At 60.3% G+C, this 57,671-nt stretch carries 38 protein-coding genes, 1 tRNA gene and 3 pseudogenes (1 of these 42 only partly in view); 13 read left to right on the top strand and 29 right to left on the bottom strand.

All coding sequences use genetic code 11. The features are described from left to right. Positions 1-147, top strand: partial view of an FIST N-terminal domain-containing protein gene (locus QRN41_RS06150; RefSeq protein ID WP_167418047.1) — the 3' portion only. It extends 1,875 nt beyond the left edge of the window; only the last 147 of its 2,022 coding nucleotides appear in the window; the start codon falls outside the window, past its left edge; it ends in the stop codon at positions 145-147. A gap of 69 nt (positions 148-216) precedes the next feature. Here QRN41_RS06150 and QRN41_RS06145 read toward each other — a convergent pair whose 3' ends face one another. After that, a complete protein-coding gene (locus tag QRN41_RS06145; RefSeq protein ID WP_167418048.1) occupies positions 217-1,563 on the bottom strand; it encodes a hypothetical protein in 1,347 nt (448 codons plus the stop codon). Positions 1,564-1,670: 107 nt separating this feature from the next. Then, the gene (locus QRN41_RS06140) at positions 1,671-2,186 is read right to left on the bottom strand and encodes a hypothetical protein (RefSeq protein ID WP_135948261.1); all 516 of its coding nucleotides are present in this window, start codon (positions 2,184-2,186) and stop codon (positions 1,671-1,673) included. Between the two features lie 369 nt (positions 2,187-2,555). On the opposite strand from QRN41_RS06140, the gene QRN41_RS06135 reads away from it, so the two are divergent. Both QRN41_RS06135 and QRN41_RS06130 read left to right on the top strand, forming a co-directional pair. After that, complete coding sequence (locus tag QRN41_RS06135; RefSeq protein ID WP_167418049.1) at positions 2,556-3,596, top strand: alpha/beta hydrolase family protein; 1,041 nt, start codon at positions 2,556-2,558, stop codon at positions 3,594-3,596. A gap of 143 nt (positions 3,597-3,739) precedes the next feature. Further along, positions 3,740-3,901 carry a DUF2986 domain-containing protein gene (locus QRN41_RS06130; RefSeq protein ID WP_080758769.1) on the top strand — a complete coding sequence of 54 codons (162 nt, stop codon included), beginning with the start codon at positions 3,740-3,742 and terminating at the stop codon, positions 3,899-3,901. Position 3,902: 1 nt separating this feature from the next. Here the strand turns inward: QRN41_RS06130 and QRN41_RS06125 are convergent, their stop codons facing one another. The 5 genes and pseudogenes from QRN41_RS06125 to QRN41_RS06105 all read right to left on the bottom strand — a co-directional run bounded on the left by QRN41_RS06125 (position 3,903) and on the right by QRN41_RS06105 (position 9,572). Beyond that, on the bottom strand, positions 3,903-5,114 hold the full coding sequence (locus tag QRN41_RS06125) for a YeeE/YedE family protein (RefSeq protein ID WP_167418050.1): 1,212 nt from the start codon (positions 5,112-5,114) through the stop codon (positions 3,903-3,905). 71 nt (positions 5,115-5,185) lie between these two features. Then, a pseudogene (locus QRN41_RS06120) lies at positions 5,186-5,587 on the bottom strand (DNA/RNA non-specific endonuclease); the annotation flags it as partial. 383 nt (positions 5,588-5,970) lie between these two features. Next, positions 5,971-7,509, bottom strand: a complete 1,539-nt coding sequence (locus QRN41_RS06115; protein WP_034138759.1) for a phosphorylase family protein — start codon at positions 7,507-7,509, stop codon at positions 5,971-5,973. A gap of 540 nt (positions 7,510-8,049) precedes the next feature. Then, entirely contained in the window at positions 8,050-8,817 is a 768-nt protein-coding gene (locus QRN41_RS06110) for a PP2C family protein-serine/threonine phosphatase (protein WP_034138760.1), read from the bottom strand. Continuing rightward, a complete protein-coding gene (locus tag QRN41_RS06105) occupies positions 8,814-9,572 on the bottom strand; it encodes a serine/threonine-protein kinase (RefSeq protein ID WP_034138761.1) in 759 nt (252 codons plus the stop codon). Before QRN41_RS06105 ends, QRN41_RS06110 begins: the two co-directional genes overlap by 4 nt. 315 nt (positions 9,573-9,887) lie before the next feature. On the opposite strand from QRN41_RS06105, the pseudogene QRN41_RS06100 reads away from it, so the two are divergent. Continuing rightward, a pseudogene (locus QRN41_RS06100) lies at positions 9,888-10,126 on the top strand (transposase); the annotation flags it as partial. A gap of 38 nt (positions 10,127-10,164) precedes the next feature. Here QRN41_RS06100 and QRN41_RS06095 read toward each other — a convergent pair. From QRN41_RS06095 to QRN41_RS06065, 7 genes and pseudogenes are all read right to left on the bottom strand, one after another. Next, on the bottom strand, positions 10,165-10,917 hold the full coding sequence (locus QRN41_RS06095; RefSeq protein ID WP_285421313.1) for a hypothetical protein: 753 nt from the start codon (positions 10,915-10,917) through the stop codon (positions 10,165-10,167). A 298-nt stretch (positions 10,918-11,215) separates the two neighbouring features. Then, complete coding sequence (gene gmtX / locus QRN41_RS06090) at positions 11,216-11,899, bottom strand: gamma-mobile-trio protein GmtX (RefSeq protein WP_034138995.1); 684 nt, start codon at positions 11,897-11,899, stop codon at positions 11,216-11,218. Continuing rightward, the gene (gene gmtZ, locus QRN41_RS06085; protein WP_034138763.1) at positions 11,899-14,985 is read right to left on the bottom strand and encodes a gamma-mobile-trio integrase GmtZ; all 3,087 of its coding nucleotides are present in this window, start codon (positions 14,983-14,985) and stop codon (positions 11,899-11,901) included. The genes gmtX and gmtZ overlap by 1 nt, the downstream gene beginning before the upstream one ends. Beyond that, the gene (gene gmtY / locus QRN41_RS06080) at positions 14,982-16,364 is read right to left on the bottom strand and encodes a gamma-mobile-trio recombinase GmtY (protein WP_034138764.1); all 1,383 of its coding nucleotides are present in this window, start codon (positions 16,362-16,364) and stop codon (positions 14,982-14,984) included. Before gmtY ends, gmtZ begins: the two co-directional genes overlap by 4 nt. Before the next feature lie 27 nt (positions 16,365-16,391). Then, entirely contained in the window at positions 16,392-17,258 is an 867-nt protein-coding gene (locus QRN41_RS06075) for a DNA/RNA non-specific endonuclease (protein WP_034138996.1), read from the bottom strand. A 98-nt stretch (positions 17,259-17,356) separates the two neighbouring features. Next, positions 17,357-17,758: pseudogene (locus tag QRN41_RS06070) on the bottom strand (DNA/RNA non-specific endonuclease); the annotation flags it as partial. Positions 17,759-17,851: 93 nt separating this feature from the next. Then, complete coding sequence (locus QRN41_RS06065) at positions 17,852-19,069, bottom strand: MFS transporter (protein WP_285421312.1); 1,218 nt, start codon at positions 19,067-19,069, stop codon at positions 17,852-17,854. Between the two features lie 123 nt (positions 19,070-19,192). Between QRN41_RS06065 and QRN41_RS06060 the strand changes: the two genes are divergently transcribed. Beyond that, entirely contained in the window at positions 19,193-19,843 is a 651-nt protein-coding gene (locus QRN41_RS06060) for a TetR/AcrR family transcriptional regulator (RefSeq protein ID WP_034138766.1), read from the top strand. A gap of 35 nt (positions 19,844-19,878) precedes the next feature. On the opposite strand, the gene QRN41_RS06055 is transcribed toward QRN41_RS06060, so the two are convergent. Next, positions 19,879-20,337, bottom strand: coding sequence for an Hsp20 family protein (locus QRN41_RS06055; protein WP_034099277.1), 459 nt, complete (start codon positions 20,335-20,337; stop codon positions 19,879-19,881). Between the two features lie 168 nt (positions 20,338-20,505). Then, positions 20,506-22,359, bottom strand: a complete 1,854-nt coding sequence (locus QRN41_RS06050) for an ABC transporter ATP-binding protein (protein WP_167418053.1) — start codon at positions 22,357-22,359, stop codon at positions 20,506-20,508. Positions 22,360-22,485: 126 nt separating this feature from the next. Between QRN41_RS06050 and QRN41_RS06045 the strand changes: the two genes are divergently transcribed. After that, a complete protein-coding gene (locus tag QRN41_RS06045) occupies positions 22,486-23,298 on the top strand; it encodes a DUF1206 domain-containing protein (RefSeq protein ID WP_094064881.1) in 813 nt (270 codons plus the stop codon). Positions 23,299-23,412: 114 nt separating this feature from the next. Here the strand turns inward: QRN41_RS06045 and QRN41_RS06040 are convergent. Further along, positions 23,413-23,488: transfer RNA gene (locus QRN41_RS06040), tRNA-Asn, on the bottom strand. A 60-nt stretch (positions 23,489-23,548) separates the two neighbouring features. After that, the gene (locus tag QRN41_RS06035) at positions 23,549-24,445 is read right to left on the bottom strand and encodes a LysR family transcriptional regulator (RefSeq protein ID WP_034138769.1); all 897 of its coding nucleotides are present in this window, start codon (positions 24,443-24,445) and stop codon (positions 23,549-23,551) included. 101 nt (positions 24,446-24,546) lie between these two features. Between QRN41_RS06035 and lldD the strand changes: the two genes are divergently transcribed. Together lldD and QRN41_RS06025 are read left to right on the top strand one after the other, a co-directional pair. Next, entirely contained in the window at positions 24,547-25,689 is a 1,143-nt protein-coding gene (lldD, locus tag QRN41_RS06030; RefSeq protein WP_123478941.1) for an FMN-dependent L-lactate dehydrogenase LldD, read from the top strand. Between the two features lie 272 nt (positions 25,690-25,961). After that, positions 25,962-26,888, top strand: coding sequence for a GGDEF domain-containing protein (locus QRN41_RS06025; RefSeq protein WP_167418054.1), 927 nt, complete (start codon positions 25,962-25,964; stop codon positions 26,886-26,888). Positions 26,889-26,909: 21 nt separating this feature from the next. On the opposite strand, the gene QRN41_RS06020 is transcribed toward QRN41_RS06025, so the two are convergent. The 5 genes from QRN41_RS06020 to trhO form a co-directional block, all read right to left on the bottom strand. Further along, complete coding sequence (locus QRN41_RS06020) at positions 26,910-27,689, bottom strand: iron-containing redox enzyme family protein (RefSeq protein ID WP_373873652.1); 780 nt, start codon at positions 27,687-27,689, stop codon at positions 26,910-26,912. Between the two features lie 79 nt (positions 27,690-27,768). Then, entirely contained in the window at positions 27,769-30,231 is a 2,463-nt protein-coding gene (locus tag QRN41_RS06015) for an EAL domain-containing protein (protein WP_167418055.1), read from the bottom strand. A 70-nt stretch (positions 30,232-30,301) separates the two neighbouring features. Further along, a complete protein-coding gene (locus tag QRN41_RS06010) occupies positions 30,302-32,122 on the bottom strand; it encodes an ABC transporter ATP-binding protein (RefSeq protein WP_034138773.1) in 1,821 nt (606 codons plus the stop codon). Next, positions 32,115-32,750, bottom strand: coding sequence for a DsbA family protein (locus tag QRN41_RS06005; RefSeq protein WP_167418056.1), 636 nt, complete (start codon positions 32,748-32,750; stop codon positions 32,115-32,117). Before QRN41_RS06005 ends, QRN41_RS06010 begins: the two co-directional genes overlap by 8 nt. Before the next feature lie 3 nt (positions 32,751-32,753). Then, positions 32,754-33,695 carry an oxygen-dependent tRNA uridine(34) hydroxylase TrhO gene (trhO, locus tag QRN41_RS06000; RefSeq protein ID WP_034099294.1) on the bottom strand — a complete coding sequence of 314 codons (942 nt, stop codon included), beginning with the start codon at positions 33,693-33,695 and terminating at the stop codon, positions 32,754-32,756. Between the two features lie 235 nt (positions 33,696-33,930). Here trhO and QRN41_RS05995 point away from each other — a divergent pair, with 235 nt between their 5' ends. The 3 genes from QRN41_RS05995 to QRN41_RS05985 are packed head-to-tail and all read left to right on the top strand — an operon-like array spanning position 33,931 to position 45,989. Continuing rightward, entirely contained in the window at positions 33,931-36,633 is a 2,703-nt protein-coding gene (locus tag QRN41_RS05995; RefSeq protein ID WP_285421311.1) for a Tc toxin subunit A, read from the top strand. 33 nt (positions 36,634-36,666) lie between these two features. After that, complete coding sequence (locus QRN41_RS05990) at positions 36,667-41,508, top strand: Tc toxin subunit A-related protein (protein ID WP_285421310.1); 4,842 nt, start codon at positions 36,667-36,669, stop codon at positions 41,506-41,508. Then, entirely contained in the window at positions 41,505-45,989 is a 4,485-nt protein-coding gene (locus QRN41_RS05985; RefSeq protein ID WP_285421309.1) for a SpvB/TcaC N-terminal domain-containing protein, read from the top strand. The genes QRN41_RS05990 and QRN41_RS05985 overlap by 4 nt, the downstream gene beginning before the upstream one ends. Positions 45,990-46,040: 51 nt before the next feature. Here QRN41_RS05985 and QRN41_RS05980 read toward each other — a convergent pair whose 3' ends face one another. From QRN41_RS05980 to QRN41_RS05970, 3 genes are all read right to left on the bottom strand, one after another. After that, positions 46,041-48,914: an RHS repeat-associated core domain-containing protein gene (locus QRN41_RS05980; protein ID WP_167418059.1), complete on the bottom strand. Its 2,874-nt coding sequence runs from the start codon at positions 48,912-48,914 to the stop codon at positions 46,041-46,043. A gap of 115 nt (positions 48,915-49,029) precedes the next feature. Then, complete coding sequence (locus QRN41_RS05975) at positions 49,030-49,326, bottom strand: BolA family protein (protein WP_034099304.1); 297 nt, start codon at positions 49,324-49,326, stop codon at positions 49,030-49,032. Between the two features lie 6 nt (positions 49,327-49,332). Then, positions 49,333-49,848 (bottom strand): DUF2059 domain-containing protein, encoded by a 516-nt coding sequence (locus tag QRN41_RS05970; RefSeq protein WP_032885944.1) that lies wholly within the window; start codon positions 49,846-49,848, stop codon positions 49,333-49,335. A 195-nt stretch (positions 49,849-50,043) separates the two neighbouring features. Here QRN41_RS05970 and QRN41_RS05965 point away from each other — a divergent pair, with 195 nt between their 5' ends. Then, on the top strand, positions 50,044-51,432 hold the full coding sequence (locus QRN41_RS05965; protein ID WP_167418060.1) for a class II fumarate hydratase: 1,389 nt from the start codon (positions 50,044-50,046) through the stop codon (positions 51,430-51,432). Here the strand turns inward: QRN41_RS05965 and QRN41_RS05960 are convergent. The 3 genes from QRN41_RS05960 to pap form a co-directional block, all read right to left on the bottom strand. Further along, positions 51,429-52,385: a DMT family transporter gene (locus tag QRN41_RS05960; RefSeq protein WP_034099309.1), complete on the bottom strand. Its 957-nt coding sequence runs from the start codon at positions 52,383-52,385 to the stop codon at positions 51,429-51,431. The genes QRN41_RS05965 and QRN41_RS05960 overlap by 4 nt on opposite strands. A 114-nt stretch (positions 52,386-52,499) precedes the next feature. Further along, entirely contained in the window at positions 52,500-53,684 is a 1,185-nt protein-coding gene (locus QRN41_RS05955) for a thiolase family protein (protein WP_167418061.1), read from the bottom strand. Positions 53,685-53,873: 189 nt separating this feature from the next. Then, entirely contained in the window at positions 53,874-55,388 is a 1,515-nt protein-coding gene (pap, locus tag QRN41_RS05950; RefSeq protein WP_034099313.1) for a polyphosphate:AMP phosphotransferase, read from the bottom strand. 152 nt (positions 55,389-55,540) lie between these two features. Here pap and mnmC point away from each other — a divergent pair, with 152 nt between their 5' ends. Continuing rightward, positions 55,541-57,529 carry a bifunctional tRNA (5-methylaminomethyl-2-thiouridine)(34)-methyltransferase MnmC2/FAD-dependent 5-carboxymethylaminomethyl-2-thiouridine(34) oxidoreductase MnmC1 gene (mnmC, locus tag QRN41_RS05945; RefSeq protein ID WP_167418062.1) on the top strand — a complete coding sequence of 663 codons (1,989 nt, stop codon included), beginning with the start codon at positions 55,541-55,543 and terminating at the stop codon, positions 57,527-57,529. Positions 57,530-57,671 lie beyond the last annotated feature (142 nt).

Raw genomic sequence — 57,671 nt, 5'->3', positions numbered from 1 at the left:
GCCCAGCAGATCGAGGACCAATCCACCGGTGTCGGCGCACTGCGCGAAATGCTCGACGCTCTGGAAGCGTCCAGCCGCGCCACCGAGGGCACGGCGCAGCGGACCAAGACAATTGCGGATACGTTGACGGGGCTTACACATGCGTAGGCATCCGTCGGATCGCCAGGGCTGCACGTTGATCCGCCATTAGCCGCCGCGCCTGACTGATAGGCCATTTCAAGGTTTGTAATGTTTGATCAGACTGAACAATTGACGGGTCCAGACCCAACGCGTGCTGGGCCTTTCTCGGTTGTCCGAAAGCGCATCAAGTAGGGTGCGCTCACGCGCTAAGCCTGAGACAAGGCCCGGCTCTGAGCGCTGCGGACCTGGAACGTCAGAACGGTCGACTGGCTTGATCAGCGAGCCGGTGGCCGGGTCTATCGAATACCCCGCTGCCTTGCCTTTTTCGGTGAGGGTCCAGACGCCGTTTACGTTATCAGCGAGCGCCTCGGAGGGCGGGCGCCTTATGGATTCGTCGGTGGTAACGATGATGTTGTCTTCGACCGGGATCACTTTAAAGGTGGTGAACTCATCGCCGAGCCCAGGTTGCTTGCCGCCTTCGTCCGAAAACCTATTCACCATTTTTTCCAGGAACGGCAGGCCGCCAATATTGGAAAGCGCCCCGTAATCTGGATTGAGGATATGTCGCAAATAGCCCTGATCAAGTCGGGTACTGGTGATGGCCGTGCCGTTCAGAATTCGTGAGGCCGTTGCCGCGTCTTCTTGCTTAAAGTTGAACGTTACGCGATACCCCTGTGCATCGTAGCCGTTATTGGAACTCAACTGCTGGCGCCCGTCGCTTGCACGACGATAGCTGCCGAGTGAATGAGCCAATTGATCCACATAGCCCAGACTGGCACCCTCCTCCTGTGCGTAAGCGAACATATCCGCGATCAGCGCACGATCATCGTGACGTAAAAATTCAAAAACGTTCTGGCCTGCATTTTCGTAGGTCGCAGGCGGCAGGGCGACCGGCGGCTCGTGGCTACCGAACAAGCGCGCAATCATCAACTCGCGGCCAGCTACTGACCTTGAGCCGGGTGCTGCGGGGGACACCCCAGACTGCATCTGCAACCAAGCTGCACGTCGCTCATTCATGGTGAAAGTGCCGCCGTCGTCGTGGGCGATCAAGCTCAGGTGGTCGCGGGCGAGGTCTTTGAACGGGTTGATGTCAGTACCGTTGACGAAGCCGGTGGCCTGCCGAGCACGCGCCAGGAGGTCCGGGTCATCGGTATCGGGGGTCTGTGCGTCGTGCCGCACTTTGTTGGCGAAGTAGTTGCCATCTGTAATTGGGTCGACCAGATTGGAGCCTTGCTGAACGATACGGTTTTCAGCGTGCGTTGCGGCTTCACTTAACTGGCGCGCAAGGGTCGAAACAGCCTCGGTAGCTGGGTGACTACTGTTTGAGACACCCACGCTTGCACGTTCATCGGCGGGCATAACAGCATAATTGCTAGCCGCACTGACGGAACGACTTGTCAAATAGCGGTTAGACGAAGATGCATCAGCATTGAGATTAACCACGACAGCATCCCTCCTTCATAATTGAGTAGCGATAACGCTATCTAAAACCGCCTTTAATAACCATAAGCCACTTACAGCAGAGTTAACTGCGAGAACCTCGCACCGCATCAATACCGATAGCGGAAAGTTACCGAATCGGCACCAGCAGGACGCGTATAAGGTGGCACACCCCCTAGTACATAATGTTTGATAGTGACACGTGCGCCATGATCAAAACTCTGGTTATTAAAGTCGTAAATAGTCCCAGAGGAACCCGAGCCTATATCTACACAATTTTCCTGAGAACTATAAGGACGGTAATAGCAGAACTGCACCCGTTGACTCACACTATCTGGGTAGTATGTTGTTCGCCATTGAATTTCTAACAATTGTTTGGGAACAATGAGTGTGCCCTGAGGGATATCCGAGGTAAAAACAGTAAAACTGGTAAGCCCAACACCAGGACTCGTATTAGAATTTGACAAAACAAGGACGGGGCCTGGCGCACCGACTTTAGTTATAGAGAACTCTTGTGCGTAAGACTTTCCGCCTATCAGTATCCCTCCTACACAAATTAATACCATTGTAAAAATTTTTTCGTTCAGCCAGCGCAGCGATACCATGGACTTCAATAGGCTTTTCATATTACACCGCCCTTTAATATTAAATATACAATCCAAAATTCTCCCGCAGTAACTCACACCCCTAACATTGCATGAACTTTTAACAAAAGTAAGCTTTCAAATTCCTAAAAACACGAAGTCCATATCTGTAAGACATCCAAGTAGGAAGCCGTCAGCAACTTCCTAGTCCTGCCTCTCTACTATAAAAACCGCCTGTTTTAAGCCAGCTGGCGACCGTCACTTCAAACGCGGAATTTCAAAAAAACCAGTGATCGACTTGCTGCCGTATCCCGAAGGTTTACCCATGTGCTGATCAAAAATAGCCCGCACCATGGCGCTGGAGTCATGATGCCGAGCATGATGCCTCGCTCACCTCAAGGACGATAAAAAGTGAAAATCACCCTCGCCGCTTTGCTGCTGACTTGCCTTGCCGGACCTGTGCTTGCAGTTAATATCCCTATCGGATTTCAGACCGCCACCCTCCCCGATGCGCAAAACAATCGCCCATTGCAACTGACCGTCTGGTATCCCGCCGCTACCACTGCGACCCCCGAACCGATCGCCGACGATACGGTGTTCGTCGGCGCTCTCGCGGTGCCGAACGCGCCGGTGGTGGCTGGTGAGCATCCACTGGTGGTGCTCTCCCACGGTTACGGCGGCAATTGGCGCAATCAGGTGTGGTTGGCCAGTGCATTGGCACAGCGGGGTTATATCGTGGCGGCGGTCAATCATCCTGGCACTACCAGCAAAGACCGTAGCCCCGCCGCCGCTGCGCAGTTATGGCAAAGGCCCAGGGACTTGAGCCGGGCGATCGATGGGGTGCTGGCCGAGCCGGGCCGGTTCGGTGTGGTCGCCAAAGGCCAGATTGCCGCCATGGGCCATTCCCTGGGCGGCTGGACTGTGCTGGAAATGGCCGGCGCTCGGTTCGATCCCGACCGGTTTGTCCAAGACTGCACCGTTCACCCTAAGCTCGGCGGCTGCCTCGGTTACCGGCAAATGAACCCCGCCGGTACGCCAGAGGGTAAAGCGCGCTTGGCTGCGGATTTAAGCGACCAGCGCGTCACCGCCATTGTGTCCTTGGACCTGGGCCTGTCGCGCGGCTTCACCGATGCCAGCCTGGCGACATTGCCAGTGCCGGTGCTGGTGATTGCGGGAGGCGTGCCGTCCGAGGATATGGACCCGCAGTTGGAGTCCGCCAACATGGTCAAGCGCCTGCCAAAAGCCACGACTCAATATATGGAGATCGCCGACGCCACCCACTTCAGCTTTATGTCGATCTGCAAACCAGGCGCCGTGGCGTTGATTGAAGCGGATTCGCCGGGCGATGGGATGATCTGTCAGGACGGCAACGGGGCGAGGCCACGGTCAGTGATCCAGCAGCAGGTGGTCGACCTGATCGGTGCATTCCTGCAGCGTTCATTTCACAACTGATACTTGGGCCTGGGGGATGTCCCCCTTAAGAAACACCGGACGATATAGCCAAAGCGCGATCTACGCCTGGATTTTGCCTAGGCCCCACGGTGCAGCTTGCTTAGCTGGTATGATCCGCGCGTTGACAGCCCCGGTAAAAACCCATGAATCGCCAGAAAAAACTCCAGCAACTGTTCAAGGCCAAGGCCAAGAAAGCCAGCGCCAAATTGGCGCCCAAATCCAAGGATCGCTACATCAGCAAGGCCGAGCGGGAAAGGCTGGCGGCTGAAGCTGCCGAGGCGCCCAGCCCGTCCCCCGAAGCCTGACTCAGCAGCCGCTCAACGCCACTTGCGGCCGCTCACCGGCGAAGAAAAACGGCCGCAGGCGCACGCCCACGCCGTTGCCGATAAACGCTGCCACCAACCACATCCAGCCATGCAGACTGCCGGACGCGATGCCGCTGAAGTACGCGCCGATGTTGCAGCCGTACGCCAGGCGCGAGCCGTAGCCCAGCAGCAACCCGCCGATTACCGCCGCGATCAACGAACGGGCCGGGATCTTCAGGCTCGGAGCGAAACGTCCGGCCAGGCCGGCGGCCAGCAACGCACCGAGGACGATGCCGATGTCCATCACACTGGTGATGTCTTCCCACACCGGCGCGGCCAGGGCCTTGGCATTACCCGGCATCTGCCAGAATGCCCAGGCGCCGACGTCCACGCCCACACCGCTCGCCACCTTGGCGCCCCACAGTGCGAACGCCGAAGTAATGCCCCACGGCCGCCCGGCCAACGCCAGGGTCGCGTAGTTGAGCAATGCCAGGCCAACGGCGCCCCACACCAGCGGCCACGGCCCGCGCAGAAAGCGGCGCACACCTGAATGCGGGCTTTTCACACCCTCTTCAAGCTGACCGTGGCGGCGTTTTTCCAGGCGCACGGTGACGGCTGCGATCAACGCAAACACCGCAAGGCTCAGGATCAAGGCCGGTACCACGCCGAAACTTTTGACGATGGACACCGCCGGGAACGCCGGCAACGCAAACCACCAATCCACATGGTGCGTAGCGATCAGCGAGCCGCAGATAAAGAACAACAGGGTCACCAGCATGCGCGCATTACCGCCGCCCACGGTGAACAACGTGCCCGAGGCACATCCGCCGCCCAACTGCATGCCGATACCGAAGATGAACGCACCGAACACCACCGACACTCCAGCCGGCGCTACCAGCCCGACAACCGGCTGACCCAACAACGTGCCCGCCCCCAGCGCCGGGAAGAACAACAGCACCGCCAACGCCAGCATCACCATCTGCGCCCGCAGGCCGGCGCCACGACGATCATTGATAAAAACCCGCCAGGCCGAGGTGAAACCGAAGGCGGCGTGGTACAGCGTCAGGCCCAGGGCCGCGCCGACCATCAGCAATAGCATCTGGCGCGAGCCGACAACGTTGTGCAGGAACAGCGCGCCCAGCACCAGCAGGGCAAAGGCCACCAGCGGCGCGACGGGTGAGCGCGCGGGGGTCAGGGGAATTGAGGCGTTCATGGGTCTCTCGCGGGTTTGAAATAAATGAGGGGCAAGGGCGACAGTATAGATAAGCCCGAAGCCGTCTGGTGTCAGCCGCGGCCGATCGAACCCGACACCGGCAGATTCCCCAACAGTTTCAGCCCGGTGCTCTTCACAAAAGTGGGGTAATCCATCGGCCGCTGAATCCTTGTTTCAGCATTCGGCAGCACATAAGCCCACGCCCGTTGGGACGATGCGTCGTACACCAGCTTGAACAGCCGCGTCGGCACCCACACCCGGTTAGCACCGATGGTGCCGTGCCCGTCGTCGAACAGCGGCCCAGTGAACACATACACATCGCCGCCGGCGCGAAGGGCGAACTTGCGCACGTCCGCCTCGACCTTGCTCCAGATCTTGCGGTTGTTGGTAGGGTCTTGCGGCACCATGTTCGACAACGCAAATGACTGGGCCATGGCCTTGGCATCGGGTGCGTCGGCGGCCGGGGATTGGTGAAATACCCGGCAGGAGTTCATACTCAATGTTTGCTGTTGTTCTTACCTATTCATGCGCCTAGCTGCGAAATTGCACACCTGATTGCATCGGAGCTGACCCACTCGTTTGCATTGCACTTGACCAGGAGTTTGCATTTCGACTGACCACCGACTGCATCAGATTTGACCAGCACACCTAGTAACTATGATCGGCAGAGAACTCTCGCCTAGCGCGTCAATTTTTGGGTAGGGCTCACGTACTATCTGAGGAATGGGTCATCACATAGACACTTTCCACAAGCATCCGCGAACATTTGACCGTCCGTTTTTGGCCGACTCCCGCCTGGACCATCTAGCGGAGAGCGGCCAATAGCGGTCAGCCAGTTAGCGGACTGGCTGCAAATTTAGTTAGTCATACCCTCGACAAACACGACTCGAGCATCGAAAGCGAAATGCTCTTTGAATTCATGTGCGTAGCGGGGATTAATCCATCGTATGTATATACGTTCAACCGATTTAGGGATTTTAGCGCACAGATTCGAAAGCAACATACCATCCGAACCACTTAAAAAAAGGTCCTTGGCATCGAGCCAAACCTCACGACAATTTGATAGATCACCAAGAGGCATGTAAGAGAACGCGTAGCCGCGAAGATCTTCGGCTGTCAGCATCAAAGTACAGAAATAGCTCTGGCGAAGCTCACAAGAAAGTTCCTTCAACCTAAAAACCAGCGATTGCGATCCATCTTCCGCATACCAATTAACGTCAACGATCCCACTACCCGATGGCCCATACGCGCTTAGGAACGAAGCCAGATCCCTTTGACCGCCCCCGCTCACTTTCATCTTTTGAAATTCAGTCAGAGGATTGAACACTCTTCCATCGCTATCTAGTGTGATCTCTTGCGCACCTCCCCGAAGTTGAATTCGAGATGACTGCCCCCACTTAACCGAATTCTCAACCATTTCCTTCAAGACAGCGATCAGGTGGGATCTAAATCCAGCGTCATAGCTGACTCCAAGAGAACACTTATTGACAAACCCACCAATCTTTTCAGCGTACGTTCTGTTTCCCATTAACTGATGTACAGAGGCGTCATCGAGAATATCAAGCATAGGATCATCTCCATTCTCGCCAATATACTCGCTGAGCACTTTTGATACCGAAAGCCCCTCGGTACTTATGAATTCCTGTGCTAGGTGGCAAGCAGCGATTGCAGCAATTTTTGCGGAGTATACTTGTGCGTTCTTTGTGCCAGCAGTACCTCCGCCTTTGTCACTTGGCGACTTGGCGAAAATCCAAGGGATCTCTCTCTGATTACATTGAGCTGCAACAGGCTGACCCTCCATGTCCCCGCCAACTGCGCTGCTGTCGGCACCGAATAACGTCGAGGCGAACGACTCGTCTTCGGAAAAGACTTCCCCGCTATATACCGTACCCGTGACAATCTTCGACGATATCCCCAGCGCCTTAACACTTTGGTTGAACCTCGGCGTAACCGCACCAACGATCCTGCTCAACTGTTCGTCGTCGATACGTGATGACAAAACAGGTTGAGAGCGCAGCTTCAAGCTTCCCTCCTTCGCAACAAAGTCTATAAGGGAAACAATTTTGTTCGAAATAGCTACATCATGCAGGTCGCCAACTGCGGAGTTTCCGTAGCAAAAACCACTGAGCACGACGAGTCGTGGACATAGTGTTTGCAACACCTCAGGTAACAACATCCCTACTGACGCCTTTCCATGACTGCCCCGCTCTGCGCTAAGTAGGCAAACGGGATACCCCGCTAGAACACCCACCCTAAGACGCTGCAGGAGACCGATAGCCTTGCGCTGCATCTTAACGCCGCAAATGTTCAGCGCTGAGATCAGCGCATCCCTCTCTATATCGTTGGAGGTCACAAATAGGATTGTATGATTACGAAGCTCGAGGGATAGCTGCATTGAATTGCTCTCAGTTCGACAGAGGTTTCGGGTTTAGCGTTGACGTAGGAATTCCGCCTAGCGTGAATATTTCGTTTGAATTTAAAGACTCACCCAAAGATAGAAAGGGCGTGCCATAATAATTCTTGATTACCCGCTAAGCGTTTGCAATAGGCCGACTTCCGCCCGATACGTCGGTCAGAGAGCGGCCATTAGCGGGTGTCCGCAGTGGAGAGGTTGACTCTCCGTCTCTCTGCGGAGCAGCATTCTCGATATGCCCGTATGAAACGTTTCTCTTTGCTTCGGACACTCACAGGTGAGCCAGTCGTCATCGGCAGATACTAACCGTGCCCCGACTGAAGCGTCGGGCAGAGAGCGGCCACAAGAAGCATCCAACAATGACCGATAAGATATAATGCGGACGACCATGCGCTCTATGCATCAAATAGCCCCTGAATTAAAACCACGATAGCTCTGTCAGGGAAAGGTTATTTTTGCTATGAAGAGAAACAACCTGGCTACATTAAAGCTCGCAGCTAATGCAGCCAGGTCAACATAAATCTAATCGAATAGATCAAGCTGTGGCTTGACTGTCAATTTAACAGCTACAAGCGAGCAATCGTCCGTCGGCACCAGTCGCACGATACGTCTTCGCAAATTTGCCGCAAACCGACTTGGATCTTCCAAAGTGCTCTCAAGAAAGCGCGGCCTCAATTCCCATGGATGATAAGCGCCATCAGACATAATGAACAAGCTGACACTTCCATCCTGTGCACAAACTTGATCATACCTCAAAAAAATCTCTTGGAAGTGCAGGTTGATTTTTTTTGATATGGCCGAAAACAGCGTATTTTTTCCGCTGGCTTCTTTGAGCTCAGAAGGCTTGTATAAACCTTCGTCTATAAGCATCTGGTGTTGGGTATGATCTTTAGTGACCTGGATAAGCTTACTATCACTTTTCAGATAAACACGACAGTCTCCAACATGACCTATTTTTATACCCTTTTCTCCCGCATAGCAGAAAGTTAAAGTGGTCGCGGCTTCATAGTAGCTAGGATCTTCATGGGTAAGATTTGAGACGCGAACTTTGATCTGTTCAAAGATTTTTTCAATAGCATCAGTGCTTTCGAAAGCCGACGGCTGCAACCCTATCAAATACTCGATAGCAGACTCGGATGCGCTGCTTGCCCCAGCATAAGACCCGACACCATCTGCAATCGCCATAAGAAAGCCACTTCCTACCTTGCGTGGTGGTAGAACAGAATCTTCATTTTTCCGCGCTACCTCTTTTGGAAATGAGAATACACTTGAGCTTAATAATTTTATCATTTCGGCTCTCCTGAGATGGCGGCGACAAGCTCATTTCGCATTTCTTGAACTTCTGCGTAACGATCGGGGGGGCGCCGGGCCGTACTTTTCATATAGACTTTATGAACGCCTGGATTTTCCAGCATTTCCAGATCCTCTAGCAGAACCCCGAGAGCAAAAATATCCGTTCTCTTGCTGTAATCGCCTGCAATGGATATCTCAGGAGCCATATATTTCGCGGTGCCCATTGCTGTTGCAATTTTCGTGATAACTTCTGATTCTGAGCTTTTGTCTAAATTCTTAACCAAGCCAAAATCTGACACCTTGTAAATACCATCTTTGAACCGGAGAATATTGGAGGGCTTTATGTCGCGATGTAGATAGCCCATAGAGTGTAAGTATATAAGGCCATCCGCAACCATTAGTAGCACATCGATCTTCTGAGATGTGGTGAGCGTCCCTTTTTCGATGTCCTTCTGCAGATCGCCAGCCGCGAGATCCATAATAAACCATGGCAGGTCTGATTTAAGATCGCACAGATATATGTTAGCTACATGAGTGTGCACGCAGGAAGCTTGATATGACACCTCACGGGCAAAACGTCTTCGGAACTCAGCGCGAAGTTCTGGATCAAGATCACTTAGGGATTTTCGCGCATACTCACCGCATCTATGACCATCAATATTGAATAGCTCAATTTTCTCTACAAATCCGAAGCCGCCTTCCCCGATTTTTTCAATTATTTTGTATTTGTAGTTTCCGTGATAGCCATCCATTCCCTGATCCACGCTGTAACGATTAGAACCGACTGGGTTGAAATTCGATGTTAATAATACGCCGCGTCAGTGATGCTCGCCCACGGACGGTATCATAATGCCATAGAACATGTGCGCTGCGTGTTCAATGCCCCGCACCTCCACACGAGCACCAAACTTTTACGACCGGTGGGCCGATGCCTTCGGTAATCGAGGTGCAAACGGTTGCCTGATCGCGTCCCAATTTGCTGCTGGCCTGGGTGAATTTATAGCTTGAATCGACCTGCATAGCGGATTGACTGTTGGCCGGTATCGTTCGCTTGCCAACGTCCGCTTCTGGCCGACCTGCGCCATTACCTCGCCGATTTCTACAGTCCTATTGGGCATCCTTCGACTGATCCCGAACTGATGATTCTATGCTGATCGTGGGCTATTGCTACGGCATTCGCTCCGAGCGGCGGTTGTGCGAAAAGGCGCATTTGAACCTGGCGTATCGTTGGTTCTGCCGGTTGAGCCTTGAAGACGAAATCCCCAACCACTCGAGCTTTTCAAAGAACAGACACGGCCGTTTTCGACTCGACCAGCGAGTCAAACATTTCGCCATTCATACGGCTCAGCCTTCAAGTCGTTCCACATCAATTACCGCGGCGATGTCCTCGCGGGGAATGGTTTGTCCGGTGCCCTTGAAGGTGTGGGTGAGGTGACATTCTCCGTCATCCGAAAGCAGGTAGGCCCAAAGTGACGCACAGTAGTCCTCGATGTCAGTCGTTTTCCCTTTGAACTTGACTACGACAGGCTTCAGTCGCTCTTCGATGACACCGCGCAGGTCGACAAATCCGCCACTTCCGCAAAAGCTGCTAGACCATAGATCTTGGACTCCCTCTGGTACGCGGTATCGGATGCCGCTTTCACTGGTGCTTGCAGCAGTGAAGGTGTTCCACGCGTAAGGGCCCGTGCCCTCAGCTGTAGACCCTTCATACTCGCTGCGAAGCTTCACAATACCCTCAGCCCGCTGTTTTGCAGTTGGTCGTTTTTCGGGGGGTACCCACTCCATGATCTTATCCAAGAAGCGCCCCACGCCTTGCGAGGAACCCAACAACCCCTCGGCAAACCACGAGTCGCACCCCGCATAACTCGTCGAGTGGTAGTAATACGCGTGGGTGATGTCATCGCGCGGGTAGGCTTTTAGCAGGTGCCAAACAACCCCATGGAACTCCGGTCGCTTAATTTCAGAGTACACCTGTGCGATTTCCAGCACTGCCGGGGCTAGAAGCACTCGTTCGATCTCATCGGTAGAAACCGCGTAGATCTCAGCAAGAGAGCAAATGGCGTCGTGTCTGTTGTCACAGCTCGGGATAAAACTCATCTCAGGCTCCCAGCCTTACCTTTGCGATAGGGCCGGGAGGATATCAGGTTCGATATCGCCGGATAAGTCCCGCAAACCGACCTTTAAGCGTCGAGCCGTCCTCCAGCTCGTGCTCCATTAGACCACCCTTGGATTGTATGTGGCCAGTGCAGGAGGCGTTTCTAAGCATACCGCCAGGATCAATCCCCGGTGGTAGATGACCAATTGCGTTACTTGAGGTCTGAGCTGTAGCTAGCACGGATGCAATTGGCTGTCATTGGCAATGCAAATGAGTGGTCAAGTCAGTGCAATTACGCACCTAGCTTTGCAGAATTGTTTGAATGGCAAGCACAAAGGCAGGCGGGAACACCTTGTCTCCATGTTCATTTTGAATACCACCATCATCCGTGATGCTGAGGCCTTGTTGCGCCAAGCGGGAAGGGTCAATACCTTTGCTAAGCGCATTTCGCAGGCGAGGCGACAATTCGGGAGATGCCGCGACCGGAGCGGGTAAGGTAGCGGGGGCCTCGGGCGATGTCGGCGTAATAGAAGCTCCGACCTGAAGCCCCTTAAAGGCCGCGTGAAGGTTGTCGTTGGTAACCTTGAGCCGCTTGGCCTCGTCCAGTGCGACCCGGAGAGTTGCTCGGATGCTGGGGTCGGTTATCAGCTCCAGGGCCTGTTCGACGTTTGACTTGCTCTTGGCCACATATCGGGTGGAGCCGCTGACGGCATTGGCGAAGGCCGTGATGATTTCCCGGTAGTACGCGCCTTGGGTATTGCGCAGGCTTTGCGTCTTGGGCCCGCCGATGGACTCCAGGCGCCGACCCACTTCGGCCAGCGAATAGTCGCGGTCGCCATCGTCCCGTATCGCGTTCAGCACCTCCCAGACTTTATCAAGGTTCTCAACTTTCGAGGATTTGCTGGCGGCAGCCCGGTGGGCCTGATATAGCTGTCGCGCATCCTTCAGAATATCCGGGGCAGTGAGGGGGAGGCCGTTGCTCATCATACTTGCTCCAACAAATTTGCCGATTGCGCAAAGCCGAAGGTCTTGGGCTTCATGAAGTCCAATTGGGTAGCGAAAGCCTTGTCCAGCCCCACGGCGTGCAAAGTCGTTCGCCCATCTACCAAGGCATGCACTGTGTTGGCCTCCAGCCGAGCATAGAGGAATTGCCCCATGGCATTGGCCACGTGCAAGGCGTCTTCGTCATCCAGCAAGGAAAACCGGGGCTCATGGCCAGAATTTCGCAGCATTCGGTCAAACAGGCGAGCGCGCTCTAGGTTGGGTTGCCGCCAATTGATTTTCAGCCCGTCGAAAAGGGTGGCATTAACGCAGATTCGATTCAGCTGCTCGAACTCATGGCCTTCCGACAAGACCGCTTCAAGCTGACCAGTGCCACCCGCCGCGACCAGGGCCAAACCATCACCCTTGTCTTGGGCTGCAATGCGGATGCACTGCTCGGTAAGCGCATACGCGGCTTGTAGGCTTAAGGCGATTTCGTCCACCTCAGCCGTAGAGGACTCAAAGGCGGTCTCTGCAATCTCTAGCTCGCGTTGTTTATGGAAGGGGGCACCACCACTCAAGGCGTCAGCGTGAGCATCCGACAAGGAATCAAACCGTTCCTGGGCTTTTTCGAAGGTGAGCGATGCCTTCTTCAGCCGATACGACAAGTCATTGACGTGGGCCTCCAGTCCAAATAGGAAGGCCGGGCCTGTCATGAAAAACCGGCACCGTGCACAATTAGATGCACCGCCGGGCACTGCCTGAAAGCGGGTGACATTACTGGTGAGGTCTTGGACCACCAAGCCTTCGTGGCAGCGCTTGGCCGCGACAGGGCAAATGCCATGGTCCATCACCAATAGGCCTACCCCTGTGCCGCCGCTTGCCGCATCGAGGGCGGAGGGATGCCGGTAGGCCGCCGCCTGCTCCAGTTCCTGGCGGCTTGCACACTTGATGAAGCCCGCCATTTCAGCTTGGGATTTGCGTTGCCGCTCCAGGAGCGCCTCGTCCATGCGAAGCGTCAAAGTTTCCACGTGGAGCTTGGTGTAGTAGAGGGTCATGAGCACCGTCGCATGTCCCACAATCTTCATCAGGTACTCGGGCGGCACGCCCTCCTCGTACATGGCCGTAATAAGGGAGACCCGAAGGCTATGGAGGTCAAAGGTAGCTGTAGAGGGTTGGCCCGTTTTCTTATCCCGGGTCAGCACCAAGCGAATGGGGTCCCCGTTGCTCAAAGTTTCCCCGGCATCGGCCAGCCGGCGTTCCATCTCGTCCATCAGCTTGAGCCACAGATTGCGGATACGCACGTCGGTCACGGGCAAGTCGGGCCGGGTTTGGTTCGCAGGGTCCCGGAACAGGAAGTAATTCGCGCCCATCTTCTCCAGGTCCTCAACGTGCTTGACCTTTTTGAGCTCGATGATGTCGGTCCAAAGGGTGGGGCCCTTCACGGGATTGTATTTTTCCTGCCAGTCCCGAAACTCTGACAAAAGGGTCAGCGCATCATGCTTTTCCCAGGGCATTACGTAGCCCTTGACTTCCTTGTCGGCATCACCGGTCTTGTTCGTGTTGAAGTAAAAGACGGAGCCATCGGTTCCATCTTTTCGCTTGTATTTTCTGAATACCCCGCGTTCTACGGGCTCGCCACCGGCTTTGGGATGGTGAAGCCCTAGGTTCGTGTCCCAAAGGCCATCCTTGCCGTAGCGATAGGTATCGCCCTCTCCACTGTCCAGCATGCGCACCTGATAAGTCCGTGCCGGCAGCAGAAGCTTGATAAGAAGCGTGTACGCCCGCACCGGGCTCCAGACGGTCTCGTATTGCCCCGCTACCGGGTTAAGCCACCGGAAGGTATCCTTGATTCGTCCAGCCTCCTTCGCCCAGGCAAAGTCGTTTTCGGTCAGGATATGCTTGGCAAGACTAATGAGCCGCGTAGGCATGGCTTCCCGATGAGTCTCCCCTTGATTCACGTTCTTATAGGTGCCTTTGGGCAAGGGGTTCGCAAAGCCCGGCCTCAGGATAGGGACCTCATTATCATCGGGCTGAGCACAGACCTTAAACAGCACCTCATTGTGAAATTCATGAAGGACCGTCATGGTTTGCCGGCCCTTCCTGCCAGGCACCACATAAAGCTCAGTGGGCCTCCGGCGGATGTCAAAATAAGCGGCGGGGTTTCGAGGCAACTCCGGATGTTCGTGGTAATGCTTCAAGAAATTGTTGACCGACGACTTGCGCCTCTTGAAGTTGGCCGGGTTCGCTTCTAGGTGCTCAATGGCCAGCCGGACCCAATCGGCCATTTCAGGCTCTTTGGCAAGCAGCCAGTTGAAGTTGTCGTCCCGAGCCAAATGGCCCATCTTGTTCTTGAAGAAGCCAAAATCGTCGGGAGTCCAGTTGATGGCCACAACAGGATATTGCTCACGCAGCATGCCCAGGACAGGCTGTATCGCTACGGAGTGCAGCTTACCCAATCGACTGCGCTCAACCGTAAGCTGAAAGGTTTCGGGAGTAATGTCGCCAATATCTTCGATTCCACACCGGCTAAGCAGGTTGTCCAACAGGAACCGAAACTTTGCAGTGTCCCCAAAATTGGTGTCTTTGCTTTCAAGGTCGCGGCTTAAATATGAATGAATTGTTGTCAGATACGCCGGGGGTGCGTTGCCGAATCCAGCATTTGATATATGTATGGTAGGCATGTTGAACGGCCTTTGATTGCGGCCAGGCCACGCAATGAGCCCCGCATGCCATAGCTGCACCAGCAATTCGACCAAGATGTGCTGGGAATATTTCGGGGGCTTAATTTCGGCATGACGTTTATGCTCGTTCACCAGCAGGTTATCGAGGGCTTCCGCAAAGGATTCACGCGTAACGCAATGTGAAAGTGCCCGAACTGCATTCTGCAAAGATTCTGGCGGACGGCGCCGAACCCTCGCTACGATAGACAATCGAACAAACCAAGATTCGATAATGCCAGGCAGCGGAGTCGGGTCCCAGTGCGGATTCACTAGGTATCGATTCAAATCATTGTTCACATAGACGGTGCGCCCCGTTAGCGAACTGACCGTCGTGGTGTAGTCGTCGAGATGGCAAATCGAGGTCATTCCGTGTCCTTAAACGAAGGGAGTGCTGTCACTGTGAGTTTTCCGATGGCAGCCACCACCTTGGCCAGGCCCACCTGCCGATAGACATCCTGGCTCTTGGCATTCAAATGGTGCATGGCCACTTGCCCCTCTTTGTCGCCGAGCCCCAGGTCATTGAGCCATTGGCCGTAGCGATGCCGAAGGCCGTGGCTCGTGGTGCCGGCCCATTTGGCAGGGAGCAAGCCGATTCGGCGTACTGCGGCTCTAAAAGAGTCGTCGAAGCCCTCGACGCCGAGAGGTTGGCCATCCTGGGTCAGAAAGGCCCAGGGCACCTGCGGCGTCACCGGGCGCACATACTGGATATACATGCGCCAGAGGGTCAGGAACAAGCGGCCCGCGTTCTTATCAATCCAGAACACCTGGTAGGCCTTGCGCTCCCGATGGGTCAGCAAGCACCCTTTCCACCCGGAATGGCGGCGGCCTGTTTCCTGCGTGAGGGGCTTTCTGCCGCCACAAAAACGCTGAAGAAAATCGGCTCGATTGGTTTTGCGCTTACTGCCGGTTATCGGGTCGATATAATCCACTAGCCCATCCGTGGGTTCATGGACCAGCACAAGCGCAATCGAGGAGTCATCCGGATCGGTGTATACGTCATCAACCCATAGGTGCAGAGGCTCCGAAGGCCGACAACCTCCATACGTACAGAGAAGCGTAATCAGTATGTCGCGTAGGTTGTACTTCACCCAGGGGCGCGTATCCGCTTTCCGGCCTGGGTTGATAAACCCTTGCCATATCAAGTCATCGAGACGCTCCGCCGGGAAGGCCTTGGCTTCTGCCAAAAAGCCATTGCGGTCTCGGGGCAATCGCGCTTGTCGCCCCCGGTGAGAAGATTCCTCCGCCCGAGTACGACGCTTCGTATGCGCGAGGAGCGAGGCCGCCTTCTGCTTGTTCCACTTGCGCCAGAAGATAAGCTGGTCCGCCGGGGAGGCTTGGTGATGAATCGGATTCAGCATCGTGGCCCCATGGCGCTGATTCAGCCAATCACTGAACTCCAACAAGGCTCGGGTAAGGCGCTTGGCATTTTGCTGTGAAGTCGCTGTCCAGTTAAGCCCGTAGGCATCGACGCCCGCTTGGTAAGTGCCGAACCGCAGGTCATGGAGAAACGCCGTGTACAGCAGGCTGCGCTTGGGGGTGTCCGTGAACTCATGGGCGCGCACGGACAGCCATTCAATGAACCGCCCCGTCGCTTGGGCGTAGGTGCGTTCCATTGACAGGGAAACTAGCTTCTCCCGGAAGAACTCAAGCAGTTGCTCAAGCGGAGAAACGCCCACGATAAGAAGCACCGTGGACGCGAAAGCACGAATCTTGTCCTGAACCAGGACCGTTTCCGTATAAATCATCAGGGAGACAACATCCTCTTTGACCTGCTATGAAATTGAGCCGGTAACGCGTTGGCCCTCAAGTAGCCGCATGCCAGTCATCTTAACGAAGGTGGCGTAATCCATGGGGCGAGTCAGGAGGGATTCTGCGTTAGGCAACACGAAAGCCCAGGCGTGACCCGTCGCTTCGTCATAAACTAGCTTGAAGAGGCGCGTGGGCTTCCAGACGTTGTTCTTCCCTACTGTCTCGTGACCTTCATCAAAAATGGGACCGGAGAACACGAACACATTGCCCGAAGCGCGGAGCGCGTACTTGCGGGTGTCCTGCTCAGCCTTATTCCACGTTTTTCTGTTGGACGAAGGGTCCTGCGGCACCATATTGGAGAGCGCGAAAGACTGTGCCATCGCATGCTGGTCGGCGGAATCGGCTGCCGGGCTAAGGTGCCCTCTATCCACGGCGGGTTGCTGACTACGGTAGTCACTCAACTCGGCGCGACCACTGGTGGGGATGCGGGGGTCAACAAAGAACTCATTGGTGCGCTCCTCGCCCTTGGCGTCCCGCAGCCGTGAAGCTGAGAGTCGTTCCACCACCACCACCGGGGTCTTGCTGGTCTGGGAATAGAGGACCGCAAAACCGTTCGAGCACAAGGCCATAGGCTTCATGCCCACTGGCACACTGGCAAGGTCAAGGGGCTTATTACCAGGAAACTGGTCAGCACATGCCTCGAAGGAGTTCTGACGCTGCTTTGCCGTATAAAGCGCAAGCGCTTCGTCGGCCCCCAGGCTACCCGAGCGGTATTCCTTTTTCTCGGCATGGTGCGGCAGCGCAAAGTCCAGCAGGCCCCGCGCATCAGCAACCCCCACTGAGAGGGAAAATACGGCAACAAGAGCGGCGAGGCACTTAGTCATTTTCATTAAAATCCCCGAATTTTGATGCGTATATCGCATTGAGTACAGATACTCAAGCGCAAGCATTATGGTTAGGTGTTGAGTATGGTTCTGACCGGATATTTTTGGTGGCCGCGGTCCATTGCCGGCTGCCCCCCTCGGTAGTCGCTCAACTCCGCGCGCGCGCCTTTGGGAATGCGCGGGTCCGCATAGAAATGGTTGGTTCGTTCTTCGCCTTTGGCGTCCTTGAGCTGGCGGGCGTTGAGGCGCTCGACCACCACCAGCGGTGTCTTGCTGGTTTGCGAATACAGCACCGCAAAATGGTCGGAGCACAGCGCCAGGGGTTTGAGGCTGGCGGAGACGGTCGCGGTTTTGATCGGTGTCGCGCCGGGGAATACATCGGCGCAGGTGTCGAACGACAACTGCCGTTCCTGGGTGGAATAAAGGTCTATCGCGCCACGGGCATGTGCCCCGGCCGAAAACAAAACAAAGGCCGATAGCCCAACTGCAATTTTGCGTAGGTACATGGATTGAATCTTCGAAAGAGAGCGACGCGGCAGGCTCCGCGTACGGAGCCAAGTGAATGATATTTCGAGGATTATGGACTAACAGATGTCAGATTAGTGCCCGAGCGACGTAGGTTTTCCCGCACCCCGCGCGCCCGGCCTGAAGCCGTGGGCGCTGGCCGCCCAGGCAATGGCAAACGCCACGCCGACCAGCAGCAGCATCGCCCACGCAAATGCGGCCACGCCCCACGTGTCCAGTAGCACGCCACCCACCACACCGCTGCCCGCAATCGCGCTGTTCCATGCCACCACGTTCAGCGACAACGCCACATCCGCGCCATCACCCGCCGCGTCCGCCAGAGCGGTTTGCAACAAGGTCGCAGCGCCGCCGAAACTCAGGCCCCATACCGCCACGCCGAGGTAGATCACTTGCGGCACGTTCCCCAGCAAGCCCAATAGCACGCTCACCGCCGCAAACGCCGCCAAGCTCACCAGCACAGTGTTGCGTAACAACGGTTCGACCAGTCTGGCCGTGACCCAAATCCCCACCAACGCAGCGATGCCGAAGACCAGCAACACCAGATCCACCCGCTCGGCCAAGCCTGCCGGGGCCACGAACGGGGCAATGTAGGTGTAGAGGATGTTATGGGCCAGCATCCAACTGATCACCACCGCCAGCACCGGGCGCACGCCCGGCGTGGTCAGCACCTTGCGCAATGACAGGCGCTGATGCGCGGGCTGCGGCGCAAAGTCCGGGACTTTCACCAGCACCCAGCCGATCAGCACCAGGCTCACGCCCGACATCAGGCCGAAAGTGGTGCGCCAGCCCAGCAGGCCGCCGAACCAAGTCCCCAGCGGCACACCTAATGACAGCGCAATCGGCGTACCGACCATGGCCAACGCCAGCGCCCTGCCCTGTTGCTGCGGCGCGACCATCCGGCGGGCATAACCGGCGAGCAAGCTCCAGGCCAACCCTGCCGCCACCCCGGCGAAGAAGCGCGCCAGCAGCGTGACCCCATAGTGGGAGGACAACGCGGTGATGGAGTTGAACAGCAGGAAACCGGCGATGGTCAGCAGCAATACGTTGCGTCGGCGCCAGCCACGAGTGGCGATGGTCATGGGGATCACCGCCAGTACTGAACCCAGCGCATACGCGGTGACCATCTGCCCGGCCATTGACGGCGAAATCGCCAGGCCGTCGCTGATCAACGGCAACAGGCCGGCGGGCAGGGTTTCGGTGACGATGCAGATGAAGCCGGTCATCGCCAGGGCGAGCAAGGCGCCGACGGGCAAGCGGTCGGACGGAGCCGATAACGTCAGTGAGGGGGTCACGGGAAACTCCTGGGCAAGTTGATTTAAATACTGATCGATACAAATGTTGCAGGCGGGCGCAGCGCGTTGTCAACGACTTATGTATCGACTAGTATCTATTTCGCTTTCCGAAGGAGACCTCACATGGCACAGATGGGCCGCCCGCGTAATTTTGATCGCGAACAGGCTGTGGAACAGGCGTTGCATCTGTTCTGGCAGCACGGCTATGACGCCACGTCCCTTGCCCAGCTCAAAGCGGGTTTGGGCGGTGGCATTTCCGCGCCGAGTTTTTACGCCGCTTTCGGCTCCAAAGAAGCGCTGTTCGAGGAATGCGTGCAGCGCTACCTGTCCACCTACGCCCAAGTCACCGAATGTTTGTGGGACGTATCCCTACCGCCGCGCCAAGCCATCGAAACCGCGCTGCGCCAATCGGTGCGTATGCAATGCGAAGACGGTCACCCCAAGGGCTGCATGGTTGCACTTGGCGTGATGAGTGCGCCCAGTCCGGAAAACGCGCGGGTAGCGAATGCGCTGACCCAATCGCGACTGCGTACGCGGGCGGGGATTGTGGCCTGTGTGGAGCGGGCCGTGCGTGAAGGTCAGTTGCCTGAAACAACCGAAGCTGCGGTGATGGCGACCGTGTTTGACAGCTTTTTGCAGGGAGTGTCGATCCTGGCGCGGGATAACGTGCCCCATGCAATCCTTGATGCCGCGATCAGCCAACTGTTGGTGACGTGGGACGCTGCGGCTTCTTCCGTGCCGGCCGCTGAGCCTGAAGTCGGTGGCGCAAAATAAAGGCGCTCCGAAGAGCGCCTTTATTCATTGCTGTATTACTGCTCGCTGATCGACTTCACTTCAGCCTTGTTCGCGCCGCCAATCGCAATGCGTTTAGGCTTGGCTTCCTCCGGCACCACTCTGAGCAGATCGATGCTCAGCAGGCCATTGGAGAGCTGCGCGCCCTGCACTTCAATGTGGTCGACCAGGCGGAACGACAAGCGGAACGCGCGCTGGGCGATACCTTGATGCAGGTAGGTGATGTTTTCGTCGTGTTCGCGTTTGCCGCCGGCGACGGTCAACACGCCTTTTTCCACCTGGATATCCAGGTCGTCTTCCACCAGGCCGGCAGCGGCGATCACGATGCGGTAGTGATCATCACCATGCTTCTCGACGTTATGGGGTGGGTACGTGGTACCGGCCTCGCTGCGAAGCGCCGATTCGAAAAGGTCGTTGAAACGGTCAAAGCCAACGGAGTGGCGGAACAGTGGGGCCAACGAGAGAGTAGTAGCCATTGCAAAATCTCCTGAGTTTTCTCCAAGTGATTTGATACGCGACCCGTATTCGGCATCGCGTAAAACCTAAGTAGGTTCAGGGGAAAAAATTTCAAGCGACGACCCAAAAAAAATTTTCCTGCCGACAAACAGCTGTTTGGCTCCTCGGACTGAGGTATCAGAACAGGCCTATTCCGCAGTCTCGGCCACGCCCTGATCCTCCCCCAGAAACCCGCCGCTCTGGTGATGCCATAACCGCGCATAGGTGCCGTTCTTCTCCAGCAACTCGGCGTGGCTACCTTGCTCGATGATGCGACCGTTATCCATGACGATCAGTCGATCCATGGCGGCAATCGTGGACAGTCGATGGGCGATGGCAATGACGGTCTTGCCCTTCATCATTTCATCCAGGCTTTCCTGGATGGCGACTTCGACTTCCGAATCCAGCGCGCTGGTGGCCTCGTCAAGCAGCAGGATCGGAGCGTTCTTGACCATCACGCGGGCGATGGCGACCCGCTGGCGCTGGCCGCCGGATAACTTGATGCCGCGCTCACCCACCAACGTGTCGTAACCGCAGTGGCCTTGTTTATCGCTCAGTTGGCTGATGAAGCCGTCAGCCTGGGCACTCGCGGCGGCACTGCGGATTTGCTCGTCGGTCGCATCGGGGCGCCCATAGGCGATGTTGTCGCGAATCGAGCGGTGCAGCAGGGATGTGTCCTGGGTAACCATGCCGATGGCGCTGCGCAGACTGTCCTGAGTGACGTGGGCGATATTCTGCCCATCGATGCAGATCTGCCCTTTGTCCACGTCATAGAAGCGCAACAACAGATTGATGAGCGTCGATTTACCGGCACCGGAGCGTCCCACCAGGCCGATTTTTTCACCTGGGCGGATGCTCAAGCTCAGGCCGTCGAGAACCTGGCGTTCGCCGTTGTAATTGAAGCTCACGTTGTCGAACGTCACGGCGCCGCCGTGGGTGACCAGCGTGGCGGCATCCGGCGCGTCCTGCACCTTGGGCCCGCGGGTCAAGGTTTGCATACCGTCCTGCACGGTGCCGATGTTCTCGAACAGCGAGGTCATCTGCCACATGATCCAATGCGACATACCGTTGACGCGCAACGCCATGGCGGTAATGGCCGCCACCGCGCCGGTGCCCACTGCCCCTTGGTGCCACAGCCACAAGGCATAACCGCCCGCGCCCATGATCAACGCAACCACCAGTGCCTGATTGACGATCTCGAACTGGCTGACCAGGCGCATCTGGCGAAAACCGGTCTGCTTGAAGTCCTCCATCGCCGCGCGCGCGAAATGCGCTTCACGCTTGGAATGGGAGAACAGCTTGACCGTGGTGATATTGGTGTAGGCGTCCGAAATACGCCCGGTCATGGACGAGCGCGCATTCGCCTGCTCCTGCCCGACTTTGCCCAGGCGCGGCACGAAGTGCCCCATGGCCAGGCCGAACAACGCCAACCAGGCAATGAAAGGCAGCATCAGCTTCGGGTCGAAGCCGCCGGCCAGTGTGATAAGCGCGATGAAGTACACACCGATTCCGGGGGCCATCTCGATCAGGGTGAACAGCACCTCGCGCACCGACAGCGCCGTCTGCATGACCTTGGTGGTGACACGGCCGGAGAACTCGTCGGAGAAGAACGACAGGCTTTGTCGCAGCATCAGCCGATGGAAATCCCAACGCAGCCGCAACGGCAGGTTGATCGCCAATACCTGGTGCTGCACCAGCGTGCGCAGCGCTACCAGCCCAATGCTGGTCACCAGCACGATACCGATCCCCCACAGCACCCGGCTTTCCTGCCCGCCTACATCGCCGCCGGCTTGCCAGGTCGACAGCAGGTCCACCACCTGTCCGAGAAAAGCAAACAACCAGGCTTCGTAGATCGACACCCCGGCACTGAGCAGCGCGAGCGCAACGATATAACCCCGGGCACCACGGGTGCAGGCCCACAAAAATCGCGCCAGGCCCTCGGGGGGTGGAGGCGCCTCGTCGGGCGGGAAAGGGTCGAGGCGTTGTTCGAATGCACGAAGCATAGGGTTCTCCAGAACGATCTAGTCCGGGGATTCTGGCATTTAAAGCTTGGCTTGAGGGCGTATCGGGATAGAACCCTGCTCTGCAAGCAGGGTCTGCTCTTGAATCAGATCTCAGGAATACGTCGAATGTCAGCGCAAAACAGTCTTGTCATGCTCGCTCGAGGAGGCTACGCCGCTCGGGGAGTGCTGTATCTGATCATTGGTATCTTCGCGCTGCTGGCAGCACAGGACTCGACAAAACCGAAGGATAGCCACAAAAGTCTGGAGGCATTGCTCAGCCAACCATTCGGCTATTTTTTAATTGGGGTTGTGGTGGCGGGCCTGCTCTCATTTGCCTCTTGGCGCATGCTGCAGGCTACCCGTGATGTCGATCATCATGGCAAAGAACTCAAGGGTTTGGTGATTCGAACCGGCCTGTTTGCCGGAGGCGTCGTTAATGGCGCGCTGGCGTTTTTTGCATTGGGCCTGCTTATAAGCGGCATTAAAAGCTCGGGTAATTCCGGGGGGCAGGCCAAAGACTGGCTGTCCCATCTATTGTCCTGGGAACATTCGAACATGCTGGTTTACCTGATCGCCCTCATTCCGCTTGGGGTCGGTATTGCTCACATCATCAAGGGATGGAAGGCATCGTTCGAAAAATACTTTGAGGCCGATGAAGATGTCATGCGCTACGTGCGCCCCGTATCGCGATTCGGATTGATCGCCCGTGGCGTGGTGTTTTTAGAGATTGCAGTGTTATTGGCCATCAGCGGTTCCACTTATCAAGCCATGGACCCACCCGGCATGAAGGAGGCGCTGGACGCCCTCCAGAACCTACCCGCTGGGTGGTTGCTTTTGATGGTAATGGCCTTGGGGCTGATCGCTTTCTCGGCTTACAGTTTTTCTGAAGCCTTCTGGCGCAAGATCAATATGGATGTGCCGGGGGTGGCGAGAACGTAGCAGGCCACGGCCGTTTGTGGCGGTTTTAGAGACGCGCTTATGCTGTGCGCTCGAATCACCCCGGAAAAATCCAAGGCAAAAAAAAGCCTGCATCGCTGCAGGCTTTTCCCTATCTGGCTCCACGACCTGGACTCGAACCAGGGACCCAATGATTAACAGTCATTTGCTCTACCAACTGAGCTATCGCGGAATGCGCCGTATGTTACTGATTGAAAAGGAGAAGTCAAGCATTGCCTGGCAAACGCGAGGATTAATTACCCGGCCCGCCCGTCAGCGGCTGTTCTGCGGCCAAGTCCAACCAGGCGCGGGCGGCCGGTGGCAAGTGGGCGTTGGCGCGCCAGGCCAGGGCGATGTGCCAGTCGGTGTGGGGCTCGTCCAACGCGACCAAGGCAATGCCGGCGTGTCGATGCTTGTGCGCCAACATTCGCGGCAGGAAGGCGACGCCCAGGCCAGCCGCGACCAGGTCGACAATAAAATCGATCTGCCCGCTGCGTGCCGTCACGCGGGGGGTTACGCCTTTGCGCTCGCAGGCCGCGAGGATCTTGGCGTTCAGGGCGAAACCGGCCTCGAACAGGATGAAGGGCGAGTCTGCCAGGTCGGTAAAGTCGATACACTCACGCCCTGTCAGGGGATGGTTCATGGGCAGCACGGCGATCAGCGGCTCATTGCGCACCGGTTGATAGTCGAAGCCCTCGTCAATCGGTAACAACAGTGCCGCCAGGTCGACCTCTCCTTCTTCCAGGCATTCGCGCAGGCGCTTGCTGCCGTATTCGGTCAGCTCAATGTCAATGTCCGGGTAGCGGCTGCGGTAGGTGGCGAACATGGTCGCAAACAGCACGCCGCAGCCTACCGGTGGCAAGCCGATGCGCAACATACCGCGCTTGAGACCGCGCAGGTCGTTGATTTCGCCGAGCAGATCGCTGTGTTCGGCCAGCAATACCTGGGCGCGACGGTAGGCAATTTCGCCGGCGGCGGTCAGTTGGTTACGATGCCCAAGGCGGTTGAGCAGCGGCATGCCCAGTTCCTCTTCGAGGGTTTTGACCGCCTTGCTCACGGTGGACTGGGTGAGGGATACCACCTCGGCTGCCTGAGAAAAACCACCTTGGCGCACCACCTCGACAAAGGCGCGCAGTGTTCGCAGATTCATCGGTATTCCTTTGGCGACTGGAAGCCAGTGATAAAAGTTGTTTTTATCATGACAGAAGTTCGCTTAAGGTGGAGCCACCTTGCCCTGTGGATTGACCGTTGATGATCATTTCGTCCGCCTCCGACTACCGCGCCGCCGCCCAACGCAAACTGCCGCGTTTTCTGTTCGACTATATCGACGGCGGCGCCTACGCCGAGCACACGCTGCGGGCCAACAGCGCGGACTTGGCCGACATCAGCCTGCGCCAACGCATCCTGCGCAATGTGGATAACCTCAGCCTCAACACCACCGTGCTCGGCCAGAAGCTGACGATGCCGGTGATTCTCAGCCCGGTAGGGTTGACCGGCATGTACGCGCGCCGTGGCGAAGTACAGGCAGCCAAGGCCGCCGCCAACAAGGGCATTGCGTTCTGCCTGTCGACGGTGTCGGTGTGCTCCATTGAGGAAGTGGCATCGCAAAGTCCGCAGGCCATCTGGTTCCAACTTTATGTGCTCAAGGACCGCGGTTTCATGCGCAACGCGCTGGAACGCGCGCAGGCAGCCGGGGTGACGACGTTGGTGTTCACCGTGGATATGCCCACGCCGGGGGCGCGCTATCGCGATGCTCACTCGGGCATGTCCGGGCCGTACGCGGCCTCGCGGCGCATGCTGCAGGCTGTGACCAAGCCGCAGTGGGCCTTCGACGTGGGCCTGATGGGTCGCCCCCATGACCTGGGCAATATTTCCAAGTACCTGGGCAAACCCACTCATCTGGAAGACTACATTGGTTGGCTGGCCAACAATTTTGACCCGTCGATCAGTTGGAGCGACCTGGAGTGGATCCGCGAATTCTGGAAAGGTCCGATGATCATCAAAGGCATCCTTGACCCCCAGGACGCCAAGGACGCCGTGAGCTTCGGCGCCGATGGCATCGTGGTGTCCAACCACGGCGGCCGCCAATTGGATGGCGTGCTGTCCACCGCCAAAGCGTTGCCGGCGATTGCCGAGGCCGTGGGCGATGACCTGACGGTGCTGGTGGACTCCGGCATCCGCTCCGGCCTCGACGTGGTGCGCATGCTCGCCCTGGGCGCCAAAGCGTGCCTGCTGGGGCGCGCGCCCTCCTACGCGTTGGCCGCCGACGGCCAGCACGGGGTCGAAAACCTGCTGGATATTTTCGCCAAGGAAATGCGCGTAGCCATGACCCTGACCGGTGTGACCTCAATCGAGCAGATTAACGCCGACACCTTGGTACAAGCAGCCAAATAACCGGCGCGGGCCCTCCACACCTGGGGCTGGCCTGCTACAGCGACCATTGATTCGTAAGGTTTTTTATTAAATTAAACGAAGTGGCATGAATCTCGCTCTAACCTGTTCCAAGCAGGTCCAGCGATGACAAGACGTGCGGCGGTGCCCAGGGGTTAAAACCCACTGTAAAGCGGTTTAGACTGTTTCCATGTTTTACGAAACTGACGGAACAGTAAGACCCCGGCACTCGCCACACGCATCGGGCCTGTAAGACTCTTAGAGGCCAAACGGTTATGAAAACACCTACCCAGACCAACGCAATTGATTTCGACACAGCCAAATTGCAACGTCTGGGCTTCGGCCAGCCGTTCCCGCCACCCCGCCGCCCCACCACCGTCGCTCAACTGCGCCAGCAACTGGGCCTGCAATTGCAGACCAGCCTGGAACCGGAGCGCATCCTCAGTGTGTTCTTCCGTGAGATCCAGCGCCTGGTGCCCCTGGATGCCCTGCATTATCGTCACGACGCCGCAGACCTGCGCCTGGAGTTCGGCCAGCGCGGCCATCACTCGGTGAGCTACAGCCTGAGCCACGAGGGCGAGCATCTGGGAGAACTGATCTTTCGCCGTAACCAACGCCTGAGCGAAGAAGAACTCGGCCAGCTCGAATCGCTGCTGGCCACCCTGCTTTATCCCATGCGCAATGCCCTGCTCTATCGCGCGGCCACTCGCAGCGCCCTGCGTGACCCGCTGACCCAGACCGGCAACCGCATCGCCATGGATCAGACGCTGCAACGGGAAATCGACATGGCTCGCCGGCACCTGAACCCACTGTCCTTGCTGATGCTGGACATCGATCACTTCAAGCACATCAACGACACCTACGGCCACGCCGCCGGCGACGACGTATTGCGCGAGGTGGCGGCTGTCATCAAGGCGCAGCTGCGTAACGTGGACATGGTGTTCCGGTTCGGCGGGGAAGAGTTTCTGATCCTGCTGTCCAACACCAGCCGGGAAGCGGCGGCGGTGGTCGGGGAACGCCTGCGCAAAGCGACCCTGGCCCAGGACTATTGGGCCGACGGTAAACGGATTGAATTGACGGTAAGCCTGGGCTGCTCGACATTGCTGGCCGCCGAGTCGGCCGAGAGCCTGCTGCGCCGGGCCGATAACGCGTTGTACGTGGCCAAGCGCGAAGGCCGCAATCGCTTGGCAATGGCGGGGTAAGCACCCCGCCACCGCGTTACATCAGGCTTCGCTGGCGACACGCTCCTGGCGCTCGCGCACAGGGGCGCTGGCGAGGCTGACAGGCTTGTCTTTTTCAAGACGCATGCAGCTTTCCAGGAACAGGTACATGTAGTCGTAGCTCTTGCACACGGCCTGGCGCAGTTCCACCTGCAAGGCCTTGCTCGGGTTCATCCCGGCCAGGGTGCAGATGATTTCCAAGGCTTCCCACGGGTGCGCGTCATCGTACTGGGCGTGCATCTTCAGCCACTTCATTGCCCGTTTGCGCTCCTCCTCAGGAAAGGCCGCGGCGTAGACACCCGTGGAGCAGACCACGGCCGACCATTCCCCGGTCGCCCCTTCGATTGCGTAGTTGGTGGCGGCAATTGCCACGATCAACGAATCGGCCGAGCTGGTATGCCAGCACCAATGACTCAGTGCATGCAACTCCGGCGGCACATGCTGGGCCTGCAACTCTTCCAGGCTCACCCCATGGGCGTGCGCCCAATTGACCCAATAGTCGGCATGGTTGAGTTCCACGCGAATATTGCGCATCAGCCAGCGCCGCGCCATATCCTCCCCAGGATGGCGGGCAAACTTAGTCTTGGTGAGGTTTTGTGCCATGTACAGGGCAAACTGTTCTACCACGGGCCAGCCACCGATCAAGTAGTGACGCATGGTCCGCGCGCTGAGCGTGTTGTCGCGCATGCGCTGGTACAGTTCGTGTTCGACAACCCGGCGCTTGCTCTCGCTACAGTCCTGGATCAGTTGCTGTGCCCAGGCAGGGTAACTTGAGGCTTCCATCAGCGGGCCGGTTCTGTTGAATGTGTCGATCACTATAAGGCTCCTTTTTAAGTGTGATGTTTACAGACCGGCAAATGTTTCAGCGGAATGTGCCGGGCGCCTTGAATAACAGGGGCTGCGGCCGCACAGGTCGACATTGCAAGCTATCAAAGGTAAACAACTGCGGTCGTTCGATCAGGTAGCCCTGAGCGTAATCCACCCCTATTTCGAGCAGTGCCTGCTCGATTTGGGGTGTTTCGACAAACTCGGCAATTGTGCGCTTACCCATGACGTGGCCGATGTGGTTGATCACTTCGACCATGGCGCGGTTAATCGGGTCGTCCAGCATATCCTTTACGAAACTTCCATCGATCTTCAGGAAGTCTACAGGTAAATGTTTCAGATACGCGAATGAGGACATTCCGGCACAAAAATCATCAAGTGAGAAATGGCAACCTAAGGCTTTGAGTTCATTAATAAAACGAATTGCACTGGCCAAATTGGCAATCGCACTAGTCTCGGTAATTTCAAAACAAATCATTTCTGGCGGGATGTGATAAGAGGCGAACTTATCTCGTAAAAATCCTAAAAAATCGTCATCGCCGATGGTAATACCTGACAGATTAATCGCACACATGGCCATGGGCCGGCCCGGACGCTCGTGCAGGCAGCGGGCAATGATCGCGAACACATTCTCCACCACCCAGCGATCCAGAGAAGTGATCAGGCCATAGCGCTCGGCCGCCGGAATAAAACTCTCGGGCAGGATGATGCGACCGGCTTCGTCATGCAGGCGCAGCAGAATCTCGATATGCCCACTGCCGTCCTCGGTGTGGTTCAAGGCAGCGATTTCTTGGGAATACAGGCAGAAGCGGTTCTCTTCCAGGGCCATGTGCAGGCGCTGCACCCAGGCCATTTCGCCGAAGCGCACGGACAACTCGGAGTCGTCGGCGTGATACACCTGCACGCGGTTGCGCCCCTTCTCTTTGGCCATGTAGCACGCCATGTCGGCAGCGCGTAGCGACGCTTCCAGGGTGGTCGGGGTGTGGGAGATATGCACCAGCCCGATGCTCACGGTGGTCACGAATGGCCGGCCTTTCCATACAAAATGCAGGCTTTGCACAGTGTGGCGCAGGCTCTCGGCGATCTTTTCCGCGGCCGCCGGCGGGCAGTTCTCCAGCAAGATGCCGAATTCATCGCCACCCAGGCGCGCCAGGGTGTCGCCCTCGCGCAGGTCCGATTGCAACAGCGCACAGATATGCCGCAACAGTTCATCGCCCGCCGCATGCCCGCAGGTGTCGTTGACCAGTTTGAACTGGTCCAGGTCGAGGAACATCAAGGCGTGGCGCCCAACCTGCTGATGCGCCAACGGGTACAACACCTGCTCCAGACGGAATTCGAATTCACGCCGGTTGGCCAGGCCGGTCAGGGCGTCATGGGTCGCCTGCCACGACAGATTGGCGATGTACTGCCGTTCCTGCGTCATGTCGTGCAGCACCAGCACTGCACCACTGACCCTATCGCCACTGCGAATCGGCGCACCTACCAAGGTGACCGACACAGTGCTGCCGTCCAGGCGCTGGATGGTCTTGGCATGCTCGCTACCGCCCCTGAGCTGGCCCTTGACGATGTGCTCGATCAGGGTGAAGCCGTCGGGCTGGGCATTGTCGTCCAGCAGGTTGAACAGCGCCGCCAGGGGCAAGCCCTGGGCCTGGCTCGACTTCCAATGGGTGAGTGCCTCGGCCGCCGGGTTCATGTAGGTAATGGCACCGTCGACGTTGGTGGTGATCACCCCGTCGCCAATCGACGCCAGAGTGATCTGCGCCCGCTCCTTTTCCACCTGCAGCGCTGTGGCGAACGCATGGCGCTGGCTCAATAACTTGTGGGTGCGCAACAACGCCAGCACGATCAACCCCAGGGCAGTGGTCAGGTTGGTGATCAACAGCAGGCGCAGGATCACCCGCGAGCCTTCGCCCAAGGCATCGCTGAAGGCTTTGGCGGCGGGGGTCACGCCGTCGTTGATGGCGGTGATACGGGCCTTCCATTGGCGCACATCGTTGGCGTTGACCTGGTCGGCGCTGATCGCGGCGTGCATCTCCTGGGCCAGGTTATCCAGCTGCACCAGGTAGCCATCGCCCACCGTCCACAACTCGATGGCCTTTTCCAGATAGCTGAAATGCCGGAAGTTCAGGTACAGCCAGATCACGCTCGACACATCGTCCGGGTGGTTGCCGCCCTTAAGTATTCCCAGGCGTGCGGCGTCGAGGTCAGGGGTTGGGCGGTCCAGGGCAACGCGCAGTTCGTGCCCGCCCTGAGGCACGGCGATGGCGTGCTGGTATTTCAGGTAGGTGGCTTCGTCGCGATTATCGGCGTACAGCGTGAGGTAATAGATGGCGTCTTTCTGGCCCTTGGACCACAGACTCTCGCCGCCCACGTAACCACGCACAGCCGACAGCACATACAGGCTGCCACAGCCCAGCAATGCCTGAAACAGCACGACTGCGATAAAGGGCCACACAATGCCCAGCAGCCGAGGCGTTCCGAAAGTCCGCTTTCGCTTCATGAAGTCCCTTGCATATGCACTGCTCAATACGCACGCTAAAACCCGCTTCCCTGCTACAGCCTAAGCTAAATCAACGTACTTGTTGCAAGTGTCCATAAAGCTTGGCGTAAAGGCCGCCATCGGCGATCAACTGCTGGTGGTCGCCATCTTCGGCAATGTGCCCGCCATCAAACACTAATACCCGGTCCGCCTGTTTTACCGCCGACAGACGGTGGGCGATGATCAGTGTAGTACGGCCACTGAGAAACCGCGCCAGCGCCTGATGCAAGTTATATTCGGTGGCGGCGTCCAGAGCCGAGGTCGCTTCATCGAGGATCACCACTTTGGGCTCGGCCAGCACCATCCGCGCAATCGCCAAGCGCTGGCGCTGGCCGCCGGAGAAACGCACCCCGGAACGCCCCACCACACTGTCCAACCCCTGAGGCAGGGCCCTGACGGTGGCGTCCAGCTGGGCGATTTCCAGCGCTTGCCAGCAAGCCTGGTCACTGCGTTCGCGGCCCATGGTCAGGTTGGCGCGCACCGTGTCGTTGAAAAGCGCCGGGTGCTGCAACACCACCGCGACGTGCTCGCGGATGGTCTCCAAGCCAATCGCCTGCTGGGTCGCGCCGCCAAAACGGATGGTGCCGGCCTGGGGCGTATAAAGCCCCAGCAGCAGTTGCACCAACGTACTTTTGCCGCCGCCGCTGGCGCCGACGATGGCGACTTTCTCACCCGGCGCGATGCTCAGGTTCAACTGATCGAGCACCAACTCTTCGCCGTAACCGAAATCCAGCCCGCGCACTTCGATGCCGACGGTGTCGTGCCCGCTGAACGGGTCTTCGCCGCCGACATACTGCGGTTCATCGGCACGCGCCAAGAGTTCATTGATGCGCGTCAGCGCACCGCCCGCTGCGTAATAGGCGTATTGCAGGTTCAGCAATTGCTCCACCGGGCCGATCATGAACCACAGGTAGCTGAACACCGCGAGCATCTGGCCGATGGACAGGTCGGAAAACAGCACGGTAAGCATCGCCGCCGCACGGAAGATGTCGATGCCGAACTGGAACAGCAACCCGCTGGCCCGGCTGGAGGCGTCGGTTTTCCATTGCGAGTGGATGGCGTAGTCGCGCACTTCCTGGGCGCGCTGGCCGAGCCGCCCTAGAAAGAAGCCCTGGCGGTTGCCGGCGCGTACCTCCTGGATGGCATCGAGGGTTTCGGTCAGGGCCTGGGTGAAACGCGAAGTGCTGTCGTTTTCAAGTTTCTTCAGGTGTTTGACGCGCTTGCCCAATTGCACCGTGGCGTAGATCACCAGCGGGTTGAACAGCAGGATCAGCAGCGCCAGTTGCCAGTGCATCCACACCAGGATCGCCGAGGTGCCGACCAGCGTCAGCATCGCCACCAGGAAACGGCTCAGGGTTTCGCCAACGAATTTGTCCAGCGTGTCCAGGTCGGTGACCAGGTGCGTGGTCACCGTGCCGCTGCCCAGGCTTTCGTATTCGCCCAGAGAGATGCGTTTGAGCCGTTCGATCAGGCGCACGCGAATGCGGTACACGATGTCCTTGGCCAACCGTGCGAACAGCCGCGCCTGCACCACGTTGAACAGCAGCGCGCCGCAGCGCAGCAGCAAGGTCACCAGCAGCATCAGGCCGATGTAGCCCGCGGCTTTCTGCCAACCCAGGGGCAGCGCGTGGTTCATCACCTTGAGCGCGGCATCGCCACGGCCCAGCAGGACTTCGTCCACCAGTAACGGCAACAGCAAAGGGATGGGCACGCTGCACAGGGTCGCCAGCACGGCGACGCCATTGGCGATCCACAGGGATTTCTTGTGACGCAGGGCCAGGCGGCGAATTTCCGCCCAGGTCAGTCGGTCGGTGCGCTTGGGCTGCTCGGGCGTGGCGGGCTGGTCATGCACAGGCGCCTCGCTTCAGCCATCGGGCCAGCAAGGGCGACAACTCGGACAGCGGCTGATAACCATTGGTCAGCAGCGCCAACTGGCCGTCGCGCTCGGCCAGCAGCGTCGGGAAACCGGCGATGCCCAAATCCTGCACCCAAGTGAAATCGGCGGCCGTGGCGGCGTGTTGCTCGGCGCGATCGAACTCGCCGGCAAACTCGATACGCGGGATGCCGGCCTGCTCGGCCAGCTCCACCAACACCTTGGCCAGGGTCACGTCGCGGCCTTCGACATAGAACGCCTGCTGGATCAGCCCCAACAGCTTCCATGCGCAATCCGGCGCCAGGCTGCGCGCGGTGACGATGGCGCGGCACGCAGGCTCCGTGTCATAGACAAAGCCATCGGGCAGCGCCCCTTCGCGCTTGAACGGCTGGCCGGTGGCGTCGGTGACGGCTTGCCAGTGTTCGAGAATATAGCGCCGCGTGGTCGGTTCCAGCGCCGCGCCGCTGCCGGTGCGCAGGCCGCCCACCACCAGATGTACGTCGACGCCGGCCACGCGGGCCTGCTCTACCAGGGCCTGCGCCACCGGGGCAAAGCCCCAGCACCAGGAACACATCGGGTCCATTACGTAGAGCAGGCGCGCGGACATGGCTCAGGCCTCGGAAGGGGTTTGCTTGTAGTTGTAGCCAATCGGGTGCGGCATGTTGCGGGCCTTGGCCAGCTCAATCTGCTTTTGCCGGTCGATCGCGCTGCGACGGGTTTTCTCCGGCAGCTTATCCCAGCAGTGCGGGCAACTGATGCCGGCCACATAGTGTTCGGATGCGCGGTCGGAGACACTGACCGGGGTACGACAGGCATGACATTGATCGTAGTCGCCTTCGCTCAAGTCGTGGCGCACGGTCACGCGGTTGTCGAACACAAAGCAGTCGCCCTGCCACTTGGTTTCTTCCTGCGGCACCTCTTCGAGGTACTTCAGGATGCCGCCCTTGAGGTGGTACACCTCATCGAAGCCTTCGCTGAGCATGTAGCTCGAGGCTTTCTCGCACCGAATGCCGCCGGTGCAGAACATCGCGACCTTCTTGTGCTTGGCTGGGTCGAAGTGGGCTTTGATGTAGTCAGGAAATTCGCGAAAACTGGTGGTTTTCGGGTCGATCGCGCCTTCAAAGGTGCCGATGGACACTTCGTAGTCGTTGCGGGTATCGATCAACAACACTTCCGGATCGCTGATCAGCGCGTTCCAGTCCTTGGGATCGACATAAGTGCCGACCTGCTTGTTGGGGTCGACGCCTTCGACGCCCAGGGTCACGATCTCTTTCTTGAGCTTGACCTTGGTGCGGTAGAACGGCTGCTCGTCGCAGTACGACTCTTTGTGGTCGAGGTCGACCATGCGCGGGTCGGTCTTCAACCAGGCGATCAGGCCATCGATGCCTTCGCGGCTGCCGGAAACGGTGCCGTTGATGCCTTCTTCGGCGATCAGCAGGGTGCCTTTGATGCCGTTGTCGACCATCGCCTGCAACAGGGGCTCGCGCAAGGCGACGTAATCTTCGAGGGTGACGAACTTATACAGTGCCGCCACGACAATCGGTTGAGTCATGGGTGTTCTCTCCAGGTGGCTACCCTCGTAAAGGGTGAACCGGATGCAAAAAAACGCGGGCCAGGCCGCGCGGCGCGCATTCTAACAAAACCCCGGCCGCGCCGCATCGGCACTCAGTCGCCGATATTTCCTCGACACCCGCGCGGCATTGGCCGACCTCGGCCGCAAAACCTGCGTGATAGCGTCGGGCGTTGCCCATTGGATCCACTGGTGGGCTCACTGGAAGATCGTTGTCATGCACACTCTAAGCAGTCCCCTGTTGGCCAGACTGCTGGACCGGCCCGCCCCTCCCGGCGAGGGGAAGGTCGACTTCAGCACGGCCCTGCATCAACTCGGCGTTACCAGCGTCTTTGACATTGTGCGCCTGCCCCGCGCCGACTTCATCCGGCAACTGGGCCGCCTCAACGATGACGATGGCGCCCAGGCCTACGACACCGCGCTGGCCTACGCCACCCAGCTGCAATGGCTGTACGAGCTGCAGCCGACCGACACGCCGCCCGCACGCAGCAAGCGCGAGCTGGACGCGAGCGGGTCATCCCTGCTGGCTGAAGACTGGGCCAATGCCTGCGCGCCCGATGCGCTCGCCGCGCTCGATTCGCCGGTGGCTTATCTGCGCACGCTGTACCTGTTCGCGCGGCAGCTGGAACAGAACGGCGTGGGCACCTGCGATAAAGTCCTGCTGAGCCAACGTCGCCCGGATCTGGAAGCGCTGGTGATCGACCACGACAGCACCTTCACCCAGCGCCCCCTGCTGACGCTGGTCGATGACATGCTGCGCAAACACATCAAATACCACCATCCGCGCCAGAAGCTGTATCGCCTGCTCAGTACCCAGCACTACCCCCTGACGCTGCCGTATCACCATCACCACTATCAATGTCGCCTTGGGCTGGCCGGCACCCGGCACCGCGTGGGCGAATTGAATTACCGCATCAGCAAACGGCTACCGTTCGATGCCGCCGGCAGCGCGCGATATGGCTGGGTACAGACGCACAACCCCGATGTGCAATGCCTGTTAAGCGACCTGAACCCCGGACTACAAACGCTCCTGCTGCAACCGCCCCTTGAAGCCGGCACGTTGTTTCAAACCTGCTTCGGCCTGGCTGGCGCACCGCAGACCCTGCAAGCGCTGCTCGACGCCACCGCCCTGAATACCGCGCAGTTGCACGCGTTGCTGGCAGAGGAACGTTTTGCCCCCCATGCCTCCCCCTCCGCCAAAGATATGCCGTTGCCCCTTTACGGAGCTCGCTATGTCAACGGCACCGATCAGTCGCCGATGACGGTGGCGAGTAATAACGCGCAGTTGCTCAATATCACGGATGAGCGCTTCGACCGCCTGCAGCGCATGATTCGCCTGCAACGCGGGGTCGATTTGCCATTTGCCGAACTGGATACCTTGATCGTCAGCGCCATGGCCTGTGAACGGCCGATCAACGCCCACCTGCGTATCAGCCACAGCACCCTGCGTGCGCTGGGAGTGTTTCGCTACCTCAATCGCCGCTATGCACTGACGCCCCTGGCGTTCAGCGCCTGGCTTAATCGCGTGCCGTTGCAGGCCAGCGCCACTGCGCAACCGTTGTTCGACCAGGTGTTCAATCCCACACCGGTAGGCAGCCAACCACTGCCGCTGGACGACCAGGTGTTGGATGCGCCGACCCGCCAGCGCCTATGCGCCGCGCTCGAACTCACAGACACGCCAAACTCGTTGCACCTGCTGATCGACGCCTGCCCCACCCCAGTGTTGCGCAACCTGGCGACCTACTCGGCGCTGTATCGGCAGGCGCACATCGCGCGCACCTTCGGCTTGTCGGTGCAGCACTGCCGACAGTTGGCCGACCTGCTTGGCCCTGCGACGTGGAGCCACTTGACCGCCCCGACCTTGCGCAGCGGGGAACGTGTTGCCGCAGACTTTCTCGACGGGCTTATGCAACTGGATTGGGCCGTCACTTGGCTCAAGGACAGCCACATCAGCGTCCCCCAGTTGCGCCAGCGTCTGTTGCTGGAGCTGGTTAGCGATAACCCGGCCCTGGCGCGCTGGGTCGATTTGCTGCGTCACCCCCCCTATGAACTGCCATCGGCCTGGCAACTGGCGCCGTTGCCGCAGCCGGCCGCCGCCGACAACCTGCCCCCCATCGAATGGACCGGCGTGCTCGCCCAGGCGTTCGGACCGTCAGCGGACCTGTCCCAACCTCGACAACCCTCGCTTGCCCTGGACCAGGCGATTTCGACCCTGAGCCTGAGCCCGGTGCCCGCCCAAGACGCAGTCCTCAAACAGCAAGCCAAGGATCGACTGACGCCCTGGCTGCAACGCATCGCAGACAAAGGCCAACGCGTGTGCATCCAGCAGTTACTGGATACCCCGGTGCCGACGCCCTACAGCAAGGAGCTCACGCTTTACTACAACCAGTTCCTCAACAGCGCAAAAACCCCGCCGGCGCTCAAGCACCTGATCCTGCTGGCGCCGGATGTCACCACCCTGCTGGCCTTGCCGGTGAACGACACGTCATTGCGTCAACTGCTGCTCAACCCCCATTGGCTGGACCGCGCGCTGGCGCCGTCGACCCTGCTCGAACTGAACCTGGGCACTCTGTATTTGTTGCAGCGCTTCAAGGCGTGCTGCGACACCTGGGGCCTGACCCAGGACGAGCTTCTGGACTTCTTTCGGCGCGCCAACGGCAACGGCGCGCAGCCACTCGACACACAACTGAGCCACTGGCTGGGCTGGAGCGAAACAGAACTGCGGGTGCTCACCGATACCTTGCCCACCAGGCGTGTCACGGCCATGGATCAGTTGGATTGGATCCTGCGCTGCCACCAAGCGTGCGCCGCCACGCGCCTGCCCTGCCAGGCCCTGCTGGACGCAAGCCACCTGAGCCTCTCCAGCGACTTCAGCCAATGGAAGGCCCTCGGCGAAGCGGTCATTGCCGCGCGCCACTAAGGGCCGCTTCCCACCCGGACTCAAGGAACGACTATGTCTGAGCCCCTCGAACACCGTCTCAACGAAGCCCGCCGCGATGCCATGCTCGGCTTCTACCTGGCGCATTGCATCAGCGCCCCGTTGAAAACCACCCTGCGTACCCCAGAGGATCTGTACGACTATTGGCTGCTGGATGTGCAGGTCAGCCAGGCCGTGCCGAGCAGCCCGGTGGCCAGTGCGATCACCAGCCTGCAGCACTACATCAACCGCATCCTGGGCGGGCTGGAACCGGGCTACGACACACAGGGCCCGTCGCCTGACGAAGCGCGCGCCTGGCAAGACAGCCTGCGCACCTACCCGCTGTGGAGCGCCAGCCAGCAACTGCGTTACCAGCCCCACCACTTCCTCGACCCCACGCTGCGCGAGGACAAGAGCGCCAGCTTCGAGCAACTGGAAAACGACCTCAACCAGCACCGGCTGCAACCGGCCACGGTGCAAAGCGCCGTGCAAGGTTACCTGGCACGATTCGAACACATCGCGCGCTTACAGACCCTCAACGGCTACATCGACGGCGACGTGCGACAACTGGACACCAGCACCTATTACTTTGTCGGCAAGTCGGTCAGCGACGACCTGTATTACTGGCGCTCGCTGGACCTGTCCAAGCGCTCCAGTGCCAACCCCAGGGCACCCGCGCCTCGGGCATGGAGCGATTGGAAGCCGATCAACCTGACGTTTTCCGCCGACACTCCGGCCCACAGTGTGCGGCCGGTGCTGTTCAATCAGCGCCTGTTTATCGTATGGGCCGAGTGCATCAAGCCGGCGCCGTATCACGCCGTGCACGGCCCGGTAAACGACATTGGCGAAGACGAGGACGACGATGAAAAACAGCGCCACGCCGAATGGCTCAACAGCCGCTTCGTGAAGTTGCGCCTGTGTTTTTCCTATCAAAAACGCGATGGCAGTTGGAGCCTTCCCCAGGTGGGCCTGGAGGAACATTGCGTCACACGCGGGATCAATGCGCTCACCCCCGAACAACTCAAGCGCATCACCCAGACCATTGCGGTGGTCGACAGTCGCAGCCCCCAAAGTCTGTTCCTGGGTATACGCGCCAACACGTTGAACCATGGCGGCGAACAGCCGGGGGAGTTCTTTCAAGCCATCAGTGTCGATCAGGCACTGGACGTCAAGGTGGTGGCGTCCGCCGGCAGCCCGGGGCGTTACAAGATCGTGCCGGGCTCGGCCATTGCGCTGGAAACCATCCGTCTGCTGGAGGCTTACGAGTCCACGCAGAACACACCGTTGCAGACCGCCCTGCTCGGAGGACTCGACGAAGCCAATGTGTTTTCCAGCGCCTTGCTGCCGCCATTCGCCCACCGTTACTTCGGGTTGTTCTTCGATATCAACAAGGACAGCCTGCAATTCAAGGCCAGCCTGACGGATGACTACACCGAGCCCGTGCTGGCCCTGACACCAGAAGGCTCGCCCCAAGCTCCCTTGAAAACCTGGGATTTCGAAGCCAGAAGCCAAGACATCCTCGACGCCGACAGCATCAGCACCACGTTCGACCCGATCACCAACGAAGTGGTATTCACCTCGAAAACCGCCAAGCGCTTTTTGCAGACCTACAAAGTCACCCTCAAAACCCGGCATGCCGAAGCGAGCATTACCTTGGTCACCGAGTCAGCCATGCACGATTCGGCCATGGCCGATGTCGAGTTGAGCGAGGGCTCGGCCATCATCCTGGACAGCACGATCGTCTCGGACGTCGACGTCACGCACTACGCGATGTTTTTCAAAAACCCCAAGACCGGCAAGACCTTCGCCAATGCCATCTATGACAAAGGCAGCCTGTTGCTCACCCTGACGGGCCGAGCGAAGGCCGCTCAGGATTGGCGCGCCGGGCAAGACGGGACCAAGAACGTCACCGAGTATTCGCTGGAAGGCAAATTCATCGCCAAGAATGCCTTCCTGCATTTATATGCCCATGCGCAGGACAACGTGCTGGCGATCCTCGACCGCTACAGTGACTACGGCCTGCCAGGCGATCAATCCTCCAGCAAAAAACTGCACTTCGTAAATGACTTGCGATTGGTATACAGCAGCGCGTCGATGCCCATCCGGCTTTATCGCCACGTCATCATGCAGTCCCGGCTCAAGGACCGGCCCACCCCGCACGCGATCAGCAACAACACCGCGCAGATCCTCAACTTCACCGACAGCGAACACGAAAGCCTGGCCGGCTCGGCACCGGAGTTGCCGGTCGGGCACGTCACGACCACGCGTATCAAACTGCCCAGCGGGCAACCGTCTTCGGCGGTCACGGTGATCCACGGCGTGATTACCCTGGAGAGCCAAGAGGATGGCGCACGGGTGCTGGGGTATGCGCTCAAGGCCGTCACCTGCACCCTCAGCCACTCCCTGAGCATTACCCAACCGGCCCGTTCCCCGCGGATCAGCTCCCTACGCGAGGAAAGCGGGGAGCGCCTCGAAGTCCTCGACTTTTCCGCGAGCCTCAAACCGTCGCTGCCGGCGATCCCACTGAACAGCCGCCTCGCCAGCCAACTGTTCAAGAGCGCCACGGCCGCGCTTGATCCGCCGCTTGCCTGTGGTTTCACAGCGGTTGACGGGGTTGCAGCGCAATCGGCGGACTTCCACGGCGCGCACGGCCAGTACCTGCGGGAGCTGTTGATCTACGTGCCGTGGACCATCGCCCATCAGCTCAACCGGCAACAGCAATACGCCGAAGCAGAACGTTGGCTGCACGGGCTATACAACCCTCGCCAGCCGCATACCGGCACGCTGAGCGCGCTGACAGCCGCCCCTGTGGAGCTGAGTTACGCCTGCATGCAGCCCGAGCGGCCCCATGAGCTGGCCCTGAGTTTTCCGCGTTACCTGCGCAAGGCATTGCATTTGCTCAATGTGGATATCCTGCTCAACCGCGGCGATGCGGCCTATCGTCAGTTAAGCCCCGACAGCCTGGCCGAAGCCAAGCTCTGGTACCGCCAGGCGCGGCACCTGCTGGGCACGCGCCCGACGCTGACCCGCGCCGATACTTGGACCCCGCGCGCCCTCGGTGACCTGGCCAGTACCGCAGCGCTGGCCATACGCGCGCTGGAGCACCAACCGGAGTACTTGCGCTCGTTGTCGCGCCAGTGTGTCACCTTCGGCCAACGCGCCTGGCTTATGGACAGCCCCTACCTGCAACGTCCTTTAAGCCCGCAACAGGTGGCGCGTTGGGACACTCTGGAAGCTCGCCTGCACGGCTTGCGCACCCACTTGGACATCACCGGCAAGCCGTTGCGCCCGTCGTTGTTCGCCGCGCCTTTAGCGCCTGCCGCGCTGCTCGCGCGGGCGGCGCACAGTGCCATGGGTGGCGCCGAAGCGCCTTTGACGACGCGCCCGGAAGTCGGCCACTACCGCTTCCAGGTCATCGCTGGGCACGCCATGAATGCGGTCGACAGCCTGGCGCAGTTCGGCGCCACGCTGCTGGCGCTGATCGAACGCAAAGAGCAGGCGCACCTGCTCGACGTGCAACAACAGCAGGCTTGGGAGCTGGCCAGCCTGGTGGTGACCCAGCATACCCAGGCGCTGGCGATCGACGAAAAAAACCGCCAAGCCTTGCTGCACAGCCGCGCGGTGATCAAGGGCCGCCTGGACTTCCTGACCCATCGGCTCAACGAAGGCATCAGCGCCGGTGAAATCGCCGCCGGCCAGCAGTACCTCGAAAGCGCCGCCTGGGAGCGCAAAGTGGCCATCGCCGGCATGGGCGCCGGTGCCGCCATGCTGGCGCCGAACATTTTTGGCACCGCCTTTGGCGGCATGCGTTTTGAGGGGTTGTTTCAAGGCTATCAGGCGTTCGCCCAGGGCGAGGCCAACGCAGCCCGCGCCAACGCCAACGAGCTGGAGCGCACCGAGCAATTCAACCGGCGCGCCCAGGACTGGGCCCATGCCGAGCAACAAGCGCGCCTGGAACTGGCGCAGGTCGACGCCCTGCTGCATACCCAGGCCGAACAGGAAAAAGCCACCCGCCTGCACCTGCGCAGTGCCCAGACGGCCCTGGCCCAGGCCCAGTCGACCTATCAACTGCTGAGCACCCGCACCGCCCGGGCCCAGCTGTATGAGTGGCTCAATACACAGTTGGGCACTTTCTATTACGCCCTGCATGACAGCGCCCAATCACTGTGCCTGGCCGCCGAGGCGTGCTGGCAGTACGAAACCGCCGAACAGCGCACGTTCTTTTCCACTGACAGTTGGCGCCAGGCCCACCACGGTTTGCTGAGCGCCGAAGCCTTGAAGTTGAACCTGCTGCGCATGAATGCGGCGTACCTGCAACATACGCCACGGGAGCTGGAGATCAGCAAAACCGTGTCGCTGCGCCATCGCCTGATCGAGTGCGGGGTGATGGTCCCGCAGATAAGCCCGAACACCTTGCCCACCAAGACCTGGGCCGATCACAAAGCCGCGCTGGTGCAGCACGGCACCCTGTGTTTCGAGTTGACCAGAGCGTTGTTCGATGAGGATTACCCCGGCCACACCTTGCGCCGCATCAAGCAGGTCAGCCTGTCATTGCCCGGCACCCTGGGGCCCTACGAGGACATCAAGGCCACCCTGACCCAAACCCGCAACGAAGTGGATAGCGCCGATGGCGGCCCGCGTACCGAATGGCGCGCGCGCCAGCAGATCGCGTTGTCGCGGGGGCTGGACGACAACGGCCAGTTCAGCCTCGACTTCGACAACGACCCGCGCTACCTGCCGTTCGAATACACCGGTGCAGTGTCGTCCTGGCGCCTGGATTTTCCCCATCCGCAACGCCAAAAAGACCTGCTGGAATCGATCACCGACATCATTGTGCATGTGCGCTACACCGCTCGACCTGCGAGGAGCGACGCATGAGTACCCCCGCTAATTCATCACCTATCCAACTGCCGGCGCTGCCCAACAGCGGCACGCCACCAGGCGCCGCCAAGGGCTGGGCCCCTGTCGGCGCCGACGGTGTCGCGCGCCTGGAGATCGCGCTGCCGATCAGCCCCGGTCGCGGCTACGCACCGGCACTCGCCCTCACCTACCGTAGCAACGCCGGCAACAGTGCGTTCGGCTTCGGTTGGGACGTCAACGTCGCGGCCGTGACCCGTTGCACCCGCCGTGCCGTGCCGAGTTACACCGAGGCCGACACCCTGCTGGGGCCGGACGCCCAGGCGTGGATGCCCGAGTGCGACGCCAACGGCACGCCGGTGCAGACCCAGCGCGACACCTTCAATCAACAGGCGCTGGGCACGACTTACACCGTCACCCGCCACTTCCCCAGGGTGGAAAGCGACTTCGCGCGCATCGAACATTGGCACTCGGCCCTCGACCCCGCCGGCTTTTGGCGGGTGCAGGCCAGCGACGGCAGCCAGCACCTGTACGGCAAAACCCTCGCGGCGCGCATTGCCGACCCCGAACACCCCACGCATGTGGCGCAATGGCTGCTGGAGGAAAGCCTCAATGCGCACGGCGAACATATCGGCTATCGCTATCAGGCCGAAACCGATACCAGCACATTCCCCCATGACAGCCGAGCCCAGCGCTATCTGCACAGTGTGTATTACGGCAATGTCAGCGCCCGGGAAAAAGCCACGCCGTACCTGTTCAAGACCGACGACCTCTCGCGCCAAGCCTGGCACTTTCATCTGGTATTCGACTATGGGCAGCGCAGCGCAGCTTTCGACCAGGTGCCTACCTATGCGCCGACCACTGACTGGGCCGTGCGCCAGGACCCGTTTTCCCGCTACGCCTACGGTTTTGAACAGCGCACGTTGCGCCTGTGTCGACAAATCCTGATGTTTCACGCGTTCCCCGACGAGCCGGGCATGGGGCCCGACCCAGTGTTGGTCAAACGCCTGCTGCTCGAACATCACGTCGGCCGCAATGGCTTGACCCAGCTGATGGCCACCCACGAGCAGGCGGTGGATGCCCACGGCACGCTCAGCTATCAACCGCCCCAGGAATACCTGTACCAGAGCGTCGCATTGAAGCTGAACAGCACACGTTATCGACCGTTTGAGGCGTTCCCCGGCCATGGATACCAGTTGCTCGACCTCTACGGCGAAGGCGTGCCGGGGTTGGTATACCGCACTGACCACGCCTGGTATTACCGCGCGCCCGTGCGGGCCGTGGACGCCGCCGACGCCGATGCCGTCGGTTACGGCCCGGCCCAGACGTTGCCGGTCAAACCGGAAATCGGGCCGTCGCGCCCGCGCGTCCAGGCGTTGCTGGATGTGGATGGCGACGGCCGCCCGGAGTGGGTTACGGCGCAACCGGGCATGCGCGGTTTTTTCCGGCTTGACCCACACCCGGACGAAGCGCGTTTTATCCCTTTCGAGGCATTGCCCGTGGAGTTGCTGCACCGCGACGCGGTGTTCGCCGACTTGATGGGCAGCGGCTTGGCCGACCTGGCGTTGGTGGGTCCGCGCAGCGTGCGCCTGTATGCCCATCGACAAGCCAAGGGCTTTGCCGCCGGCATCGAGGTGGCGCATGTGGTCGAGGACGATGACTTGCCTTCATTGAGCCCCTCACCCAGCGATTGGGTGGGCTTCAGCGATGTGCTCGGCAGCGGTCAGCCGCACCTGGTGCGCATCCGCCACGACGAGATCAAGTGCTGGCCCAACCTGAGCCGTGGCCGCTTCGGCAAGGGCCGGGTGCTGGCCACACTGCCGTTCCGGCATAGCGCGTTCAACCCGGCCAATGTGTTGCTCGCCGACTTGGACGGCTGCGGCGCCAGCGACTTGCTGTACCTGACTCCAGATGCCGTGCGCATTTACCTCAACCGAAGCGGCAATGGGTTCGCCGCCACGCCGTTGCTGTTGCCCTGGCCCGCCGGGGTGCAGCACGACGAACGCTGTCAGGTCAGCCTGGCGGATGTACGCGGGCAGGGGTTTGTCAGCCTGGTCATCAGCGTCATGCACCCGCGCCCGCGTCACTGGATCTACGACTTTTTCGACGCCAAACCGGGACTGCTGCGTTATACGTGCAATAACCTGGGCACGGTGGCCCAGGTGAGATACCGCAGCAGCGCCCAGGAATGGCTGGACGAGAAAAAGGAGCTTGAGGACGCCGGAACGCGTGCCGTCAGTCGGTTGCCGTTCACTTTGGACCTGGTTAAACAGCACATACAGCACGACGAAATCACCGGTAACACGCTGACCCAGCGTATGAGCTATCGACAGGCGTATTACGCCGCCGACGAACGTGCATTCCACGGCTTCGGCCTGGTACTGCAACGGGACAGCGACCTCCCCGCCGGCAGTTTGCTGAGCAAGCGCTGGTTCCACACCGGCCAGGCGCTCGACATGCCCCGCGACGGCTACAGCACCCACGACCCTGACGAAATCACCTTGGGCCCGACCTTACTCGGGCAGCACACCACGCCCAACACGGCGCAGCCCACCGACCACCAAGACCGCCTGATCACGGCCCCCACGCGCCAGGAACGGCGCGAGGCCGCCTATGCGCTCAGGGGCCTGCCACTGCGGGAGGAACGGTTTGCGCTGGATGCCGCCGACGGCGTGCCGTTTTCCGTGCAGCAGCATCGCTATCTGGTGCGCCGCCTGGCCCCCGCACACGGCGCACAGCCCTGGGCACGGCTGTTGCCGCTGAGGCTGGAGAACGTGGAGTGCCGCTACGAACAGGTGCGCGACGATCCGGTGTGCCAACACCAACTCAACCTGCGCTGGGACGCCTATGGTTGCCCGGTGCACAGCGTCACGGTGCACCACGCGCGGCGAAAAACCGCCGACGACACGCCGCCGGCACACCTCACCGATCCCCACGCCCAACAATGGTGGCGGGATACCCACGACAGCGCGCAACAGCGTTATTACCTGAGCGAGACCCTGAGCCAGTGGATTCATCACGATCAACCGGATCAATGGCGCCTGGCCCTGCCCTATCGCCATCGCACCAATACCTGGGCTTTGCCCAAGGGCGAAGCGGCGCACGGCCTCACGGATGCGGCCGTGCGCTATGAACGCTTTATCGACCGCCACAGCGGGCCGCTGGGGCCGCAAGCACCGCGTGAACTCAGTGGCTTGTCGGTACAGCACTACCGCGAGCCGGGCGGCAAGGGCAAAACCCTCGCGCCGGGGGTCGCCACGTTCCAAGCCCTCAGCGACTACCTGGAAACCGCCGAACTCGATCCCCAAGCCCTGGCTGCGTACAGGCAGATCCCCAGCCTGCCGGGCCAGCCGACTTGGGACACCGACCGCCAATTGCAGGACCTGGGCTACCAGCCCATGGCGGTGTTTTTTTTCGCCAACGCGGCGGAACAAAGTGCGCCACCGCGCGTGTGGTCGGTACGCCGGCAGTTCCCCCGCTACCTGAGTGCCAAGCGCTTTTACCGCCTGCGCAGTTGGCGCCTGACCGAGGATGCGGGTGAAACCACGCTGGATTACGACCCCTATTGGTGTCACGTCAGCCAGATCACCCAAGCAGACGGTTGCGTGACCCAGGCCACTTACGATTACCGCGTGCTGCTGCCGGTCAAGGTGGTGGACCCCAACGGCACACAGCAGGAGGTGCGCTATGACGGCTTCGGGCGGGTAATGGTCAGCAGTATTCACGGACAGGAGGCTGGCAAAGCTGTGGGCTTTGCGTCGTTGTCCTCCCTCGGCCATACGCAGGCGCTGCCGATGGCCCAGGTGATCCAAAAGCCCGAGACCTTACTCGGCGGCGCCGCCAGTGCCTGGGTGTATGCGCCATTCAGTTGGATGGGCACCGTTGCCCAGGCCGACCTGCGCCCATCATGGGTGAGCCAGAACTACCTGCTGCCGGGCGGGCAGATCCGCGCCACCGCCCGGCTGCGTCTGAAAAAGATCGGCGCGGCCGCCAGCCAGGAACAGCAGGCCCTGTACCGCTTGATCAACCAGGCGCAGCGCGAGCCGGTGCATTGCCTGATGCTGCAGGCCGATCGTTACCCCGACGACCAAGCCAGGCAGATTCACCAACGGCTGACCCATTGGGACGGCTGGGGTCGCGCATTACAAAGCAAGCAGAAGACCGAGCCCGGCCTTGCCCACGCCGTGGCGGCGGACGGCACATTGATCGTGGAAAACCAGCGCCTCCAGCAGGTCAGCGCCGATCCGCGCTGGCGCGTCAGTGAACGGGTCGAATACAACCCGCGAGGTTTGCCCATCCGCGTATACCGGCCGTATTTCGCCGACCGGCCTGGTTTTATCGACGACGCGTCACTGCGCAGCTTCGGCGTATGCGACCAGCACGTCTACGATGCAACAGGCCGCCTGGTGCGCACGCTCAACGCCAACGGTTCGCTCACGCGCAGCAGCTATTGGGCCTGGTACACGGTCAGCGAGGATGAGAACGACACCGCCGAGCCGTGAGCCGCGCGGCTGCCAGGGGACCGAACAAGTCCTTGGCAGCCACGCCTGGCGTCAGCGCCGGTGCGGCTGACGCACGCCTTCTACGCGATAGTGGCTGCCGCCCAAGTGCCTGAACATCAAACGGTAGGCGCCACGCCCGCGCGTCGCGGCATAACCGTGCAGGTCTGCCGACCACAGGCGATCGTCGTGCTGATGCCAGTGAATCGCGCCAAACCGACGTTCACGCAGGTGGCTGAGGGTCAGGGCAATACTGCGTCCGGCACGGCTACGGGGGTCGATATCAGCCACGGATGCGCTGTCGATGCGCATCACCGGCAGCGCGGCAGAGCTGCCCGAAGGCGCCATGCCCGGCACTGCGGCGCTGGACTGTCGGCCTCGGCGCGCACGCCCGCCGCTCGCCGCCTGCGTCGTGGCGACGACCTCGAAGGCGCCGGCCACCCCTTGCGCAGCGCCGGTGGGGGACATCGCCCGAGCGGGGCCACGCAACACGAGGGTGCTGAACCCCATGCGTCTTATCTCGGGGCCGGGGTTACGCGTATCCGTCAGCAAGGTATCGACCCGTCCCGTTCTATCCACCGGCCCCACATAACCCAATACGCGGTCGTCCTTCACAGACAAATAAATCGAAACGCCCTCTTCACCATGGCGGCGCTCATACGCGAAGTTGACCAGCCGCTCTGTTTCTTGGTGGCTCAAACCCGCTTGCTGGGCCAAGTCGAGGGCCAGTTCCGTGACCGACCGGGCGAACTGTTGCTCGGCTTCCTCATCTGCCCTGGCCATGGCCTGGGGTTGCATTTCACGGTAACCGCGCAGACGACTGGCGCCGAACAACAGCCCTCCGATCAGCGCGCCCACGGCCGCGCCGCTGGCCGCGTCGCCGTGCAACGTCCCGGCACTCAGCCCCATCAAGGCAAACAGCAACAGGATGATCAGCCCGCCCACTATGCGTGTGGTTTCCGCAGCGGCCGGCTGAAGGCCCATCACATCGACAAGCGTAACGGGGTTGTTATTGGCCATCAGGTAAGGGTTCGAGCCGTCGCCAGCGCCCGCCGGGTCGGGGTTGATCCAGCGCTGCAACCACGGCGCGTAGTAGCGAAAACCGTAATAGTACAAACCGCTGGCATCGCGCTCTTTGCCACAATAACGCCGGCTTTTCTCGTGCCCCTCCAAGGCATTGCGCGACGCCCACCACGCCGTGCCGCCAAACGGAAAATAGCTCTCCTGACTGAGCAACTGCGCCTGTTCGTCCAGCTCCAGCGTATGGCTGGACTGATGGTCCGTCAGGCAAAAGCGCAACGCTTCATGGCCGGCGCCCGCCTCCGGCCCCTGCTCCCATTGCAGCACCTCGACCGCGCATGGCCCCGCCTCGACGCGCAGCACATTCAACTGATGGGACGGGCTGTGGCGGACCTCCAGGCCCGGCAAGTAATAGACTCGCGCCGTTTGCCGCTGCCCGGCGACTTGGCGATGGATAAGCTTGAGGGCGCGCTGACCATCGCTGGCATAGACGTAGGTTTCTTCATCGTCGGGCTCGGCCTCGCGTTGCACGAGGGTGACCTTGGCCAATTGGTTACGCACGTTCCAATGCATCGGCTGGCCCCGCGCCAACCATTGCTGGTTGCCATTGGCATCAAAACCCTGGGCCGAACTTTCGTCGTGCAGCCCACGGTTGCTGTTATCCGCCACCTGCAAGGTGCGTGTGTAACCGCTGCCCGTCGACGGCGCATGGCGCAACTGGGTCAGGTTGCCGGCGGCGTCGTACTCATAGCGCTGGGTGTAATTGCGCCACAGGCCGCTGTCGGTCGCGCCGAAAGACACTTGCGCCGGCAACCCCGGGCCGATGCTCGCCACCGCGCTTTCACGCCCCGTGGCCTGGATCAACTGGTACAGCGAATCGTAGGCATAGTGACTGGCGGCCTCGATTTGAGTATTGCTGTGCCACTGCGTCGGTTGCGCCTGATCCAGCAGGCTGACCACGTTGCCGACCGGGTCGTAGGCGTAGCGCAGGTCCTGCAAAAGCGCCGAAGTCTCCCCCGCGCGCTGCGCGGTCAAGCGTTGCAAGCGGCCATCCTCGACGCCGTAGTGCGCCTGGCGGCTCACCCCGTTGCCCAGCAGCGCCGATTCCAGCTGGCCGGCGGCGTTATAAAGGCAGCGCTCGATCAAGGCTTTGCGCGCGCCGTCCTTGAAACTGAGGCTGCTTGTTTGCAATTGCCCGTCGACCCCATACAGGAACTGCCGGCTATTGCCCCTGGCGTCGATCTGCTCCAGCGTGGCGCCCAATGCATCGAACCGCCAACGCGTGGTGTAGGCCCGGTTTTGCAGGAGCCCATCCTGGGCGGCGGCAGCCTGGGGCCAGTCGACGTCAGCGCCGAGCTGGCAAAAACGCCGGGTTTGGCTGAGCACCTGGCCCCCCATCCCGTACGCGTCAAACACCTGGGTGCCCGCCGGGTCGGCATGCCGCAGCAGGCGGCCGTTGCGGTTCAAGGCGCGATGTTCTTCGGTAGGCGCGGCGTAGACCAGCCGCTCGACACAACGCGGTTGCGCATCCGTGGCGGCTTGCTCGAACACCGCCACCGGACGCAGCAGCGCATCGTACTCATGCCGCTGATGGGCGCCGCGCCCATCCCACGCCTGCACTACCTGCCCGGACGGCGCGGCCAGCAGCAGGCGCAGGCCGGCGTCCACGTCCTGACGCCGCACTACCGCGCCGGACAGGCTATAGAGATAACGTTGGTTGGGTTGGGTTTGCAGGCGCGGGTCCCACTGCTCCAGCACAAAACCGTTGGCACTGTGGACAGCACGTCGCACGCGGGGCGTGGGCGCATCCTCGGCACTGGCACGGTGGTAAGCGACGTTGCGCACTGGCAGACCACGGGGGTCGAACGCCGTCAGCGAGGGGGTATTGCGATGAAGTGAAGCAGGCATGGACTCATGACTCCAAGGACACAATGGTCACCTGAGCCTAGGGAGCCTGAACGGGGAGCGGCGGTAGCCGGGTATGTGGGCTTCAACCGGTCAACACCGGTTGAAGCCCGCCACATTACGCGTGCCCGCCAGCGCAGGTCGGCGAGGCCGGCGCTGCGTCGATGGTCGCCCACTCTTCGGGCGTGTAGGTGTGCAGCGCCAGCGCATGAAACTCGCTCATCAGGTCACCCAATGTGGCGTAGACCTTTTGATGGCGCTTGACGCGGTTAAGCCCGGCGAACTGCTGGCTGACCAACACGGCCTTGAAGTGGGTCTGCAACCCACGGCTGTGCATATGGCTTTCGTCCAGCACGCTCAGGTGATCCGGGGCCAGGGCGGCAAGCGCCGTTTCGATACGCTGTTGCATAGTCATTGCTGCTTACTTCTTCTTGGCCGGTGCGGCTTTTGGGGTCAGCTCGTTGGTCATGTCTTCCAACAGCTTGTTGACCACCGGTACGGCGCTTTCCAGTTTGGCCTGGGTCATCTGAGCCGATTGCTGGGTCAGCTGCGGCATTTTCTCCAGGACTTTCTTACCCAGCGGCGACTGGTAGAACGCGACCAGGTCCTTGAGTTCGGATTCGCTGAAGTTGGTGGTGTAAAGCTTGACCATGTCCGGCTTGAGCTTCGGCCAACCGATGGCCTGGTCCAGGGCGGCATTGGCCTTGGCCTGGTAGCTGTCGAGCACCGATTGCTTGGCGGCGGGCGCTTTGGTCTGCTCAAAACGCTGGGCGAACATTTGCTGCACTTGCATGTACACCGGGGTACCCAGCTTGTCGGCATGGGCCAGGGTCAGGAAGGCTTCGGCACTGGCGTTGTGGCTGGCGGTATCGGCAAAAACCTGGCCGCTGGCGCAAACCAGAGCAACCGCGGTACAGATGGCACGAAGACGAGTCATCGAGTTTCCTTTCTAGCTGGCGAGGTAAAACCCCAAGGGCGACCATTCTGCGCCTAAAAAACCTCGCGGCTCAACCCCACCCCTTGTCAGCCCTGGTTTTGCGGGGCGCAGACGCCAGTGAAGAAAGTTTGTGGAACCCATCTGCGTGCCCAAGGCCTAAACTGACCTCTCTCGACTGGATAAGGAGGATGCACGATGAGCCGTATCGAAACCGACAGCCTGGGCGACGTAGAGGTGCCGGATGACGCCTACTGGGGTGCGCAGACCCAGCGCTCGCTGGTCAATTTCGCGATTGGCGAGCAACGCATGCCCCTGGCGGTTCTGCATGCCCTGGCCCTGATCAAGAAAGCCGCGGCGCGGGTCAACGACCGCAATGGCGACTTGCCCGCCGACATCGCGCGCCTGATCGAACAGGCCGCCGATGAGGTGCTCGACGGTCAACACGACGGTCAATTCCCCCTGGTGGTGTGGCAGACCGGCAGCGGCACCCAGAGCAACATGAACGCTAACGAAGTCATCGCCGGCCGCGCTAACGAGCTGTCCGGCAAGACCCGTGGCGGCAAGAGCCCGGTCCACCCCAACGACCATGTGAACCGCTCGCAAAGCTCCAACGACTGCTTCCCCACAGCCATGAGCATCGCCACCGTGCAGGCGGTGCATCAACAACTGTTACCGGCGATCACCTACCTGTCCGGCGGCTTGGCTGAACTGTCGGCGCGACATATGAAACTGGTGAAGACCGGCCGCACCCATATGATGGACGCCACGCCGATCACCTTCGGTCAGGAAATCTCGGCGTTCATCGCCCAGCTCGACTATGCCGAAAGAGCTATCCGCAGCGCCCTGCCCGCCGTGTGCGAGCTGGCCCAGGGCGGTACGGCGGTGGGCACCGGGCTCAATTCCCCTCAGGGTTTCGGCGAGGCAATGGCTTCCGAGCTGGCGGCGCTGTCCGGGTTGCCGTTCGTTACCGCGCCCAACAAGTTTGCCGCGCTGTCCGGCCATGAGCCGCTGGTGACCTTGCACGGCGCGCTGAAAACCCTGGCCGTGGCGCTGATGAAGATTGCCAACGACCTGCGCCTGCTGGGCTCGGGCCCGCGCGCCGGACTGGCCGAGGTGAAACTGCCGGCCAACGAACCGGGCAGCTCGATCATGCCGGGCAAGGTCAACCCCACTCAGTGCGAAGCGCTGTCGATGCTGGCCTGCCAGGTGCTGGGCAACGACGTGACCATCGGCATCGCAGCAAGCCAAGGGCACTTGCAGTTGAACGTGTACAAGCCGGTGATCATCCACAACTTGCTCGAATCGATCCGCCTGCTGGCCGATGGCTGCAACAACTTCCAGGAGCATTGCATCGCCGGGCTTGAACCGGATGCCGGGCAAATGGCCGAGCACCTGGAACGCGGTTTGATGCTGGTCACTGCGCTCAACCCGCATATCGGCTACGACAAGTCGGCGCAGATCGCCAAGAAAGCGTACGCCGAGGGACTGACGCTACGGCAAGCGGCGCTGGATCTGGGCTACCTCACCGACGCCGAGTTCGACCAGTGGGTGCGTCCGGAAAACATGCTGGAGGCGGGGCATTAAGGCGCCATGCGCAATCGCCGGGCCTTGAGCCCGGCGAACAACGACGGCGCCAGGGCAACCGCCGCCGAGCCCAATACCACCACCACCGCGCCGAAATAGCCGAGGGCGTTGATCTCTTCGGCCTGCACATAGTCGGGCCACAGCCACGCCGCCAGCGCCACCGCGACGAAGGTCACCAAGGGCGTGAGCGCCAGGGTCGCGCTGACCCGCGACGCTTCCCAATGGGCCAGGGCTTCGGCGAACGCGCCATATGCCACCAGGGTGTTCATGCAGCACGCCAGCAGCAGCCAGCCTTGCAGCGGGCTCAGTTGCAGGGCTTCCAGCGGATGCGCCCAGGGGGTCAGCAGCACGGCGCAGCAGAGGTAAATCACCATCATCACCTGCAACGAATTCCACACCGTGAGCAATTGCTTCTGGCCCAGTGCGTAGAACACCCAGATGGAGGTGGCGAGCAGCACCGTCAGTACACCGGCGGTATAGGCGCCGAGGGAGGTTAGCAACTCCGTCAGCCGCTGGTTGAAGAACAGCCCGAACCCGACGATCAGCACCACCAGGCCAATCACCTGGCCCAGGCTGAAGCGTTCCTTGAACACAAACACACTGGCGATCATCAGAAAGATCGGACCCATCTGCACCACCAGTTGCGCCGTGCCGGGGCTGAGCAGCTTGAGGCCCACCAAATACAACACGTAGTTGCCCACCAGGCCGCACACCGCCATGGCCACCAGCCAACCGCCCTTGGGGCCCAACACCTTGCGACTGGGCAAGCGCTTGGTGGCGGCCAGGTAAACGAACAGGCAACTGCCGGCCACCGTCAGGCGAAACCAGGTCACCGTGATCGGGTCCATCACTTGCAATACTTGCTTGAGTTTGATCGGCAAAATGCCCCAGAGCAGCGCGGTCAGCAGGGTCAGGAAGAAACCGTAGACCCAGCGGCCGGAAGAGATATGCATGAGTGCCCCAAAAAATGCCAGAGGTGGAGGAGCGGCCATTCTAGGGGCAAGCGCACGCATTGGGATACGGTGCTGTTTAACGGTGGGAGAGGTCTTGCCCCTCCCACCCGTGGCTTAGCGCACGGCTTCGAACAAGCCGGTGGCGCCCATGCCGCCGCCCACGCACATAGTGACGATGCCGTAACGCAGGTTGCGCCGCTGCAACTCGCGCACTAGGTGACCCACTTGCCGCGAGCCGGTCATGCCGAACGGATGGCCGATGGAGATCGATCCACCGTTGACGTTGTATTTGGCGTTATCGATTTCCAGGCGATCCCGTGCGTACAGGCACTGCGACGCGAACGCCTCGTTGAGTTCCCACAGGTCGATGTCCGCCACTTGCAGGCCCTTGGCCTTGAGCAACTTGGGCACCGAGAACACCGGGCCGATGCCCATTTCGTCCGGCTCGCAACCGGCGACGGCGAACCCACGGAAAAACGCTTTGGGCTTGAGCCCCAGCTCCAGAGCCTTGTCCAGGCTCATCACCAGGGTCATCGAGGCACCGTCGGAGAGTTGCGAGGAGTTGCCCGCCGTCACCGAACCGTCTTCGGCAAATACCGGTTTCAACCCGGCCAGGCTCTCCAGGGTGGTGTCGGGACGGTTGCAGTCGTCACGGTCGACCACGCCGTCAAGGATCTGCACCGCGCCGGTGTTTTTGTCTTCGACTTTGTACTTGACCGCCATGGCCACGATTTCATCGTCGAACAAGCCGTCCGCCTGGGCCTGGGCCGTACGTTGCTGGCTTTGCAGGGCGTAGAGGTCCTGGGCTTCGCGGCTGACGTGGTAGCGCCGCGCGACGATCTCGGCGGTCTGGCCCATGGGAAAGTAGATGCCCGGCACTTGCTCCTTGAGCAGCGGGTTGATCAGGTTATCGGTGTTGACGCTTTTCATGGTCAGGCTGATGGACTCCACGCCGCCGGCAACGATGATGTCGCTGCAGCCGGAAGCGATCTGGTTGGCCGCGATCGCGATCGCCTGCAACCCCGAGGAACAGAAGCGGTTGAGGGTCATGCCTGCCGTGCCGGTGCCCAATTGCGAAAGCACCGCCACATTGCGCCCGATGTTGTAGCCCTGGGCGCCCTCGTTGGAACCGGCACCGACGATGCAGTCTTCCACACTGGCCGGGTCGACGCCGTTGCGGCTCAGCAGCGCGTTGACGCAATGGGCCGCCATGTCATCGGGACGGGTCTGGTTGAATTTGCCGCGAAAGGACTTGGCCAGGCCGGTTCGCACGCTGTCGACGATCACTACTTCACGCATGGGCTACCTCGATCTTGTCATTGTTGGGAGATGGATCGAGGATAGATCCGCGCCTGCCCGGCCGCGATGATCATTCATCCGGCGTATGCAAAAGCATGGCTCGGCGGGGGCGCTGGGGAGGTGATGAGCCCGTTCGCCACAGCAAGCCAGCTCACCACCACGCGGTCCGGTCTGTCATACAGGGCGTGATTATTTTTTGGTCTTTTTATCGTGCTTTTCGGACTGGGCAAACGCTTCCTCCAACGCGCGGTTGATGGTGCGCAGCACCTTGACCCGCGCCCAGCGCTTGTCATTAGCCTCCACCAATGTCCACGCCGACACCTCGGTGCTGGTGCGGTCGACCATGTCGCCCACGGCGGTGCGGTAGTCGTCCCACTTGTCGCGGTTGCGCCAGTCGTCTTCGGTGATTTTGAAGCGTTTGAATGGGATCGACTCGCGCGCCTGGAAGCGCTCCAGTTGGGTGTCCTTGTCGATGGCCAGCCAGAACTTGACCACGATCACCCCGGCATCGCGCAGTTGCTCTTCGAAATCGTTGATCTCGCCATAGGCGCGCATCCAATCCGCCGAGGTGCAGAAGCCTTCGATACGCTCCACCAGCACGCGGCCGTACCATGAACGGTCGAACACGGTGAACATGCCGCGCGCCGGGATTTTCTGCCAGAAGCGCCACAGATACGGCTGGGCTCGTTCGTCTTCGCTCGGCGCGGCAATCGGCACGATGTGGTACTGGCGCGGGTCCAGCGCCGCCGCCACGCGACGGATGGCGCCGCCCTTGCCCGCCGCATCGTTGCCTTCGAACACCGTGACCAGCGCGTGCTTGCGCATGCGTTTGTCGCGCATCAAACCGGAGAGGCGCGCCTGCTCGGTGATCAGCTGTTCTTCGTAATCGTCTTTGTCCAGGCGCAATGTCATATCGAGGCTGTCGAGCAGGCTCTTGCGGTCCACCGAGGCCACCAGCGGCGCGGGGTTCATGCCGCTGCTCCTGGCCTTGGCCATTTTCAGAGCGTTTTGCAAGCCTTCGAGGAGGATCTTGCCCACGGTCAGGCCACGGTAATACGGGTCGACCCCTTCGATCACATGCCAGGGCGCATAGTCGCGGCTGGTGCGGCGCAGCACGCGCTCACCGAAATGCACGAACTTGTCGTAGGTTTGGGACTGTTGCCAGTCCAGCGGGCTGATGCGCCAGCTGTGCAGCGGGTCGTCGGCCAGGGCCTTGAGCCGCGCCTTCATTTGCTTCTTGGAGAGGTGGAACCAGAACTTGAAGATCAGCGCGCCTTCGTCGCAGAGCATTTTTTCCAAACGTTCGGCGCCGGCGATGGCCTGGTCGAGCCGGGCATTCTTGATCTGGCCGTGTACGCGGCCTTGCAGCATCTGGCTGTACCAGTTGCCGAAAAACACCCCCATGCGGCCCTTGGCAGGCAGTTGGCGCCAGTAGCGCCAGGCCGGTGGGCGCGCCAGCTCTTCGTCGGTCTGCTGATCGAAGGTGCGCACCTCGATCAGGCGCGGGTCCATCCACTCGTTGAGCAACTTGACCGTTTCACCCTTGCCTGCCCCTTCTATGCCGTTGATCAGCACGATTACCGGGAAGCGTTTTTGCTGGTGCAGTTCGTACTGCACCTCCAGCAAGGCTTCGCGCAGGGCCGGGACTTCGGCGTCGTAGGTGGCTTTGTCGATGGCGTGACCGATTTCGGCAGATTCGAACATGGGCGGCTCCGTTCCAGAAGTGAGCAAGACTAGCGGATTGGGCAACGCCGTGCGGAAGGAAATTCAACGCGCCCTTGCCGTGGGTCAATTCAAATGGGGTTGATCGGCTAGAATGGCCGCCTTGCTTTCGCCTGCTTAGTTATGAGCCGCCCATGACCCCCGTATCGCCCAATGCCCAGCTCGACTGGGACGCAGAAGGTCGCCCGCATTCGCGGGTGTTCGACGACGTATATTTCTCCGACCAATCGGGCCTGGAAGAAACCCGCTACGTGTTTCTGGAACAGAACCGCCTGCGCGAACGCTTCGCCGCCCTCAAACCGGGGGAGCGCCTGGTCATCGGGGAAACCGGCTTCGGCACCGGCTTGAATTTTCTCTGCGCCTGGCAGTTGTTCGAGCAGCACGCCTGTGCCGACGCGCGCCTGCACTTTATCAGCGTGGAAAAATACCCTCTCACCCACGCCGACCTGCAACGCGCCCTCGCTCTCTGGCCGCAGCTGCAACCGTTCGCCGCGCGTTTGCTGGCGCAGTACCACGCCATCCATCCCGGTTTTCAACGACTGCTGCTGGACAGCGGCCGCGTGACCCTGACCCTGCTGATCGGCGATGCCATGGAGCAATTGCCGCAACTGGACGCCCAGGTCGACGCCTGGTTTCTCGACGGGTTCGCCCCGGCCAAGAACCCCGACATGTGGACCGCCGAGCTGTTCGCCGAACTGGCTCGGCTGGCGGCCCCTGGCTCGACCATCAGCACCTTCACCAGCACCGGCTGGGTGCGACGCTTGATCAATGCCGCCGGGTTCAAGATGAAACGCACGCCAGGTATCGGGCATAAATGGGAGATCCTGCGCGGCGAGTTTCTCGGCTGGCCGGCCGACACAGCGGCGCCAGCACCGATCAAACCCTGGTTCGCGCGCCCCGCGCCGGTCCACGGCGAACGCAGCGCGTTGGTGATCGGCGGCGGCCTGGCCGGTTGCACCACCGCCGCCAGCCTCGCCGCGCGCGGTTGGCGCGTGCAATTGCTGGAGCGCCACGCGGGCCTGGCCGAGGAAGCCTCGGGCAATCCCCAGGGTGTGCTGTACCTCAAGTTATCGGCCCACGGCACCGCGTTGTCGCAGTTGATCCTCAGCGGGTTCGGCCACACCCGGCGCCTGCTCGAACACCTGCACCGTGGCGTCGACTGGGACGGCTGCGGCGTACTGCAACTGGCCTTCAACGCCAAGGAAGCCGAACGCCAGGCCCAACTGGCAGCGGCGTTCAGCCCGACGCTGTTGCATGTATTGGACCCGGCCCAGGCCCAGGCCCGGGCCGGGGTGGCATTGGAACACGGTGGGTTGTTCTTCCCCGAAGGCGGTTGGGTGCACCCGCCGGCGCTGTGTGAATGGCAGGCACGGCACCCGTTGATCGAGGTGTTGCAACACCGTGACGTGCTGGCGCTGCAACAGGTCCAAGGCCAGTGGCAGGCCCTCGACGGCGACACCGTATTGGCCAGCGCCAGCGTGGTGGTGCTGGCCGGCGCCGCCGAAATCAAGCGCTTCCCGGCCAGCGCCGAACTGCCGCTCAAACGCATTCGCGGGCAAATCACCCGCTTGCCGCAGACCGTCGCCAGCCAAGCCCTGGCCACCGTGGTCTGCGCCGAGGGCTACGTGGCTCCACCGCGTTTGGGCGAGCACACCCTGGGAGCCAGCTTCGATTTCAAGAGCGACGACCTAGCGCCGACGCAGGCCGAACACCTGGGCAACCTGGACATGCTGCGGGAGATCTCCGAAGACCTCACGCAGCGCCTGAACGCCGACCAACTGCCCGTTGAACAGCTGCAAGGCCGCGCCGCGTTCCGTTGCACCAGCCCCGACTACCTGCCGATTGTCGGGCCACTGGCCGAGCGCGGCGCGTTCGACCAGGCTTATGCCGCCCTGCGCAAGGATGCACGCCAGATCCCCGCCACTGCCTGCCCGTGGCTCGACGGTCTGTACATCAACAGCGGCCATGGCTCGCGCGGTTTGGTCACGGCGCCGCTGTGTGCGGAACTGCTGGCGGCCTGGCTGGATAACGAACCGTTGCCACTGCCGCGCAGTGTGGCCGAAGCCTGCCATCCGAACCGTTTCGCCTTGCGCACGCTGATTCGCGGCAGCGGCGCGTCATAACCCCAGCCACCCTGTGCTGCCATCCCCACCGCGCGGCCAATCAAGGCCGCGTGGGCCGACAAGGCCCATTGCCTTATAACGTATTGTTCTAAAACTCCCACAATCTGCTCGGGTCAGTCTCTGGGTACCCGCCGTTTTGGCG

It is taken from the genome of Pseudomonas sp. efr-133-TYG-23 (assembly GCF_030209215.1).
Taxonomy (GTDB): Bacteria; Pseudomonadota; Gammaproteobacteria; order Pseudomonadales; family Pseudomonadaceae; genus Aquipseudomonas; species Aquipseudomonas rhodesiae.
This window is presented reverse-complemented; position numbering and strand designations above follow the sequence as displayed.

What these genes read in the sequence shown, in the direction of transcription:
- QRN41_RS06140 (WP_135948261.1), bottom strand. Translation starts at nt 2,186, where the DNA reads ATGAAAAGCCTATTGAAGTCCATGGTATCGCTGCGCTGGCTGAACGAA.
- QRN41_RS06130 (WP_080758769.1), top strand. Translation starts at nt 3,740, where the DNA reads ATGAATCGCCAGAAAAAACTCCAGCAACTGTTCAAGGCCAAGGCCAAG.
- QRN41_RS06125 (WP_167418050.1), bottom strand. Translation starts at nt 5,114, where the DNA reads ATGAACGCCTCAATTCCCCTGACCCCCGCGCGCTCACCCGTCGCGCCG.
- QRN41_RS06115 (WP_034138759.1), bottom strand. Translation starts at nt 7,509, where the DNA reads ATGCAGCTATCCCTCGAGCTTCGTAATCATACAATCCTATTTGTGACC.
- QRN41_RS06110 (WP_034138760.1), bottom strand. Translation starts at nt 8,817, where the DNA reads ATGATAAAATTATTAAGCTCAAGTGTATTCTCATTTCCAAAAGAGGTA.
- QRN41_RS06105 (WP_034138761.1), bottom strand. Translation starts at nt 9,572, where the DNA reads ATGGATGGCTATCACGGAAACTACAAATACAAAATAATTGAAAAAATC.
- QRN41_RS06095 (WP_285421313.1), bottom strand. Translation starts at nt 10,917, where the DNA reads ATGAGTTTTATCCCGAGCTGTGACAACAGACACGACGCCATTTGCTCT.
- gmtX (WP_034138995.1), bottom strand. Translation starts at nt 11,899, where the DNA reads ATGAGCAACGGCCTCCCCCTCACTGCCCCGGATATTCTGAAGGATGCG.
- gmtZ (WP_034138763.1), bottom strand. Translation starts at nt 14,985, where the DNA reads ATGACCTCGATTTGCCATCTCGACGACTACACCACGACGGTCAGTTCG.
- gmtY (WP_034138764.1), bottom strand. Translation starts at nt 16,364, where the DNA reads ATGATTTATACGGAAACGGTCCTGGTTCAGGACAAGATTCGTGCTTTC.
- QRN41_RS06075 (WP_034138996.1), bottom strand. Translation starts at nt 17,258, where the DNA reads ATGAAAATGACTAAGTGCCTCGCCGCTCTTGTTGCCGTATTTTCCCTC.
- QRN41_RS06060 (WP_034138766.1), top strand. Translation starts at nt 19,193, where the DNA reads ATGGCACAGATGGGCCGCCCGCGTAATTTTGATCGCGAACAGGCTGTG.
- QRN41_RS06055 (WP_034099277.1), bottom strand. Translation starts at nt 20,337, where the DNA reads ATGGCTACTACTCTCTCGTTGGCCCCACTGTTCCGCCACTCCGTTGGC.
- QRN41_RS06050 (WP_167418053.1), bottom strand. Translation starts at nt 22,359, where the DNA reads ATGCTTCGTGCATTCGAACAACGCCTCGACCCTTTCCCGCCCGACGAG.
- QRN41_RS06045 (WP_094064881.1), top strand. Translation starts at nt 22,486, where the DNA reads ATGTCAGCGCAAAACAGTCTTGTCATGCTCGCTCGAGGAGGCTACGCC.
- QRN41_RS06035 (WP_034138769.1), bottom strand. Translation starts at nt 24,445, where the DNA reads ATGAATCTGCGAACACTGCGCGCCTTTGTCGAGGTGGTGCGCCAAGGT.
- lldD (WP_123478941.1), top strand. Translation starts at nt 24,547, where the DNA reads ATGATCATTTCGTCCGCCTCCGACTACCGCGCCGCCGCCCAACGCAAA.
- QRN41_RS06025 (WP_167418054.1), top strand. Translation starts at nt 25,962, where the DNA reads ATGAAAACACCTACCCAGACCAACGCAATTGATTTCGACACAGCCAAA.
- QRN41_RS06020 (WP_373873652.1), bottom strand. Translation starts at nt 27,689, where the DNA reads ATGGAAGCCTCAAGTTACCCTGCCTGGGCACAGCAACTGATCCAGGAC.
- QRN41_RS06015 (WP_167418055.1), bottom strand. Translation starts at nt 30,231, where the DNA reads ATGAAGCGAAAGCGGACTTTCGGAACGCCTCGGCTGCTGGGCATTGTG.
- QRN41_RS06005 (WP_167418056.1), bottom strand. Translation starts at nt 32,750, where the DNA reads ATGTCCGCGCGCCTGCTCTACGTAATGGACCCGATGTGTTCCTGGTGC.
- trhO (WP_034099294.1), bottom strand. Translation starts at nt 33,695, where the DNA reads ATGACTCAACCGATTGTCGTGGCGGCACTGTATAAGTTCGTCACCCTC.
- QRN41_RS05995 (WP_285421311.1), top strand. Translation starts at nt 33,931, where the DNA reads ATGCACACTCTAAGCAGTCCCCTGTTGGCCAGACTGCTGGACCGGCCC.
- QRN41_RS05990 (WP_285421310.1), top strand. Translation starts at nt 36,667, where the DNA reads ATGTCTGAGCCCCTCGAACACCGTCTCAACGAAGCCCGCCGCGATGCC.
- QRN41_RS05985 (WP_285421309.1), top strand. Translation starts at nt 41,505, where the DNA reads ATGAGTACCCCCGCTAATTCATCACCTATCCAACTGCCGGCGCTGCCC.
- QRN41_RS05980 (WP_167418059.1), bottom strand. Translation starts at nt 48,914, where the DNA reads ATGCCTGCTTCACTTCATCGCAATACCCCCTCGCTGACGGCGTTCGAC.
- QRN41_RS05975 (WP_034099304.1), bottom strand. Translation starts at nt 49,326, where the DNA reads ATGACTATGCAACAGCGTATCGAAACGGCGCTTGCCGCCCTGGCCCCG.
- QRN41_RS05970 (WP_032885944.1), bottom strand. Translation starts at nt 49,848, where the DNA reads ATGACTCGTCTTCGTGCCATCTGTACCGCGGTTGCTCTGGTTTGCGCC.
- QRN41_RS05965 (WP_167418060.1), top strand. Translation starts at nt 50,044, where the DNA reads ATGAGCCGTATCGAAACCGACAGCCTGGGCGACGTAGAGGTGCCGGAT.
- QRN41_RS05960 (WP_034099309.1), bottom strand. Translation starts at nt 52,385, where the DNA reads ATGCATATCTCTTCCGGCCGCTGGGTCTACGGTTTCTTCCTGACCCTG.
- QRN41_RS05955 (WP_167418061.1), bottom strand. Translation starts at nt 53,684, where the DNA reads ATGCGTGAAGTAGTGATCGTCGACAGCGTGCGAACCGGCCTGGCCAAG.
- pap (WP_034099313.1), bottom strand. Translation starts at nt 55,388, where the DNA reads ATGTTCGAATCTGCCGAAATCGGTCACGCCATCGACAAAGCCACCTAC.
- mnmC (WP_167418062.1), top strand. Translation starts at nt 55,541, where the DNA reads ATGACCCCCGTATCGCCCAATGCCCAGCTCGACTGGGACGCAGAAGGT.